The following is a 57671-nucleotide window of genomic DNA, read 5'->3' on the forward strand; positions in this document are numbered from 1 at the left end:
CGGCACCGTCACCGGGTAGGCGACATCGGACAACTCGGCGGTCCGAACCGTCGTCAACCGAACCGAGTGAGGACGACGCCGGCCGGATTGAGCCGTTCCGGACAGCGGTTCTCCCTCTCCGTGTCCCGAGAATGCGATGAAGCCGGACGGCCGGACGCAGGGCGTCGACGCCGGCTGCCTCAGCACAACGACGTTCCCGAGGAGACCCACATGGCACTGACGTTCCTGTCCGACGAGTGGTGCGCCGCGGCGATGGAGGCGATCAACGCCAACGATGCCGTCCATCAGGGGTTCAAGGCCCCCGAGACCTTCGACCACCCGATGTACCTCGGCCTGCTGGAGAAGGACGTCACGACGTACTTCACCTTCAAGGGCGCCAAGCTCACCGAGTGGTCCACCAGCCCGCTGCACGACGCGGTCGACTTCGGCCTCCGGGCGAAGGTCGAGCACTACCGCGAGGCGGCCGAGGGCAAGGCCGAGGCGGGCACGCTACTGATGGGCGGCCAGCTCAAGCTGGTCGAGGGCGACGTCCAGCTGGCGATCCAGAACGCCGCAGCCTTCAACGCGTTCCTCCGCACGTTCGGCGAGATCGACACCGACTGGGACGTCTGACCACGACGAACTCCCGCGCCGGCCCCGACCGGTCGCGTAGCTCCCCGCACGACCACGGTTCGCGGCCTCGTCCTGGTACGGGGCCGCGAACCGTTCTCCGCACCCTCGGCACCCGCCACACCCAGATCGGATCCCGACATGGCCAACGACACGCAGACGTACGGCGTCACGTGCCACGACGGCGACGAGGCCAACGGCGTCGCCACCATCCTCAGCATGCTGCTCTCCCAGAACTTCGCGAAGAAGCCGGAGCTCGTGGACGTCGCCCGCCGGATGTCCCGGCCGGTTGCGGTGATCAGCACGGACACCGGTACCGAAGCGACGCTCGAGTTCGGCACCGACGGGGTCGTGCTCCGCAACGGGGTGCACGGGAAGCCGTCGGTCGCGGTGCACGCCACGGTCGACCAGATCCTGGACGTCTCCCAGCTCACCATGAAGGCGGGCGGCCTGCTGCCGGTCGGTTTCCTCACCGGACGCGGCATGAAGGTCCTCGGACAGATCCTGGCGCACAGGCTCGTCGTCAAGGGACTGCTCACCCACACCGTCTCGTCACTCCGCACCATCGCGCTGCTCTCCGTCGCCGACTGAGACCGCCGTCGGAGCCGGGATGCCACTCAAACACTCCGGGCTACCGGTGAACCTCATGGTGCGGGCTGGGCGGTGTCCTCCTACGGCCCACCCAGCCCGCAGGACAGCTCGACGGCTCCCCAACCGTGGCTGTCCGAACAGTCGCGCCTGCTCATGGCTGCCCCGGGAGGCAGGGCGCGACTGCGTCTACGACGGCCCGCGGTCGCCGACGCCGCCTCCTGCCGCGGGGTGCACCGGACAGTCCGGATCCACGAGTGGCAGGTCGGCGGCACCGACCCGGTACGCCGCATTGCCCAGTACCGAGCACCGACAGCCGAGCTGGACCGCTGCAGCGCTGCCCGGTACCGGTTCCTGCCGCTCGACCGGTCGAGTTCGATCGGTCGACGACGTGTCGTCCGGAACCGGGGCGGGCGATGTCGCCTTCTCGAAGAGCGGCACGCCGACGGCGTCGTCGTGAGTGACGCCGCCGACGCCGTGCTCACGCCCGCCCCGCGCGACGGAATCCGGTTCGGCGCACTCCCCGAGCGCCGAGCCGTCGTCCGCGCGCCGGCCGGACCACCGTGCAGCGGGGGTCTGTGGGCCGAGGGCCGGCATCGACTGCGGATTCTCGTTCATGCAACACCACCACCGGCATCGTTCGGGTGTTCCCCGCCGGGGCGCTCCCGGCGAGAGCATTCCGGGTCTGGACGGCGAACGCCCTCGTGCCGACGTCGGTCGCACAACCGCCGCCACCGAATCACGATCTCCTCGTGCGGATCCGTCGCCCGCGCAAGCCGATCCGCCACCAGGATCTCGTGGAGAATCGTCACGTCGCGTCGATCCATCGAACAGCTCTCCTCCCATGACGACCGCGGCCACACCCGGACCGAACGGGCCGGTCCCCTCCTGTCCACGACGGGTCATGGGCCACGACAACACAATACCGTGCGGTATTGAACTTGGGCTCGGTGGCGCTCGGGGTCGCAACTCGAGCGGTGTGCCGTATCGCTACGGTCTGTGAAGCCTTCGGCTCCGGTACTCATCCGGGTGAGGCGATACCGTCGAGCACCGGTAGCGACGTCGGTGAACCAGAGGGACCAGGTGAGGAGGAGAGCACGGTGCCTCCGCGAAACGGCGGGACATCGGGACGCACTCGTCCGACACGGGCCCAGACCCGGCGACGGGTCCTCGACGCCGCGTTCACCGTGTTCGGGCAGCGCGGCATCGCCGGGTCGTCCCTCGACGACGTCGCGGCCGAGGCCGGGTTGACCAAGGGTGCGGTCTACTCGAGCTTCACCGGTAAGGACGATCTGGTCCTCGCCCTGATCGAGGAGCACGCCTTTGTGCGGCTGAACCGGGTCATCGACCGAATCGGCGACGTACCCGATACACAGAGCGTGCTCGCCGACGTGGCCTCGACCCTGGTCGAGGCCATGCACGTCGACGCCGCAGCGCACCGCATCCTCGCGGAGTACTTCGCGCTGTCCCACCGTGACCCCGAGCGACGCGAAGCGCTCCGTCGCACCCGGGCCACCGCCCGGGAAGCCGTTGCCCGAGGTGTCGAACAGTTCAGCACCCGCACCGGCATCACGCCGGCCCTCCCGCCCGAGCAGATGGCGGTGATGCTGTTCGCGTTGAGCAACGGTCTGGGTGTCGAGTCGGCCATCGATCCGCAGGCGGTGCCCGCCGACCTGCTCGGTCGGGTCCTTGCACTTCTGGTGGCCCGACCCGACACCGATGGGGCGGCGTCAGGTTGAGGCCGGGCACGGCCGGCAGCACGGCGGATTGCGCTCGGCCCGTGCTTCTGACCTCGGGTTCTAGGGATGGAGCGTGCAACGAGGATCGTGCAACGGCGCGCTGACGGCACCGTCCCGGTAGGCAGCGTTGCCGAGTACCGAGCAGAGGCAGCCGAGCTCGACGGCCAAGGCACTACCCGGCAGCAGGACTCCGTCGAGACCGCGCCCGTCGACACCGTCGGCGTAGGCGACGCCGTGGCCGTCCGGTCCAGGCCGGACGTCGGCGTCGAACCATGTGTTCTCGGTCGGCACGCTTCTCTCCACGATCAGGTGTGGTGTCGGTAGTCGAGCCGGGTGTCGACGCAGGCAGCGCATCCGTCGCCGTCGAACACTCCGGCCGCCGCCCGGTCGCCGTCGAGCTGGGAGAGGAACCACGCGGTGATCAGACCGCGGAAACCGCCCCCGTCCGGGACCGGCTCGAGATGGCCCGCGCCGCGTAGCCCGGCGTAAGCCGCTTCGACCTGGCGTGTGCGCTGGTAGAACGGCTTCACGATCAGAGCCGGGCTGACGACCACGTCGTTGTCGCCTGCGAGATACAACACCGGGCCTCGTAGCCGCTCCGGAACGGCGGCAGGGCCCGGTTGTACAGCGACCGTGGTCCGGACGATCCGATCGGCTCCGGCGTTCATCGCTCCGGCGCCGCCTTGCGAATGGCCGGCGGCACCGATGGCGTTGGTGTCGACTCGGTCCGCGTACGGGCTGGCCGGGTCACCGTCGGCGGCGACGAGCTCACGTGCCCCGGCGAGCATCGCGGCACCGTCGTTGGCCTGGGTGGTGTTCGCGGCCGACACGATGAATCCGTAGGACGCGAGATGCCGGAGCAGGCCGTCGTACGCGAGTGGCACGGCGCCCGTGCCGTTTCCCCAGACGATGACCGGGTGACGTGTCCCGGGTGCGCCGAGATCGGCCGGGCGGTAGATGGTGTGCTGCGCTCCCGACTCCGTCAGCACGTCGTTGGGGCCCGGTTCGGCCAAGGTGCTGATCAGGTCCTGCGCTGCGTCGTCGGATGTCGGGGACTCGACGCCGCTGGCAGCCGGTGCCAGTGCAACCACGGTGAGCGCACAGAGCAGGCCAGCGACGAGAATGCGCAGTTTCACAAGCCGTCCGTTCTCGGGATGCCGGCGGACGGGGAAGGGGAGCGCCCGTCCTGACCGGTTCGGGGTTCGACGCGGACCTCGCGGCCTCGCGCCTCGGACGGTATGTCGACATCGAGCGGCCGCGACAGACACACTTTCGGCACGCAGCTACGCGAAATCGGTAGGGCCGGCCGGACAAGGGGCGTCCACACCGGCGGGCGATCAACGTGAGCCTGCGATGGCGCGGGATCACGTCGAGCCTCGCACGCTCGTGCCACCACCCGTCCGCTTCGCGGACCTCGAGCACGAGCGCCTCCGCGGCGAACGGTCAAGCCCGCCGGCGTGGTGTGTGACGCCTGACGCGTGGTGTCGGGACGGCGATGATCCGGGCCGCCTACGACGTCTCGACGCGCCCGTCACCAGGCCGGTCGCACACCACCCTGGTGAATACCGCTCGACGGGCGTTCACCGAGTGGGAACGCGCGATCGTCGCGGAAGGAAGCTCGCCGAAGTGCTCGCGGTAGACCGCGGCGAATCTGTTGGCCTGGGGGTAGCCCCACCGCCTGGCTACATCGGCGATCCGCAGTTGTGCGTCGCCGGCCTCGACACCGACCTCGAGGTCGGCGCGGGCTCGTTCCATCCGCAGACGCGTGAGGAACTGCTTGGGGGACTGATCGAACTCGCGACGAAAACCTGCATGGAGTCCGCGCATCGACAGGCCTACCTCGCGAGCGATGAACTCGACCCCGATGGCTTGCCCGGCGCGTGCCGACATCAGCGAAGCGGCGTCGAGGATCGCCGATCGTTTGCCTTGACGTCGTTCTCGACGCTCCATCTGGCCCCTCAGGGAATGATCGTGGCCGAGTAGCAGCGTGGTCATGATCTGCTCCCGTAACAGGACGGCCTGCATTGCACTGAGACCTCGGTTGCCCAGATCGTGCGGGGCGTTCGCCAGGTTCCGGAGGAACTCTGCCTGGTTGACGAGCGTGTCGACCACGACAGACGAACTCAGTTCCGAGTGGAAGTCGAGACCGTAGGTCTCGTCCTCGGGCGCCACGGTGCGTGCCGCGAAGCGTCGGACGTCACTCATGGCAAGCATGATCATCACGTACGTCACCCCAGGCTCGAGCTCGAGCGTCAGCTGCCCGCCGGGAGACTTGATGAAAGCCGAGCTGTCGACGGCCGAACGGAACGACGCCCCTTTGTAGTCGACACTCATGCCCCCGACGACGGGCAACGAGATCGCGAGGTAGTCGTCGACCGCTGGATCGTGGATCGCATCGAGGCGGATCCGCGCGTCGCCGTACGTTATGCGCATCATCGACAAGCCGTCCGCCTCAAGGCCGTCGACAACGCCGCCGACCTCCTTGACTCGCGACGCTTTCACCGAGGCCTCTGCCATCATGGTTCCGAGCTCGTCGACCATGGACTCGACGTCGTCGGTCTCGATCAGCCTCGAGCCGAGGGGCGCCGAGGCTAGATTCACCATCGCGCCCGAACTGTTCATCAATGACATCACCCTCTGCGAGGATCGGCACAACGGAGCCGCTACGGATGCTTACCGACGGAGCTCCGTCCGCACTTACTCGCGAACCGGGGATCCCGTTGAGTATGACCAGTCGAGCGCCGCGCTTCGTTCTCCACGATAACAAACCACGCATTGTTGTTGACCGTGGACGCACTGTCATCGCTACTCGCCCGGTCGGCGTTGCCGCATCTGGAGAGTCCACTACATCTCTTCCGGCTCATATCGTTCGCGCGAGGTCGTCACGGATCCGACGCTGACGCGGTCACGTCCGCCGCGCTTCGCCCTGTACAGGGCCAGGTCGGCAGCCCGGAAGAGCCGGGTTCTGTCGGAGGTGTCGAGCCCAGGGAAGACCGTGGCGACTCCTACGCTCACGGTGACCCGCACGTCGGCATGGCCTGGATGCCCGATGCTGAGTTGCCGGACAGTCGTCACGAGCTCTTCGGCTATGGCCCGCGCTCGGTCTGTCCCGGTGGCCGGGAGAAGCACCACGAACTCCTCCCCACCGTAACGCGCGAGAATACTCGTCCCACCGGGCAGGGTCTCGCGAATCGCCTGGGCGATGGCGACGAGCACCTGATCTCCGTCGGCATGCCCGAAAAGATCGTTATAGATCTTGAAATGGTCGACGTCGATAACGAACATGGAAAGGACATCGCCCGACGCAGCGGCCGCGGCCCATTCCGTCGACTCTGCTCGAGCCAGCCCCCTGCGATTGAGCAGGCCGGTCAGTAGATCCGTCGTCGCTGCGAGGTCGAGCTCGCGATTGAGCTGTTCGATCCGCTCGATTCCTCGAAGCCGTTCATCCGTGACGTCTTTGCCGACGACGACAACGACCGGCCCGTTGGTCGACCATCTCCGGTCGAGCCACACCTGGACGTCCACCCAACGGAATGAGCCACCGATCGTCATGATCCATCCCGAGTAGGTTCCACCCCGCAGTCCGGCGCGAGCCACGTCGAGTGCCTGCTCGATACGCCATACTTCGTCCGTGAGTGCGAATTCACGCCACGCTCGGTGTACGACCTGCGCCGTGTGCCGGGACGGTGCCACAGCGACGATCTTCCCGAGCGGATCGACCAAGCAGGCGAAATGGTAGCCGTGACGGACTACCAGATCGTCCAGGTCGTGCACAGCAGCTCGAGAACGTTGGAACCTCATCAGGCAGACGAACAGGATGCTCGCCGCCAGAGCCGCCGACCCGGCCCACAGAACGTCGGGGGTGAAATCTGCGCAGACGGAGGCGCTGCATGCGGCCCCGACCAGGGCCGCGCACACACACGCCGCAGCCACCGCAGGTGCGTCGCCGACTCGTGGTCTCACGGCAGGTGGCTCGCACGGTCAGCTGTGGTGCCGGTGGTCGAGTCGGTCGTCGGCGCATGCTCCGCAGTCGTCGCCGACGAACTCCCGAGCTGCAGCCTCGTCGCCGGCGAGCTGGTGACGGAACCGAGCGGTGATGAGGCCGCGGACATCCCCACCATCCGACACCGGTTCCAGGTGACCCGCTCCGCGCTACTCGGCGTACGCCGCTCCCACCTGCGCCGTGCGCTCGCAGAACGGCTTCACGGTCAGGTCGGGGCTGACCACGACGTCGTCGCCGACCGCAGCCGGTGCCACCGCCAACACGGTGAGAGCCCGGAGCACCCCCACGACGACCATGCGCACGTTCACGAGCAGTCCGTCCTCGAATCGTTGGGCCGGGGCGGAGCGCAGATGTCGCACCCGGCCATGCGAGACAGACGGATCCGCACCGAGCTCCGCGCTGACCGTAGATCGAGCTCACGCTGCTACCCAGACCACGTTTCGGCAGCCAGATGGTCAGGATCAGCACAGTGTCGACGACGCCGAACCGCTCCTGGCGGCAGAGCGTTCGTGCAGTAGTGGCGTCCACCCGAGGTGGCGTGCGACCCCCGGTGACGGGCGTGCGCGTCGACGAGCCGGACGGCCATCGCGGCCCTCACCCATGTGAGGCCAGCTAGACGCCGTGCTCCGGATCCGCTCCAGCTTCGGGGGCGGTGAGGTCCGGTCGATCACGTCGTGGTCAGGCCGGCTGGACAGGACCACCCGGCCAGGTAGCGAAGATCAGGTGCGTCTCGAGGCGGCCGACCTCGCGTCGGGCGGTGAAGTCCAGCACGAGTCGTTGCAGGTCGTCGGTGTCAACGCAAGCAATGTGTACGAGAAAGTCGTCACCGCCGGTCACGAAGAACAGATCGATCGTCTCCGGTAACGCGCGGGCCCATTCGACGAACGGGTCGACCAGGGGTCGGGCGTGCGAGAGGAACTGCACCGCGAGGAACGCCTGAACTCCACGCCCGACGGTCTTCGGGGCGACGCGGGCGTGGAAGCCGGTCACGACGCCGAGCCGTAGGAGCCGGTTCGTCCGCTCCAGGCACGTCGACGCGGCGACGCCGACGAGAGTGGCCAGGGCCTTGTTCGAGATCCGTGCATCGTTCTGCAAGTGCTGAACGATCTTCCGATCGACCGAATCCAGAGTGACCGATTTCGCCATGGACCGAATCCTATGCGGTTTCCAGGCTCTCCGGCCGGATCTCCGGCGAGCATGTGCCCCATGACGCGGCACTCCCTCACCACCCGCGCGGTGCACTCCGGACGTCACGACCTGGTCGACCTCGGCGTGCACGCCGTCCCGATCGACCTGTCGACGACATATCCGTGTCGGGATTCGCGGGCCGAAGCAGCACGGCTCGACGTGCTGGGAGCGGGTGCCGACGACGGCGGGTTACCCGTCTACGCTCGCGTCGGTAACCCCACGGTGGCCCGGTTCGAGCACGCCCTGGCGGATCTGGAAGGCGCGGAAGCCGGGGTCGCGTTCGCCAGCGGCATGGCTGCCCTGTCCGCGTGCCTGCTGGCTGCGGTCGCCGCAGGCCGGCCTCACGTCGTCGCGGTCCGGCCGCTCTACGGCACGAGCGACCATCTGCTCGATTCCAGCGTGCTGGGCACGTCCATCACCTGGACGACGGCCGACGACGTCGCCGAAGCGGTCACCGACCGGACCGGGCTCGTGGTTGTCGAGTCGCCCGGGAACCCCACCCTCAACGAGATCGACATCCCGGCGCTCGTGGCGTCGGTCGCCGACGTACCGGTCCTGGTGGACAACACCTTCGCCACCCCGGTGCTGCAGCGGCCCCTCGAGCTGGGCGCGGCCTACGTACTGCACAGCGCCACCAAGTACCTCGGTGGACACGGCGACGTGATGGGTGGTGTCATCGCCTGCGCCGAGGAGCGCGCCCGACCGCTACGGCAGCTCCGATTCGCGACCGGCGCGATACTGCACCCACTGGCCGGTTACCTCCTACTACGCGGGCTGTCCACGCTGCCCATGCGGATCCGCGCGGCCTCGCAGAACGCCGCCGAGCTGGCCGACCGCCTGTCCCGACACCCCGCGGTGACGCGCGTCCACTACCCCGGCCTGTCCGAACCGCGTCCGGCTCACCACATGAACGGGGGCGGTGCGATCGTCTCCATCGAGATCACCGGAGAACCGGCCGACGTCATCGCCGCCGTGCGGGTGTTCACCCCGGCGGTCAGCCTCGGCAGCGTGGACAGCCTGATCCAGCACCCCGGCTCGTTGAGCCACCACATCATGGATCCGGGCGAACGCGAGAAGGCCGGAATCAGCGAGCAGTTGCTACGACTCTCGGTCGGGATCGAGGACCTCGAGGACCTGTGGACCGACTTGGACGAGGCGTTGTCATCCGCGAAATGACCGACGAACCAAGGGCCAGGCCGGCCGATCCGGGCGGTAGCGGCACAGGGACACGACTTCAGCGCTGACCCACTGTCGTTCGGCGGCGCCCGGAGGACGCCGGGTAGCTCGCCACGGCCGCTCGGCGACGACGAACCCAGCCCTCGGGTGCATCCGCACCTCGGTTCGAGCCCGTCGTAACCCACGACGAGCACTCTCGTTGGAATCTGCAAACCTTTAGATTCCAGGAGGCGCACCGATGCTCCCTTCCCTGTTCCGTCGACGGCTCGGCAGACGCGCCCTGGGCTCGGCCGCGGTGGTCGCGGCCACCCTCGCCGCCGCCGTCGTCGGTGCCGGCTCGGCCGCCGCCGCGCCCACCCAGTGTCGGGAGGTGTCGTTCCCGGTTCGTCTGGCGGCCCTGTCCGGCTCGATCCACGGCACTCTCTGCGCTCCGCCGGAGGCGCGGACCCTGCAGATCCTGGTGCACGGCCACAGCTACAACCGGTCGTACTGGGACTCCCCCTACGAGCCCGAGCGGTACTCCTATGTCCGCCGGGCCACCGAGCACGGTTACGCCACCCTGGCCATCGACCGGATCGGCACCGGGACCTCATGGCGTCCGCCGAGCGTGGCGACCACTCTCGACGCCAACGTCGACACCGTCGGCCAGGTCGTGGAGGCCGTCGCCCGCGGCGAGGTGGGCGGCTTCGAGCACCTCGTGCTCGTGGGGCACAGTTACGGCACGTTGACGGCCTACGGCGTGGCCGGTGACCCCCGGGCGGGCCGCCACCTCGACGCGGTCGTGGCGACCGGCGGGTCGCACGGTATCGACTACGCCTACGCCGGACTGGCCTACTTCCCGTTCGTCCGGCCCGCCGTGACGGACCCCGCCTTCGCCGACCGGGCGCCGGATCCCGCCTACGTCGTGGCGGCCCCCGGCAAGCACAACGTGTTCGTCAACGCCGCCAACACCGATCCGGCCCTGCTCGAGCTCAACGAGGGCGCGCTCAAGGACACCGGCACGCTCGAGGAGCTGGCCACACTGGGCACCCACACGGTGCAGAACCTCACCCCTCTGCGCTCCAGCGCCCCCGTGAACATCCCGATACTCGCCATCAACGGCGCCGAGGACCCCTTCTTCTGCGGGCCGCCGCTCGCGGCGGACTGCTCGTCGGGGGAGGCTCTCGCACGCTACGAGCGCCCGTTCTTCGGACCAGATGCCCAGGTCGAGGGCGTGGTCCTCCCCGGGACCGGGCACGGGTTCGCGATCGAGCGGACCGCGCCGATCGCGTACGACGCCATGCTGGACTTCGTCGACCGCCACGTCGGCGTCTGACGCCACGTCCGAACCCGTGCCCCGCGGCGGAGGTCCGCCGCGGGGCACGGTTCAGCCCCGGTAGATCGACTTGAGCTCGAAGTAGGCGTCGAGCGCCTCGGGGCCGAGCTCACGACCCAGCCCGCTGTCCTTCATCCCGCCGAACGGCGCGTCGAGGTCGATCGTGTAGCCGTTGATCCCGACGGTGCCGGTGCGGATCCGCCGGGCGATCGCCGTGGCGCGTTCGGGATCTGCCGACCACACCGAGCCCGCCAGACCGTACGCACTGGCGTCGGTGATCCGGATCGCGTCCTCGTCATCGGTGTAGGGGATGACCACGACGACCGGGCCGAAGACCTCCTCCTGGGCCAGCCGATCGGCGTTGTCGACGTCCGCGAACACGGTCGGCTCCACGAACCACCCTCGGTCCAGACCCGCCGGAACGCCTCCGCCGGTCACCAAGCGGGCACCGGAGGACCGCCCGACCTCGATGTGGTCCACGACCCGGTCGCGGTGGCGGGCCGAGACCATGGGGCCGATGCGGACCGCGGGATCGAGCGGGTCACCGATCGTGCGGGACCGGCAGTAGTCGACGACCGTGTCGACGACGTCGTCGTAGCGCGACCGGGGGGCGAGGATCCGCGCCTGCGTGGTGCACGTCTGACCGCTGTTCATGAACGTCGCCGCCCCGAGGCCCGCCCGCAGGACGTCCAGGTCGGCGTCCTCGCAGACGACTGCCGCGGACTTCCCGCCCAGTTCGAGCGTGCAGCGCCGGATCAGCCTTCCGCACTCGGCGCCGATCAGCCTTCCTGCCGCCGTCGACCCGGTGAACGCGACCTTGTCGACAGCGGGGTGTGAGACCAGGCTCGCCCCGGCGTCGCGGTCCCCGGGCACCACGTTCAGCACGCCCGGCGGCAGCCCGGCCTGCTCTGCGGCCAGGGACAGCATCGCGGCGTCGAGCGCGGTCTCCGGCGAGGGCTTGAGCACGACCGTGCAGCCGGCCGCGAGTGCCGGCGCGATCTTGTACATCGCCAGCGCCTGGGGGTAGTTCCACGGTGCGATGGCACCGACGACACCGACCGGCTCCCGGCGGACGAGCGTGGTTCCCCGCACCTCCTCCAGGTCCAGCGCCTCGACCCGGTCGGCGTAGCGCCGCAGGAGCGCGGACGGCAGCGCACCGTTCAGCGCACGGGACAGTCCGATCGGGGTGCCGTTCTGCCTGCTCACCAGCTCGGCGACGGAATCGGCCATGGAGGCGAACGCCGCCGCGAACCGGCGCATGGCCGAGGCGCGCTCGACCGGACCCGACCGCGCCCAGTCGCCGTCGGTGAAGGCACGCCGGGCCGCACGCGCCGCCCGGTCCACGTCCTGCGCCGACGCCATCGGCGCCGCCCCGAGTGGCTCGCCGTTCGCGGCCTCGACCACCTCACGGACCCCGGCGCCCGGATCCGTCCGCTCCCCATCGATGTACAGCCACCCGGAGTCTTCGGCCACCATCACGACCTCTCAATCTAACGATCATTCGATGATCTCTACGGCTGGCTCCACCCAGGACCAGCACTCATCAGGCACTGAACCTAGCCTTGCGCCGTCCTTCTGTCTGGCATAATCTTTAGATCGTTAGTTTTTAGGGACCGGAGGCCGAGACGATGGCGTTCAGCTTGCGCGCACTGATCGAGGACCGCGGCCGTCACGACCCGGACGGTGTCGCGATCGTCGAGGGTGACAGCGTGCTCACATGGTCGCTTCTGCATGAGAGGGCGAAGCAGACGGCCGCCGCCCTCCACCGGGACGGGGCCCGCCCCGGGGCGCGTGTGGTGTACCTGGGGAAGAACAGCGCCTGGTTCTTCCCCTACCTGTTCGGCTGCGCCATGGCGGGTGCGGTCGCGACACCGGTGAACTGGCGTCTCGCCGTCCGCGAGCTCGTCGAGATCGTCGACGACACCGAGGCGACCGTGCTCCTCGTCGACCACGAGCTCCGATCGGTGGTCGAGCAGGTGGAGGTGGCGGCACGGCGCCCGCTGACCGTCGTCGACCTCGGTGGAGGCCACGGGCACTGGCCCGGGATCGAGGACTGGTGGGGTGCGGCGGACGAGCCCGGCCCGCAGGTCGTGGCGGACGACGCGGGTGACGACATCGCCCTGCAGCTCTACACGAGCGGGACCACCGGGCGCCCCAAGGGCGCGATGTTCGCGGGCCGGACCAACCTGCGGGTGCTGGCGCAGGACATCGCGCCGCGCTGGGGACTGGGCCCCGGCGAGACCAGCATGCTCTCGATGCCCCTGTTCCACATGGGTGGTGTGGCGTGGGCGATCGCCGGCCTGGCGCAGGGCGCTCGCGGCGTGGTGGTCCGCGACTTCGTCCCCGCCGAGGTGCTGGACACGATGGAGCGCGAGCAGGTGACCACCGCGTTCTTCGTTCCCGCGATGCTGAACGCACTGGTGGCCCAGCCGGGGGCGGACGCGCGCAGCCTGGGGTTGCGGCGGGTGACCTACTCGGGAGCGCCGATCAGCACGTCGGCCCTCGTCGCGGCGATGAAGACCTTCCGGTGCGACTTCGTGCAGATCTACGGCCTCACCGAGGCGACCGGCGCGTTCGCCCAGCTCGAACCGGAGGACCACGACCCGTCCGGTCCGCACGCCCACCTCCTGCGCTCGGCCGGCAGGCCATACCCGTGGGTCGAGGTGCAGGTCGTCGACGCTCAGGGCACGACGTGCGGCGTCGACGAGATCGGCGAGATCTGGACCCGTTCGGAACAGAACACGGTCGGGTACTGGCGCCGGCCGGCGGACTCGACCACGTCGATCACCGAGGACGGCTGGCTGCGGACCGGCGACCTCGGCCGTCTCGATGCCGAGGGCCGCATCTTCCTGGTCGACCGGGCGAAAGACCTGATCATCAGCGGCGGGGAGAACGTGTACCCGGCCGAGGTCGAGAACGAGCTCGCAGCCCACCCCGACGTCGCCGAGGTCGCGGTGATCGGTGTACCGCACGAGCGGTGGGGCGAGACGGTCAAGGCCGTCGTGGTCCCCCGGGCCGGGGCCGAGCCCGACGCGGCGGACCTCGTCGCCTTCGCCCGTACCCGCCTGGCGGCGTTCAAGTGTCCGACCACGGTGGATCTGGTCGAGGAGCTGCCGCGTACGGCGACCGGGAAGGTCGTCAAGGGCGAGCTGCGCGAGCCGTACTGGCGGGGTCACGACCGCCGCATCAACTGACCGAACTGCGCACGGAGGGACCACCATGACCGTTCTCGACGAACACCCCGTCGACCCCGTCGAGGAGGAGTTCCTGGCGATCATCGACGCCGGGGAACGGGCCGAACCCACGGACCCGCTGCTGCCCGGCTACCGCCGCCACCTCGTCCGCCAGATCTGCCAGCACGCCCACGGCGAGGTCGTCGGCATGCAGCCCGAGGCGAACTGGCTCACCCGCGCCCCCACGCTGCGGCGCAAGGCCGTGCTGCTGGCGAAGATCCAGGACGAGGCGGGCCACGGGCTCTACCTCTACAGCGTGGCCGAGGCGCTGGGGGCCGTGCGCGAGGAGTTCCTCGCCGAGCTGCGCGACGGGCGGCAGAAGTACTCCTCCATCGTCAACTACCCCACCCTGAACTGGGCGGACGTGATGACCGAGGGCTGGCTGGTCGACGGCGTCGTGCTCGCCATGCAGGTCCCGCTGCAGCGCTGCTCCTACGGCCCGTACGCCAGGGCGATGGTGCGGATCTGCAAGGAGGAGAGCTTCCACCAGCGCCAGGGCTTCCAGGGGATGCTGGAGATGGCCCGCGGTACCGAGGAGCAGCGCAGGATGGCGCAGGACGCCCTCGACCGCTTCTGGTACCCGGTGCTCACCGTGCCCGGCCCGCCGGACTCGGACTCCCCGCACCTCGGCAACGCCACCCGCTGGGGCATCAAGAGCGTGACCAACGACGACGTGCGGCAGCGGTTCGTCGACTCCGTCGTGCCCCAGGCGGAGTTCCTCGGCCTGCGGGTCCCGGACGACGACCTGCGCTGGAACGCCGAGCGCGGGCACTACGACTTCACCCGGCCGGACTGGGCGGAGTGGCAACGCGTCGTCGCCGGGCACGGCCCCTGCAACCGGAGCCGGCTCGACACGATCGTGCAGGCCCACGAGGACGGTGCCTGGGTCCGCGAGGCCGCCCTCGCCCACGCCGCGAAGCGTCGGGAGGCCGCGGCATGAGCGACCCGGCCACCACCGACCGGTTCGGGGACTCCTACGAGGTGTTCGTCCGCAGCCACCGCGGTGTCGAGCACGTGCACTGCGGCACGGTGCGAGCGGCGGATCCCGATCTCGCGCTGCAGCGGGCCAGGGACCTGTTCACCCGGCGCAGCGAGGGCGTGAGCATCTGGCTCGTCCCCTCCTCCGCCGTGATCGCCTCCGCACCGGCGGACCGCCCGGAGCTGTTCGACCCGGCGGGGCACCACCCGTACCGCTCGGCGGCGTACTACCCGGTCCCGGCTGGGGTGACGGGGCTGTGACGGTCCACCCTACCGACGACCCGATCACCACCGTCGCGCTGCGGCAGGCCGACCGGACCGTGGTGCTGGCGCAGCGGCTGGTCTCGTGGATCACCCACACCCACGAGCTCGAGGAGGAGATCGCGCTCGCCAACATCGGCGTCGACCTGCTCGGGCAGGCCCGCGCTCTGTACTCGGCGGTCGCCGAACGCGAGGGGACCGGACTCACCGAGGACGACTACGCCTACCACCGCGACGACTGGCAGTTCCGCAACCCGCTGCTCGTGGAGCAGGCGAACGGCGACTTCGCGCACACGATGGTCCGCCAGTTCCTGCACGACGCGTACGCCACGGAGCTGTGGAACGGCCTGCTCACGAGCACGGACGAGAGGCTCGCCGCGATCGCGGGGAAGGCGGTCAAGGAGACCGCCTACCACCTGCGGCACTCCGGTACGTGGGTGGTGCGCCTCGGCGACGGCACCCCGGAGAGCCACGACCGCGCCCAGGACGCGCTGGACCGGCTGTGGCGGTTCACCGGCGAGCTGTTCGAGTCCGACGACGTGGTCGCCGGTCTCGTCGCCACCGGTGTGGTCCCGGATCCGGAGGACCTGCGGCGGCGCTGGGACGCGACCGTGGACCGGGTGCTCGGGCAGGCGACCCTCGTCCCGCCCGCGGACGTCGTGATGGCGACCGGCGGCTGGTCCGGCCACCACGGCGAGGCGCTGAGCAGGCTGCTCGGCGAGATGCAGGTCCTGCAGCGCACCCACCCCGGAGCGAGTTGGTGAGCGCGCCCGTCGACGCGGTCCGGCGTGCGGTGCACGAGGTGCCGGACCCCGAGCTCCCGTTCCTGACGATCGGCGACCTGGGCATCGTCCGTGACGTCCGACTACCGGAAACCTCGGACGGCACGGTCGAGATCGACATCACCCCGACCTACACCGGCTGCCCCGCCACCGAGGCGATCGCCGACGCGGTCGCCGACGCGGTCCGGGCCGTCGGCCACGCGCACGTCCGTGTCCGGTCCGTGCTCGCACCGGCCTGGAGCACCGACTGGATCTCCGACACCGGCCGGGACAAGCTGCGCGAGGCCGGCATCTCACCGCCGGGACCGGCAGGCACCGTCGGGCTCGGCCTTCCGCCCGCCTGCCCGCGCTGCGGCTCCGCGCTCACCCGCGAGCTCAGCTTCTTCGGCAGCACCGCCTGCCAGGCCCGCTACGTCTGCGGCGCGTGCCTCGAACCGTTCGACCACGTCAAACCCCTCTGAGCCGGGAGGCGAACCCGATGTCCACGACCCTCTCGCCGTCGCCCACCCGCCGCGCGCTGGTGTTCCACCCGCTGACCGTCGCCCGCGTCGTCCGGGAGACCCCGGACAGCGTCGCCCTGACCTTCGACGTCCCGCCCGAGCTCGCCGAGGAGTTCACCTTCCGGCCCGGCCAGCACCTCACACTGCGACACGGCACGGAGGACGACGAGGTCCGCCGCAGCTACTCGCTGTGCAGCACGCCCGGCGGCCCGCTGCGGATCGGCGTCCGCAAGGTCGACGACGGCCGGGTCTCCACCTGGCTGGCCGACGAGATCACCGCCGGGGACGAGATCGAGCTGCTGCCGCCGCTGGGCTCGTTCGTGGTCCCGCCCTCGACCGGGACGTCCCGCAGACTGTCGTTCGTCGCCGCGGGCAGCGGGATCACGCCGGTGCTGGCGATGGTCTCCGCGGTACTCGCCGAGGATCCCGACGCCACGGTGACGCTGCTGGTGCTGAACCGCACCATGGCTGACGCGATGTTCGTCGAGGAGCTGCAGGAGCTCAAGAGCACCCACCTCGACCGGCTGCAGCTGACGTTCTGCTGCACCCGCGAGCAGCGCGCTTCCGACCCGCTCGGCCGTCGGCCGACCGGCGAGGACCTCCGGCGGCTGCGTGACCTCGGCGTCCTCGCCGACGCGGACCACTGGTTCCTGTGCGGCCCGCACGGCCTGCTCGACGAGCTGACGGCCGTGCTGACCACGACCGGCGTGCCGGACGACCGCATCCACCACGAGCTGTTCACCACCGGCCGCGAGGCCGTGCGCAGGGCGGCCGCCACCGCCGGGCCCGCCGCCGCGTCCACCCGGGCGACGGTGACCTTTCTCGGCCGCTCGACGGCGGTGCCGGTCCCCCACGGCGCCACCCTGCTCGACGCCGCCCGCGCGGTCCGCCGCGACCTCCCGTACTCCTGCGAGGCGGGGGTCTGCTCCACCTGCCGGGCGCTCGTCCGCGAGGGCGAGGTCGAGAGCCCGGACTGCCCTGGGCTGACGAGCGAGGAGCGGGACAAGGGCTTCGTCCTGGCCTGCCAGGCCACGGCGGCCGCGGACTCCGTGGAACTCGACTTCGACATCTGAGCCGGGAGGAGTGGGCGAGAATGCGGACCATGTCTGCAGCGCAGCCCGGTCCGACCAAGGGAGACCGCACCCGGCGACGGCTCCTCGACGCCGCCGCAGCCCACCTCGCACGGCACGGTCAGGCCGGGGTCAGCCTGAGTGGCATCGCGGCCGAGGCCGGGCTCAAGACCGGCAGCGTCTACTTCCACTTCGGCTCGAAGGACGAGTTGATCGCGACCGTGCTCGAGGAGGGGCTGCGCGAGTCGTTGCGTCACCTCGACACCGCGCTGACCCCGCTGTCCGGCGCGGATCCCGGGACCCGCCTGTGGGCGGCGGTGCGGGCTCATCTCGACGCCCTCGTCGAGCTCAGCGAGTACGCGGCGGTCGTGCTCACCATGGCCGAGCCGGAGTCCGGGGTGGCGCTGGCCGCCTACCGCTCGCTCAAGCAGCACTACGGCGGCCAGTGGACCGAGCTGGTGGACGACGCCCAGCAGGCCGGGGTGATCGCCACCGGCGTCGAGCCACGCCTGGTCCGCGACCTGCTCTTCGGCGCCATGAACGCCGTGGCCGACGGGAGCGGACGCCCGGGACGGTCCGCCGAGGACTGCACCGCCGCCATCAGGGCGCTGCTCGCCGGCCCGACCCCCCACCCCGACCGAGGAGACCCATGACGACCCGCCCCGTTCGCGTGGCGAACTGTTCCGGCTGGCTGCACGATCGCGTGTCCGGTCTGCGCGACGCGCTCGCGGGCCCGGTCGACGTCGTCACCGGCGACTACCTGGCAGAGCCGACGCTGCGCCAGCTCGCCCGCGAGCGCGGCCGCGATCCCGGGCTGGGCTACGCGCGCAGCTTCCTCGCCCAGTTCCGGGATGCCGTGGACCTGGTCGTGGCGGCCGGGACCAAGGTCGTCGTGGACGCGGGCGGGCTCAACCCCGCCGGCCTGGCCGACGAGGTGCGCAAGGCCGGGCTCGACGCCGGTCACCGCCTCTCGGTCGCGCACGTCGAGGGCGACGACCTGCTCGCCCGGCTCGACGCCCTGCAGGCCGACGGCGAGCCGCTGAGCCACCTGGACACCGGCGCGCCGCTGCGCAGCTGGGGACTCACCCCGCGCACCGCGAACGCCTACCTGGGCGCCTTCGGGATCACCGCCGCGCTGAACGCGGGAGCGGACGTGGTGATCTGCCCCCGGGTGACCGACGCGTCGCTCACCGTCGGTGCCGCCGCGTGGTGGCACGGCTGGCGACCGGACGATCTCGACGCGCTGGCCGGAGCCGTCGTCGCCGGTCACGTCATCGAATGCGGACCGCAGGCGACCGGCGGCAACTTCTCCGGGTTCACCACTCTGGCGGACCCCCGCAGACCCGGCTACCCGATCGCCGAGATCGCCGCCGACGGCAGCGCGGTCATCACCAAGCACGACGGCACCGGCGGCACGGTCAGCACCGACACCGTCACCGCCCAGCTGGTCTACGAGATCCAGGGACCGGTCTACCTCAACCCGGACGTCGCGGTGCACCTCGACACCGTGCGCCTGGCCCAGGTCGGCCCGGACCGGGTCGAGGTCCGCGGAGCGACCGGGACCCCGCCACCCCCCACGACCAAGCTCGCCCTCACCGCAGAGGGCGGGTTCGAGACCTCGGTGTCCGCCTATCTCACCGGGCTGGACGTCGACGCCAAGTACGCACTGCTGCGCGACCACATCGAGGACCTCGCCGGGTCCCTCCCGCTGACCCGGGTCCGGCTGGACCGGATCGGCGTCCCTGCCGAGGACCCGCCCGACCAGTGGGCGGCGGCCCAGCAGGTAGTGATCACGGCCCAGGCACCCGACCGCGACGCGGTCGGGCTCTCGGCGTTCGTGCAGCCCGTCGTCTCCCAGATCCTCGAGACCTACCCCGGCTTCTACGTGAGCCCGGTCCGCGCGGCCCAGCAGATCGAGGCCTACTGGCCCGCGGTCGTACCGGTCAGCGCGATCGAGCACGCCGTGGTCCTCGAGGACGGCAGCCGCCTCGTGATCCCCCCGGCCCCGCTCACCGAACCGTTCACCGGCCAGCCACCCGCTCCGGAACCCTGCGGCACCGACCCCGTGGGCGACACGGTGCGGATCCCGCTCGGGCGGGTCACCCACGCGCGCAGCGGCGACAAGGGACCCAACTCCAACGTCGGGTTCTGGTGCGACGAGCGGACGTGGCCATGGCTGCGGTCGGCCCTGACCACCGACCTCCTGCGCCGCCTCCACCCCGACGCCGGCGGTCTGCGGATCGAGCGGCACGAGCTGCCCGCGCTGCGCGTGGTGCACTTCGTGCTGCGTGGCGCGCTGGACGAGGGCGCGGGCACCAACGGCAGGCCGGACGGCGCCGGCAAGGCGGTCGCCGAGTTCCTGCGCGCCCGCCACGTCGACGTCCCCGTCGAGCTCGTCCCCGCCGAGTACCGGGCCGCCACCCGATGAGCGCGCTGACGGACCGGCTGCACGAGGTCACGGGCAGGCGGGAGACGACGGCGGACGTCGACGCGCACTCCGTGCTGGCCGACGTGCTGGGCGGGGTCGGGACGCCCGCCGACGCGGCCGGCGGCACGGTCACGTTCACCGGCGCCGATCCCGTCGTACCGAGCACCCTGCGCCTGGGCACCGCGGCCGGGGTCGGCCTCGCGGCGAAGTCGGTGGCGATGGCGGCGCTGTGGCGGCACCGGACCGGCCAGACGCAGGACGTGGCGATGGACCTGCGCGTCGCCCCGCACCGGCTGTGCCCCTTCTACGACAGGAAGTGGGAACTGCTGGGCGGATACCCCCCGACGTCGACGGCCGAGCCGCACCCCGCCATGGCGTTCAGCTTCTACCGCACCGCCGACGACCGGTGGGTGCTACCGCAGAACATGTACCCCGGGCTCCGCCGGCACGCCCTGAGCCTGCTCGGCAGCCCGGACACCAAGGAGGCGGTCGGCGCGGCCATCGGCCGGTGGCGGGCCGCCGAGCTGGAGCAGGCCGCCGCGGAGGCAGGCGTCGTGTTCCCGATGCTGCGCACCCTGCCCGAGTTCCTCGCCGAGCAGCAGTACCGGGAGCACCTGGCGGACCTGCCGCTGATCGAGGTCGAGCGGATCGGCGACAGCGCGCCCGAGCCCTTCACCCCCGCTCCCACCGACCCCCTCGACGGGATCCGCGCGCTCGGCATGGGCAAGGTCATCGCGGGGGCGGGGATCGGGCGCACCCTCGCTCTGCACGGCGCCGACGTGCTGAACATCTGGCGCCCCACCGAGCAGGAGCACGAGAACGTCTACTACTCGGCCAACGTCGGGGTCCGCTCCACGCTGCTCGATCCCGACACCCCGGACGGGCGCGCACGGCTCGAGAACCTGCTCCACGGCGCGGACGTCTTCTACCACAACCGGCGCCCACGCCTGATCGACCGGCTCGGGCTCGGCCCCGAGCAGGTCGCAGCCCTGCGTCCGGGCATCGTGCACGTCACCGCCTCCCTGCACGGCCTCACCGGCCCCTGGTCGGACCGGCCCGGGTTCGACCAGACCGCGGGCACGGTCACCGGGATGATGCTGCTCGAGGGCGACCGGGACCGGCCGCGACTCCCACCGATCCTGGTCGTGAACGACTACCTGGTGCCGTGGCTCGCGAGCGTCGGGGTCGCCAGGGCCCTGCAGCGCAGGGCCGAGCACGGGGGCAGCTACCGGGTGCACGTCTCCCTCACCCGGACCGCCCTGTGGATCCTCGGCCTGGGCATCCTCGACAAGCAGTGGGCGCGGGCGACGGCGGGTGCCACCGAGCGACACCGCTACCCCGACCCGGAGACCTTCCGGGCCGAGACACCCTGCGGCGACTACCAGGGCGTCACCGACCAGGTGTGGATGAGCCGCACCCCCGGCCGCTACCGCACGCTCCTCGTCCCCCGCGGTTCCTGCCGGCCGGAGTGGCGTGCCGACCGTGCGGGCTGAGTGACGGGTCGCCCGCCCCCCGCCGTCGGACACCCCGCGTCCCGGTCCGGATCAGGCCTCGGGCCGGTAGGGCACCGCACGGATCACCGTGACCTCCATCGGCTGGCCGTCTGGCAGGACGTAACGCACCCGCTCCCCCTGTCGTCGCCCGGGCAGGGCCATCCCGAGGGGTGAGTCCGGCGAGCAGATCACCAGGCCCGCCGGGTAGGCACCCTCCTCGTGGTGGGCGAGGAGGACGGTCTCGGTCTCCTGGTCGTCCTCGTAGCGGATCGTGAGGACCATGCCCGGCTCGGCCACCCCGTCGTCGGGAGGATCCTGCCCCACCACCGGGTTCTGCAGCAGTTCCTGCAGTTTGCGGATTCGGCTCTCCCGTTCCCGGCGAAAGGTCAGCAGCTGCTGTTCGGTGTTCTGGTCGGCGCGGTCGCCGACGAACTGCTCTGCCATGTCCGGCTCCTCGGAGCGCTGGCGCAGCAATTGCGCGAGCTCGATTGTCAGCCGCTCGTAGGCGCTCCGAGCCAGCCAGACCGGCGTTTCGGTCATCGTCTCACTCCTCGGTTTCGGGGAATCGGTTCTCCGCGCGTCCGGCAGGACACCGCCGCCGTACGGCGCGTACGCGAACGAGCACGGCCCGGGCCGACGGGGCCGCGCTCGGCTGCAGGATCAGCTGTACCACAGCACGACCGACGGGCGGCAGGATTGCCGACCTCCGGCAAACAGGGCCGTGCCGACGTTGCAGGGGCGCGCCCTGCACAGGACGCGCCGTCCCGGGGCATCCTGTGCGTCAGGTCCGCCGCACCGCCGCGACCACCTCGTGTCGATCGTCCGCAAGAATGCGGGCCACTTCCCGGTTTCCGTCACTTGTCGGTCCCTCCCCACATTCGTTTACGGACACCGCTTCCGGTCGGCGCGCCACCACTAGCGAGAAGAACGAGAGCCCGTGAACGTGACAGGCCAGGACGACGCGAAGAGACACTTTCCGGAAAACAGCGCTCCCGGGCGCGACGACAGGTTCCGGCCGTCCGCCGGAGACGTCGCCCGACAACGCCGGGGCCCGCAACGCGTCGCGGTCGTCGGCGCCGGGATGGTCGGGCTGTCCACCGCGTGGTTCCTGCGGGAGCGCGGGGTCGACGTCGAGGTGGTCGAGCGCGAGCACGTGGCGGCCGGATCGTCGTGGGGCAACGCCGGATGGCTCGCCCCGGCACTGACCACGCCCCTGCCCGAGCCGGCCGTACTGCGCTACGGGCTGCGCGCCGTGCTGGACCCCGGTTCACCGGTCTACGTGCCGATCAGCCTGCGCGCGAACCTGTGGCGCTTCCTCGTCGGTTTCGCCCGGCACTGCACGACCCGCCGGTGGCGGAGCGCAATGGGCACGTTCCAGGGGGTCAACCGGCAGGCCCTTGACGCCTTCGACGAGCTCACCGCGGGCGGTGTCACGGCACCCACCCACGTGGCGGACCCGTTCCTGGTGTGCTTCACCGACAGCAGCGAACGGGAGCACCTTCTCGAGGAGCTCGCCGAGCTCGAACGGCTCGGGCAGAAGACCGGGTTCGACCTGCTCACCGGGGAACGGGCCCGGGAGCACGCCCCGATCCTCACCGAGCACGTCGGGGCCGCGGTGGCCCTGCACGGGCAACGGTTCATCCATCCCCCGCAGTACCTGACCGCGCTCGCCGAGTCGGTCCGCGAGCGGGGAGGGGGGCTCACCGAGGGCCGGAAGGTCCACGACGTCCGTGACGACGGCCGCGGGGTCCTCGTGCGCTCGGACGGGGGCGAGCACCGCTACGACGCCGTCGTGCTCGCCACCGGAGCGTGGCTGCCCGAGCTCGCCCGCCCGTTCGGGGTGCGCGTCCCGGTCCAGGCCGGCCGCGGTTACAGCTTCACCGTGCCCGCGCGCCACCTCCCGGACGGGCCGATCTATCTGCCCGTGCAGCGCGTCGCGTGCACGCCCCTCGGCGACCGGCTGCGGATCGCCGGGATGATGGAGTTCCGGGACGCCGACGAGCCCCTCGACCACCGGCGGGTCCGGGCGATCGTGAACGCCGTGCGCCCGTTCCTGCGGGACGTCGACCTGGACGACCGGCACGACGAGTGGGTGGGCTCCCGCCCGTGCACCCCGGACGGGTTGCCGCTGGTCGGCCCCACGAGCTCGCCTCGCGTGTTCGCCGCTGGCGGGCACGGCATGTGGGGCATCGTCCTCGGTCCCCTCACCGGCCGGCTCCTCGCCGACGCCGTCGTGGGCGGCGAGGCGCCGTCGGGGCTGCACCCCTTCCGCCCGGTGCGGTGAGCGTGCCCGCGCCGGACGATCTGACGGCGCTGCGGGCGGCATTCGCCACCGGCGAGCTGACCCCGGCCCAGCACGTCGGCACGGTCCTGGAGCGGCTCCGGCGCGATCGGCACAACGTGGTGATCGCCCTCGACGAGGCGCGGGCCTCGGCCGACGCCGAGACCCTCGGTACCGAGCTCCGCAGACACGGCCCGCGCGGTCCGCTGCACGGCGTGGCGGTCGGGGTGAAGGACCTCGTCGACGTCGCGGGGCTGCCGACGCGCGCCGGCTCTGCCGTCCGGGCCGACGCCTCCCCCGCCGGCACCGACGCCGCGGTCGTGGCCCGGCTGCGCCGGGCGGGTGCGGTCGTGGTCGGCAAGCTGCACACGCACGAGTTCGGGCTCGGGCCGACCGGCGACGTCGCGGTCACCGGAGCCGCCCGCAACCCGCACGACCCCGGTCGCATCACCGGCGGATCGTCGTCCGGACCGGCCTGCGCCGTCGCCGCGGGCCATCTCCCGCTCGCCGTCGGCACCGACACCGGCGGCAGCGTCCGGATCCCTGCCGCACTCTGTGGCGTCCTGGGCCTCAAACCGGCTCGGGGAACGCTGCCGACCCGCGGTGTGCTCGCCGTCGCGCCGTCGCTCGACCACGTCGGTCTGTTGGCCGCGGACCCGTCGGCCGCCCTCGCCGGCTGGGAGGCGCTCGTCGGGGCCTCCACGCGGCCTCCTGCCGGGCCGCCGCGGCCGTTGCGCGTCGGGCTGCCGCGTGACGAGTACTGGACGCAGACCGAGCCGGTCGTCTCCGACGCCGTGGCCCGTGCCGCGTCGGCGCTCGAGGCGGCGGGATGCCGGGTCACGACCGTCGCCACGCCGCTGGTCCGGCAGCTCGCGGAGACCTACATGCCGATCCTCGCGGTCGAGGCCCACGCCGTCCACGCGGACACGGTGGCCGAGCGGGGCAGGGACTACCAGACCCCCACCGCGGTCGACCTGGGTTCCTTCGCCGAGTACGGCGTACACGACCACGAGCGGGCCCGGCGAACGGCGCGACGGCTGACCGCACGGCTGACCGCGCAGCTCGCCGACGTCGACGTGCTGCTGACGCCGACGACACGCGTCCGGGCCACACCGCTGAACCGGGCGCTCGCGACCGTGGGGGACGCCCGCACCACGGTCGCCGCGGCCCTGCTGGACCTCACGCTGCCGTTCAACCTGCTCGGATGGCCGGCGCTCTCGGTCCCCGCCCCCGGCGACGGGCTCCCGGTCGGGCTGCAGCTGGTGTCCACCGGCGGTGACGAGCACGTCCTGCTGGACCTCGCCCGCATCCTGTGGCCTCAGATGAGACCCAGCGCGAGCATTGCCTCGGCCACCCGGGCGTAGCCGGCGATGTTCGCGCCCGCGACGTAGTTGCCGGGCGACCCGTACTCCTCCGCCGTGCGATGGCACCGGGCGTGGATGTCGATCATGATGTCGCGCAGCCGGGCCTCGGAGTGCTCGAAGGTCCAGGAGTCGCGGGACGCGTTCTGCTGCATCTCCAGTGCGGAGGCCGCCACTCCGCCCGCGTTGGCCGCCTTGCCGGGGCCGAACGCCACCCCGGCCTCGTGCAGCACGCGGACCGCCTCGGGGGTCGTGGGCATGTTCGCGCCCTCCCCCACGGCCAGACAGCCGTTGCGGACCAGCGCGCGGGCACCGTCGGCGTCGAGCTCGTTCTGGGTGGCCGAGGGCAGTGCGACCTGGCAGGGGACGTCCCAGATCGACCCGCCCTCGACGAGGGTGGCACCCGAGGCCTTCTCGGCGTAGGCGGCGATCCGCTCCCGACGGACCTCCTTGACCTCCTTGAGCAGGTCCAGGTCGACGCCGTCCGGGTGGTGCACGTACCCGTCGGAGTCCGAGCAGGCGACGACCCGTCCACCCATCTCGTGGACCTTCTCGATGGTGTAGATCGCGACGTTGCCCGAGCCGGACACGACGACGTCCTTGCCCTCGAACGACTCGCCGCGCACCCGGAGCATCTCCTGCACGAAGAACGCGCTGCCGTACCCGGTGGCCTCGCGGCGCACCTGCGCGCCGCCGTAGATCAGGCCCTTGCCGGTGAGCACACCGGACTCGTAGCGGTTGGTGATGCGCTTGTACTGGCCGAACAGGTAGCCGAGCTCGCGCCCGCCCACACCCATGTCACCGGCCGGTACGTCGGTGTGCTCGCCGATGTGGCGGTAGAGCTCGAGCATGAAGCTCTGACAGAACCGCATGATCTCTCGATCCGAGCGGCCGCGCGGATCGAAGTCCGAGCCACCCTTGCCGCCGCCGATCGGCAGGCCGGTCAGCGCGTTCTTGAACACCTGCTCGAAGCCGAGGAACTTCACCGTCCCCAGCAACACGGACGGGTGGAACCGCAGGCCGCCCTTGAACGGGCCGAGGACGCTGTTGAACTCCACCCTGAACCCGCGGTTGATGTGGATGCCGCCGTCGTCGTCCTCCCACGGCACCCGGAAGATGACCTGGCGCTCCGGCTCGCAGATCCGTTCGACGATCTTCGCCTGGGCATACTCCGGATGCTTGTCCACCGCCGGTCCGATGCTCTCCAGCACCTCGCGGACCGCCTGGTGGAACTCCGTCTCACCGGGGTTGCGGGACAGCACCCGTTCGTAGATCGGCCGCAGCGTCTCGTGCATGAAATCCATACCCTCCAGGGTTCGTCCACCGCGAGTACGCGGCTCCGGCATCCTGACCTGTTGCGTGATCGACAGCGTGCACCGGGGGTGGTCACGCGCCGGGCCTGCGACGTCGTCGCGGCCGGCCGGGGCCTCCCCGCAGCCGGTGGTCAGCGCGGAAGGGTCAGGTCGTGCGCCGGCCAGCCGAGCAGCCGGGCCCCGAGCACGGCGGCCTGGATGGTGAACCGCTGCGTCGGGTCGGTGGGGTCGTATCCGGTGAGTGATCTGACCCGGTCGAGGCGGTAGGTGACAGCCCGTACGGACAGGTGCAGCCGGCGCGCGGTCTCGGTGGTCACAGCGCCGACGGCGAAGTACGTGTCCAGCGTGGTCAGCAGCGGTTCCGCGCCGCCGCGAGCCTGGACGAGGTGTCCGAGCACCGAGTGGACGAGGTCGGTGATGGCGGGCTGGTCGCGCAGCAGGACACGGTAGATGAGCAGCTGCTCGGCGTGGATCACCGGCGTTTCCAGATCCAGCCGGACGGCCATGGTCAGGCCCTCGCGGGCTTCCTCGTAGGAGCGTGGGATCCCGTAGGAACCGGTGTAGGGCCTGCCGACGGTGACCCGCCAGGACCGTCCCCGCAGGGAACGGCTGAGCTCGGTGTGGATGAAGTCACCGAGCCTGGTGGCCGCGGCGGACGGGCCGGGTGGTGGTGCGACCGGGTCGGCGGGGGCGACGACGACGATCCAGCCGTCCTTCGTCGCCACCAGCACGTCGCGGTCCCCGACCCGGTGCACGATCGCCTGTTCCAGGTCGCTGACGGCCGTCTCGGTGCCGTCGAGTGCGCCGGTGGGGGCCGCCAGTGCGACCTGGTGGGGGCGGGCCATGTCCAGGCCGAAGGGCTCGGCGCGTTCGACGAGGCGACCGACGTCGGCGTCGCCGCGCAGCAGGTCGTCGATGAACTCGCGGCGCTGGGTCTCCTCCCAGCGCGCCATCTGCCTGCGGGCGTCGGTGTAGCCCTCGGCCAGGCTCGCGACGGCGGCGTCGACCACGTAGAGGACGGCTTCGGTGGCGCCGCGCACGGCCGCGCTGTCGCGGGACCGGATCCTCGTCGGGAGCTCTCCCCACAGCAGTCGGGCCGCGCAGAGGTAGAGCTGGACGGCGCTGCCTGCGGTCACCCCCAGCTCGGCGGCCCGTCGCCCGAGCAGCGCCACCGCGTCCAGTTCGGAGGTGTGTGGCTTGCGTCCGGTGATGGCCGCGTCGGCGAGCAGGGTCAGGTAGTCGCCGAGGAGCTCGACCGAGACCCCGGCCTCTCGGCCGGCGGCGTGGGCGACCTCGGTCAGCCACGTGTCGTCCGCCAGGCCGTCGCCGGATGGTGCGGACGGGGATGGTTCGTGTCGGGGGGTCACGGCCGCCACCTCTCCGCCGGTCAGGATCATGGTCGTCACGGTCCGTCCGCGACGTGATGACCACGATGCAGGGACCCGGCCCGCCGGGCGTACGGGGGGGGGTCGACCACCGTGGGCCTCGACCCGGAGGTGGCTCATGGTGTCGCCTCCGGTGGGGTGATCGGTGTCGCGGTCCGCAGGCGGTCCAGGTCGGCGGTGGGGCCGAGGTGTCCGAGCTTGGCGGGGTTGACCACCGAGCGGATCGCCTGGACGCGACCGTCGACGATGTCCAGGCTCAGAACCGCGACCAGCAGGCCTTCGGTGGTCTGCAGTCGGAGGCCGGGTTGTCCGTTGACGGCGACCGGGTCGAAACGGAGGCCGGCTCCGCGACGGTGGAACGACAGCAGCAGCCGGGCCACGGCCGGGCGGCCGTGCACCGGCCTGGTGATCGCGATGCCGGGCGGGACGTTGCCGCCCCCGTCGCCGGTGAAGACGGCGTCGGCGGTGAGCAGGTCGGTGAGCTCGTCGAGGTCACCGGTCCGGCAGGCGGTGAGGAAGCGCGTGGTGACTTGTTCTCGCTGCTTGTCGTCGACCTCGAAGCGCGGCCGGCCGGCCTCGACGTGGCGGCGCGCCCGGGTCACCAGTTGTCGGCAGGCGGTCGGGGTGCGCTCCAGCATCTCGGCCACACTCGGGTAGTCGTAGCCGAACACCTCGCGCAACAGGAAGGCGGCCCGTTCCGCCGGACTCAGGGTCTCCAGCAGCACGAGGAACGCCATCGATATGGAGTCGGCCGTCTCGGCGGCGCCATCCGGGGTCGCCGGCGCCGGTACGTCGAGCAGCGGCTCGGGTAGCCAGGTGCCGACGTAGTGCTCGCGGCGCACCCGCGCCGAGCGCAGCTGGTTGAGGCTCAGGCGGGTGGCGATGGTGGTGGCGTAGGCCTCCCAGCACCGGATCTCCTCGGCGTGGGACCGGTGCAGGCGCACCAGGGTCTCTTGGACGATGTCCTCGGCTTCGCTGACACTGCCCACCATCCGGTAGGCCACCGCGAACGCGACAGGCCGCAGCGCCTCGAGGTCGGGCGCCGTCGTCACCGCGCGGCCGCCGCGAGATGACGGCGGGGGGCCACATACGGCCCGGGCCAGGCGAACAGGAGCAGAGCACCCCGCAGGGTGGCGTTCTTGTAGAGCATCGCGACCCGCCCGGTGAGGATCCGGTCGCGCGGCGTCTCGTCGGCGTGCAGGAACTGCACCAGCCCGCGCCGGCGTCCGAGACTGATGCACTCGTGGACATAGCGGTAGCGCATCGACCCGGCAGGTGGGCGGCCGGTCAGCACCGCGGCGACCACGTCAGCGACCTTCGGCCCGGTGGCGCCGCCCGTACGACACCCCATGGCCAGCTCGGAGCCCCAGGAGCCGGAGATCGCGGCAGCATCACCGATGGCATACACCTCAGGATGCGAGCGTGACCTCATCGAGCCGTCCACGACGGCACGCCCGCCGGAGGTGACCTCGAGGCCGGCCCGGGTGGCCAGATCGGGCACGCTGAACCCACCGGCCCAGACACAGATGTCGGCCGCCGCCCTCTCGCCGTCCTCCAGGATCATGTGATCGTTCTCCACCGAGGCCACTCGGGTACCGGCCCGCACCGTGATCCCCAGCTGGCCCATGACCCGATCCAGATAGCGTTGTGCCGGTAGCGAGAGCCAGCCGCCGGGCCGGTCGGCGCTCACCAGAGCGACCCGGAGATCGGGATGGGACTCGGCGATCTCGGCGGCCACCTCGATTCCGGTGAGCCCGCCACCGCACACGACCACCCGCGACCCGCCGGCGGCCTTCAGCCGCTTCGCGAGCCGGTCGGCAGCGGCCACGTCGTTGAGGACGTGGGCGTGCTCGAGGACGCCGGGGACCTGGTCAGGGTCGATCTGGCTGCCGAGCGCATAGATCAGTGTGTCGTATCCGAGTCGCCGGGTGGTGCCGTCGGCTCGTGCCAGCACCGTGCGAGCGCCGAGGTCGAGGTCGGTCACGGTCCCGACGACCAGCCGGACCCCGGTCCCCGCCAGGAGAGCGCCCAGTTCGACGGCGGGGATCGGTTGGCCGGTCGCGACCTGGTGCAGTCGTGGTCGCTCCACGAACGCAGCGGAGGCGTTCACCAGCGTCACCTCGACCTCGTCGGTGAAGACGCGGGCGGCCAGGCGTTTCGCCGCCAGGAGCCCCGCGTATCCGGCGCCGAGCACGACGACCCGGTGCCGGGGTCGGACCCGATCCGGCCTGGCGGCGCCTTGATGCTGTGTGGTCATACCCCATCGACACACGACGCCGACCCGCTGTGACATGACCCCCGTCGCTCGTGCACGGGCCGCGGACGAACGCACCCAACGACGATCACGTCGACGACGCACGATGTGCAGCACGGTTCAACAGCGAAACGCCGACTTCGACATCGAGGTGTGGGGTGGACTTGAGGCAGGCCCTGTCACACCCTCCCCGAAGGTGCGGCAGCTGCCTGGGCTGGCCGAAGACCGGGCGACGCAGCAGCGCCCGACAGCAGCGTCACCGCCCCTTCCGGATCGCAGCGACCTCCGACGGCGGTGCCTCGGTCCCGATGGTCTCCGGCCGGTACGCGCGCTCGCCTGCCACCCGGTCGGCAAGTCCGTCCAGCCTGCCGAGCTGCTCGGGACTCAGCACGACCGCGACGCCGCCCACGTTCTCCCGCACGAACTCCGGGTGCCGGGTCCCCGGGATCGGGACGACGTCCTCGCCGCGGGCCAGCACCCAGGCCAGCGCGACCTGCGACGGCCGCACCCCGAGCTCTCCCGCGACGGTCGCCACCTCGTCGGCGAGGGCGCGGTTCGTCGCGAAGTTCGCCTCGGCGAAGCGGGGGTGTGCCTCCCGGTGGGTGTCCAGGTCGGCGCGCGAGCGCACCGTGCCGGTCAGCCACGCCCTCCCGAGCGGCGAGTACGGGACCAGCGCGATGCCGAGCTCGCGGGTGACGGGCACGATCGTGGCCTCGATGTCCCGGCTGAACAGCGACCACTCGCTCTGGACGGCAGCGAGGGGATGCACGGCGTGCGCCCGCCGGATGGTCTGCGGGCCCGCTTCGGAGAGTCCGATGTGGCCGACCGTGCCCGCCTGGACGAGTTCCTTCAGCGCTCCGACGGTGTCCTCGATCGGCACCGTGGGGTCCACGCGGTGCAGGTAGTAGAGGTCCACGTGGTCGACGCCGAGCCTGCGCAGCGAGGCCTCGATCGCGCGCCGCACGTACTCCGGCCTGCCGTCGATCCGGTGGTCCGGGTTCATGGCCCGGTCGAGGGGGTTGCCGAACTTGGTGGCGATCACGACCCGGTCCCGGCGCCCCCGCACGACCCGGCCGAGCAGGATCTCGCTGTGCTCGGGCCCGTAGACGTCGGCGGTGTCGACGAACGTGACGCCCGCGTCGAGCGCGGCGTCCACCACGGCCCTCGCCTGCCGTTCCTCCTCGGGCCCCGACCCGGTCCGGAAGCTCATGAAACCGAGGCCGACGGCCGAGACCCACGGCCCGTCCGTTCCCAGCCGCCGCCGCCCGATGTCGGTCATCTCGCGTCTCCTGTCCGGCCACGGGGCGGCCACGGGGTGTACGGGTGCCCGAGCGTCCACTGGTCGGCCAGCAGCCCGTTGAGCTCGTAGTTGCCGACGGCGTGGTACTTCCACCGCACCCCGTCGTGCAGCGTGTGGGTCCGCGCGTTGCGCCAGTGCCGGTCGAGGCCGTGCACCTGAAGGGTCGACTGGGTGCCCGCGAGCTCGAACAGCCGGTTCGACGTGTCCAGGGCGACGGTCGTCGTGAGGATCTTGGCCTCGGCCACTGCGACGTGTGCACCGGCGGCGTCGTCGGGGTCGTCGGTGGCGCGGGCGCGGTCCACCGCACGCGCCGCCCGCTCCAGCAGCGCCTCGGCCGCGTGGAAGGCCACGGTCAGCTCACCGACGTCCCGCACGGCGATCGGGTCCTCGGTCGCGTGGGCCACGCCGCTCCCCCGTGCCGCGTGGGCGGTGGTGCGGAGGAACACGAGGGTGTCGTCCAGTGCCGCCCTGGCGATCCCGAGGTCGACGGCCGCGTGGTAGATCTGCGACACCGGGCTCACCGACGTGGGCGTCGGGTCGCCGCGCCGGGTCGCCGCGACGTGCAGCGCGTCCACCAGCACGCCGTCCAGCAGCACGGTGCCGCTGGCCGTGGTCCGCTGGCCGAACCCGGACCAGTCGTCGACCACGGTGAGCCCCGGTGCGTCCCGCGGGACGAACGCCGAGTGGTGCACGCCGTCCGCGTCGGTGGCCGAGACCGGGACCCAGTGGGCGAACAGCGCGCCCGTCGAGTAGACCTTGCGCCCGTCGAGCCGGTACCGGTCGCCGTCGCGCCGGATCCGCGTCCGGTGCTCCGTCGGCGCGAGGTCGCCCGGCTCGGCCGAGGCGTTGCCGAGCCGGTCGCCCCGCAGGATGCGGTCGTAGAAGAACGCCTTGCGGGCCTCGCCCCGCTCGACCCGCAGCCCCTCGATGCCGGCGAAGTGGTTCTGCGGAATCTGCCCGATCGACGGGTCGGCCGCGGACAGCAGGGCGACGATCCGGACGAGGCCGAGCGTGCTGATGCCGGCCCCGCCGTGCGCGCGCGGCACCGTCACCGCGAGCAGACCGGCGTCGGACAGCTCGTCCAGCTCGGCGGCGGGCAGGACCCGGTCCCGGTCCCGCTGCACGGCCTCGCGGGCGAACCGCTCCGCCAGCACGCTGGCGACCGCGACGGCCTCGTCCTCGGAGGCGATCCGGTGGGCCGTGCGGACCGGCTGTTCCGTTCCCGTCATGCCGGCGCCACCGCCCGGTCGCGCGGCGCGGTACCGAGCGGGACCGGGTCCGACGGCTCGGCGGGCAGCCCCAGGTTGCCGCGCAGGGTCCGGTGGGCGTACTCGCTGCGGAAGATCCCCCGCCTGCGCAGCTCGGGGACCACGTGCTCGACGACCCGCTCGAGCCCGTCCGGCAGCACGTCGATGTTGAGGTTGAAGCCGTCCGCGGCCCGCTCGGTGAACCACAGTTCGATGTCGTCGGCGATCTGCTCGGGGGTGCCCACCACCATCCGGTGCGCTCCCCCGTTGCGGTCGATCAGCTGCCGGATCGTCCAGCCCGACGCGACCGCGAACCGCACCGTCGCGTCGAGGAACCCCTGGGAGGAGCCGGACACCGCGCTGCCGGACGTGACCCGCGGGTCCAGCGGCCGGTCCAGCGGGATCTCCTCGACACCGACCCCGAGCTGGGCGGCCAGGCGGGCGTGCTCGCGGTCGTAGTCGTAGTGCTCGTTGAGGTCGGCCAGCCGGGCCAGCGCCTCGGCCTCGGTCGACCCGACGACCGGGAACAGCCCGGGCAGGACCACCACCGACCCGTCCGGCCGCCCGTGCGCGCGGGCGCGTGCGTTGATGTCCGCGTAGAACTCCGCGGCCTCGGGCAGGGTCGTCTGCGCGGTGAACACGACGTCCGCCCAGCGCCCGGCGAGCGTCCGTCCGCCCTCCGAGGAGCCCGCCTGCACCAGCACCGGGCGGCCCTGCGGCCCTCGCGGGACATTGAGCGCGCCGACCAGCGGGTAGCGGCCCTGCAACGCCACCGGATGCACGGCGCCGCCCCGGGCGAACGTCCCGGCCTCCTGGTCGGCGACCAGGGCGTCGGCGTCCCAGCTCGCCCACAGCGCGGCCGTGGCGGCCACGAACTCCTCGGCCTGGGCGTAACGCTGGTCGCGGTCGGGCAGCGCGCCGTGGCCGTAGGCGGCGGAGGCCGCAGGGTGCATGGTCGTGACGATGTTCCAGGCAATCCGGCCTCGGCTCACGTGGTCGAGGCTCGCGAACCGCCTGGCCAGCGCGTACGGGTGGTTGAACGTCGTGGAGGCCGTGCCGATCAGTCCGATGTGCTCGGTCACCGCCGCGACCGCGGACAGCACGATCGTCGGGTCAAGGGACTGCCACGGCTTGGTCGGGGTGGTCTCGGTCAGCGCCGGGTAGTCGGACAGGAAGATCGCGTCCAGGCGGGCCGCCTCCGCGACGCGGCCGATGTGCTGGAAGTAGCCGATGTCCAGGAACGACCGGGGGTCCGGCTGCTTGCGCCACGCCGCCGCGTGCTTGCCCGCGTCGGTGATGTTGACGTTGAGGTGGAGTTCGCGGGTCATGACGCCGGCACCGTCTGCGGGTCGATGATCGGGTTGAACACGACGGAGACGTCCCTCTTGTGCTTGACCCCACCCGCGGCGAACGCGGCGTCCGCGACGGCCTGCTGGCGCGCGACGAACGCGGGGTCGCCGATCTTGTAGAAGCGGGTCACCGCACCGTTGTCGAAGTTGATCTTCGCCAGCTCCGGGCTCTGCTTCAGCACGCTCTGGTAGACCCCGGTGACGGCGGCCTCGTTGTTCGGGTACCAGTCCCGGTAGAGCGAGCTGAAGCGGGAGAAGAAGTCCCTGATCGCCTCGACCTTCGCGGGGTCCTTGAGGACGTCGGCGCGGGTGATGAACCCGGCCCCGCCCTCGACGCCGAGGTCGACGTTGGTCGCCAGGCGAACCGCGTCCCCGGCGTCGACGGCCTGCTTGACCTGCGCGTACCCGCTGACGACGGCGTCCACCTTTCCGGCGACGAACGCGGCGGCCGCGGCCTGGTTGTCCGGCAGCTGGACCGGCTCGATGTCGTTCACGGTCAGGCCCGCGTCGGCGAGCACCTTCACGTACCCGGCGTAGATGTTGCCGCCGAAGTTGTAGGCGACCTTCTTGCCGCGCAGGCCGGCCAGCGAGGTGATCCCCGCCGACTTGCGGACGAACAACGACGGCGACGGGTTCGGCGCCTGCGGGGCGCTCACTCCCGCGATCGTGTAGACCCGGGGCTCGGTGGCCGACCAGTCCTCGTCGGCGTTGTCGGCCTCGAACGCCGCGGTGTTCTCACCGACCAGGCCCACGTCGGTGGCCCGCGAGTTGAGCGCCGCGATCTGCTGGGCCGGGCCGGAGATCACCGGGGTCTCCAGCGTGTACGGGAGGTCCTCGAACTTGCCGGAGGCCTTGAGCAGCTCCGGGTAGTCGGCGGTCTGGAAGCCGAACGTGAGGGTGACGTCGGAGAGGTCACCGGACGTCGCGGCGGGTGCGGCGCCCTGCAGCCCTGCGCTGCAGGCCGCGAGGAGCGCGCCGGTCAGGACGGTCGCGGCGGCGACGGTCGCCCGGCGGAGAAGGGTGGACACAGTGTTTCCTCGGTTCAGGGTTTCGGTGGGTCTCATCGGGTGGCCGTGGCGGCCTCGCGGCCGACGCCGAGCTTCTCCAGCAGCAGCGCGCGCAACTCCAGGAACCGGGGGTCACCGCGGCGGCGGGGCTCGTCCAGGTCGACGCGCACGTCGACGTCGATCTCCCCGTCGGCCAGCACCAGTACCCGGTCGGCGAGCAGGATCGCCTCGTCCACGTCGTGGGTCACGAGCAGGACCGCGGGCCGGTGCCGGGCGACGAGCTCGCCGACCAGCTCGTGCATCCGGATCCGGGTCAGCGCGTCCAGTGCGGCGAACGGCTCGTCGAGCAGCAGCAGCCCCGGCTCGGTTGCGAGCGCCCTGGCGAGGGCCACGCGCTGCGCCTCGCCACCGGACAGGGTCACCGGCCAGGCCTCGGCGTGCGAGGCGAGCCCGACCTCGGTCAGCGCCTGCTCGGCCGTGGCCCGCAGCCCCCGGGGGTTCCGCCCGCCGAGCACGACGTTGCGCCAGACGCGACGGGACGGCACCAGCCGGGGCTCCTGGAACACCACCGAGCGGGCGCGCGGGACGTGCACCTGCCCGCCGTCGGCGGTGTCCAGCCCGGCCAGGATCCGGAGCAGCGTCGTCTTGCCGGTGCCCGACGGGCCGAGCAGCGCGACGAAGTCCCCGGAGCGCAACTGCAGGTCGATCCCGTCGAGCACGGCACGGTCGCCGAACACCCGGCGGACGTCCCTCGCGTCCACGGCGAGCTCGGCGGCCCGCCCGGTGGCCGGCGGACGGTCGGGGTCAGCCGAGGGTGACACGGGGCCTCCACGGGAGCGCGAGGTGCTCCACCCACCGCATGACGACGTCCGCGACGATGCCGAGCAGTGCGTAGATCAGGATCCCGGCGATGACGATGTCCGGGCGCTGGTTCTGGTTGGCGTTGATCAGCACGTAGCCGATGCCCTCCCTGGCGTTGATCTGTTCGGCCAGCACCAGGGCGAGCAGCGAGATGCCCGTCGCGTAGCGAAGCCCGGTCAGTACGGACGGCAGTGCCGTGGGCAGCACGACCCGCGTGGAGAGCCGCCAGCCCCGCAGGCCGAACGTCAGCCCGGCCTCGACCAGCTTCTTGTCGACGCCGCGGACGCCGTGGTACGTGTTCAGGTAGACCGGGAACACGGTGGCCGCGGCGATCAGGATGATCTTGGGCTCCTCTCCGATCCCGAACCAGGTGACGAACAGCGGCACCACCGCGATGAACGGGATCGTCCGCAGCATCTGCATCGGCGCGTCGAAGATCTCCTCGCCGATGGCCCACAGGCCCGCGAACAGGCCGAGCACCAGCCCGATCGATACCCCGATCGCCAGCCCGACACCCGCGCGGTGCAGCGAGACCGGCAGCGCGGCCTGGATGTCTCCACCGGACCACAGCTCACCGAACGCGCCCAGGACGGTCTGCGGTGACGGCAGCACGTACTCGCTGATCAGCCCGGTGGCTCCGCTCAGCTGCCACACGGCGATCAGGGCTGCGGGGACCGCCACCCGGAGGATGCGTCCGCGCCAGGCGGACCATGTCCGGCTCCGCCGATGCAGGCCGCTCGGGCTGAGGTCGTCGAGCGGCGGCACCGCGCCCTCGTCGGTGGCGGCGGCGTCCGGATGCGACGAGAGCGCCGTGGGGGCAACCATGATCTGTTGTCCTCGGGGTCGGGGTCAGTGGAACGTCGCGAACGGGACGGTGTCGTCCTGGTTCAGCTCCGCGACGAGACCGAGCTCCCAGGACAGGTAGGCGCGGAACCCGGCCTTGCGGCGCTCGGGGTCGGTCTCGCGCCACCCGGAGGCGACGACGTCGTCCGCTGGGTGCAGCGGCGCGTCGAAGCCGGTCTCCAGGGGGAGGCCATGCGCACGCCATGCGGCGGTGCCGCCGTCGAGGACCCGGACCGGACGCCCGGTCGCCGGGGCCAGCTCCGCCGCGGCGAGCTCGGCGAGGACGCCGTCCGGCGAGGTCAGCACGACCGGACCGTCTCCGGGGATCTCCTCGACCGACCCGACCAGCCGCGAGCGCAGGGCGAAGACCGCCCCTGGCAGGTGGCCCGCCCGGAAGTCCTGGCTCGGCTGCAGGTCCACGACCTGCGCGTCCGACCGGTCGCGCAGCTCGGCGGCGCTGACCCGTTCGACACCCGCCACCGGAGCGCCGAGCACCTCGCGCTGGACCGGCCCGGTCTCCAGCACCTCGCCCGCCAGCGCATCCCGCAGCACGAACACCTCGCCCCAGCCGAACTGGACGATCCAGGAGGCGGCGACCGTCGCGCGCACGAGGTCGTTGTCCACCAGCACGATCCGGGCGTGGTGGGTGCCGATGTAGCGGAACACCCACGGTGCGACGTCCCAGCTCGGGGCGGAGACCGACCCGGCGAGGTGACCCTGCTCGAACTCCTCCGGCGTCCGGACGTCGAGCAGGTACAGCGAGCGCTCCCGCTGCTCCTGCCGGAAGCGTCGCAGGGTGTCGCCGTCCACGGTTCTGACCCCGAAGCGGTCCGCGATCCGCCCGGCCGCGGCCTTGGCGTTCTCCAGGGCCTGCTCGGCGGGCGGCGGCGCGGCCGAGCTCTCGCCGTGGTCGAGCTCGTGGCCTTCGAGGACCCAGGACTGGGTCCCGCCCTCGAGCGAGACGACCCGGTTCGGCAGCCCGGCGTTGATCAGCACCTGCGCACCGAGGATGCTGCGGGTCCGGCCCGCGCAGTTGACCACGACCAGCGAGTCCGGGGAGGTCACGACCTCGCCGGCGCGGTAGACCAGCTCGGCGCCGGGAACCGAGGTCCCGCCGGGGAGACTGTGGTTCTCGAACTCCGGCAGCGGACGGCTGTCGAGCAGGACGACGTCCTCGCCCGCGGCGAGCTTCGCCCGGTACTCCTCGACGCTGATGTGCGGGGTCGAGTAGACCTCCTCGATCCACTCGCCGAAGGCCTGGCCGATGACGTGGTCGCCGCCGCTCTGGACCTTGAAACCGGCCTCCGCCCAGGCAGCCAGGCCGCCCTCGAGCACCACGACGTCGGTGTAGCCCAGTTCGGCGAGCCGCGCGGCCCCCCGCTCGGCGAGGCCGTCACCGCCGTCGTAGACGACGACGCGGGTCGAGCGGCGCGGGACGAGCCCGGCCACCCGCAGCTCGAGCGTGCTCAGCGGGACCGACACCGCGAGCAGGATCGAGCCCTGCTCCGCGGTCACCCTCGCCTCCCGCACGTCGAGCAGGGCGTACTCCTCGCCGTCGGTCAGCAGGTCGTGCAGGCTCGTGGCCGAGATGGTCGCCAGTGAGGTGGTCACCGTGGGAATCCCTCTCCTCGTGGTTCGGTCGGTGGGGGTCGGTCAGTAGTAGATGAAGCCGGGCACGCCGCCGCCGGCGACGATCCCGTCGCCGGTGATCGCGACGCTGCGCGGCGAGGCCAGGAACGCGACCACCCACGCCACCTCCTCGGGCTCGACGACGCGGCCGATCACGTTGTCCGACAGGCGTGCCCGCACGGACTCGCTGAACGCGGAGGTCCTCTGCAGCTCCTCGTAGCGCTCGGTTCGGGTGGCGCCGGGGTGCACGACGGTCACGTTGATCCCGTGCGGGCCGAGCTCGTCGGCCACGTTCTTGGTCAGCGCCGTGACCGACGCGTTGCGGACCGAGCCGATCACGGAGACCGTCTGCCGCGACCCGGTGCCGCTGATGTTGATGATGCGGCCCCAGCCGCTCGCGATCATGGTCGGCGCGACCGCGCGGATGGTCCGCAGGTAGCCGATGACCTTGACGTTGATCTGCCGCTGGAACCACTCGTCGGTCGCGTCGGTGTAGCTGGACCCGTGCTGGGCCGGCTGCTCGGCCGCGTTGTTGACCAGGATGTCGATGCCGCCCAGCTCCCGGTTCACGGTCGCCACCAGGTTCGCCACGGACTCGTCGTCGCCGGTGTCCGCGACCACGGTGAGGACCTCGGCGCCGACCTCGGCCCGGATCGTCGCGGCCGCCTTCTCCAGCACCTCCGCCCGCCGGGAGGTGATGGCGACCGACACGTTCGCCCTGGCCAGCTCCAGGGCGACGGCGTAGCCGATGCCGGTGCCGCCGCCGGTGACGATGGCCCGCTTGCCGTCGAGGCCGTTGGACATGGGTCTCCCGTCGTGGGGGTACGGCCGTGTCCCCGCGCAGCGACGCTGTCGGGTCCACGGCACGCGTGGGGGCGGGACGACGCCGGAACGGGGCGCCCCGTGGGAGGAGCAGGTGCTCAGGTCACGCGAGGTGCGTGCGACAGCTGCTCGAGACGATCCGCATGAGATCGAGCTCGTGGCAGGAGATCAGCCGGACCGCGGGCAGCTGCCCGAGGATCCGCGACGACGAACGCCCGGCCATGGCAGCACCTCCCGCACGTCGACGACGGCTCACCCGGCGAGCGACAGGAGACGCCGCCCGACGACTGTCACGGTACGGCGGGACGCGAGTGCCGTAAAGGCCCTCTGTCCCGCAATGCGGTAAATCACTGCACACAGGTCGGTTTTGCCCTCACGGCGTCGGCTCCAGCAGCGACGCAGGCAGGCCCAGTGCCCCCGCCGCGGCCGCCAGCAACCTCCCCCGCCGTGCGATGTCGGCGACGTCGAAGCGCTCCGGCGTGCCGACCGCCTCCAGCGCGGCCACCACGTCGCCGTCCGCGGAACGCACCGGAACGGCGACGGCCCGCAGGTCCGGCCGCTCCTCACGGTCGGCCACCGCGTAGGCGCGGGTGCGGACCCGCTCCAGCTCGTCGGCGAGCGCGTCCGGATCGGTCACGGTCTCCGGGGTGAGCGCCCGCAGCGTCCCGAGCGCCTCGACGGTCTCCCGTACGGACTCCGACGCGTAGGCCAACAGCGCCTTGCCCGCGGCCGTGGAGTGCACCGGCGACCGCTCGCCCGGTCCCGCGTCGGGCGAGGTCCCGTCGACGTCGACCACCAGTACCGTCTCGACCTCGTCGCCGCGCCGCACCACCACCCGTACGGACAGCCTGACCTGCAGCGCGACCGCTGCCAGCAGCTCGCGGACGCTCGCCAGGTCGTCCCGGTCGAGCAGCGCGCGGGAGAGCCTGAGCAGGCCGGGCCCCGGGAGGTAGCGCTCCGTGCTCCCGTCGTGCCAGAGCAGGCCCGCCTGGGCGAGCGTGCGCAGCAGGCGGTGGGCGGTACTCACCGACAGGCCGGTCGCGCGGGCGAGTTCGGAGAGCCCCTTCTCGTCGGGGCCGTCGGCGAAACAGTCCAGCAGAGCGGCGGCACGCAGCACCGACTGCACGGTGTTCGGGTCGGTCCGGGCTGCCTGGCCGGCGGGGACCACCGGCTCGACGCTCACGGCGCACCGCCGTCCGGGCCGACCGGACGGGTCCCCGCGACGCTCACCCGGTGCACGATCCGCAGGGCCCCGTCGACGTGGTCGGCGTGGTGCAGCGTGGCGCGGGTGTCGGTGAGCAGCAGGGAGCCCGGCTCCGGCGACACGACGCACTGGTAGGCGGGTGCCGTGAGCACGGAGAACAGCCTCTCCAGCAGCCGCGTGCCCGCCCGGGCGTCCAGGCCGACCACCGAGCGGGTGCTCCAGGGGTTGACGTAGAGCCCCAACCGTCCGGTCTCGGGGTGACGACGAACCACGGGATGGTCGACCGGGCGGACCTCGGTGACCGGCGGGCCGTCCCACTCACCGGGCCCGAACGCGCGGACGAACCGGTCCAGGTCGGGCGTGTGATGGACCGCGCGCAGGTCGCGGATCCGCCGCCTGGTGCGCTCGTCGAGCCGGTCGTAGGCCGCCTCGGTGGACGCCCAGCGCAGCGGCCCGCTGCCCGGGGAGCCGATCCGCACGTAGAGGACGGAGAGCGACGTCGGCGTCGGCATGTACGGCATGTCGGTGTGCCACATGTCCTGCCGCCCGAGCCACCGCCTGCTGTCGAAGACCCGGATCTCCGGGTGGGCGGGATCCATCCCAGGGAACACGGCGCTACCGGGGGTGACGTCACCGAACCGGCGCGCCACGGCGACGTGCCCGTCGGCGTCGAGCACCTGGTCAGGGAGCAGGACCACCTTGTGCCGCAGCACGAGATCACGCAGGGCCGCGACCGTCTCGCCGTGCGGGTCCGGCCCCGCCAGCGCGGCCATGTCCACGCCCGTCACCCGAACTCCGAGGGTGGCGGTCAGTGGCGTGAGGACGAACGAGGTCATGCGTTCCGCTCCATGGTGCAGCGACGGTTCGCGCCGAGACTAACGCCAGGGCGGCATATTCCCGCGATACAGAATAACCTACTATCTTGGTAGGAATTGTTCGGTTAGGCTCCGGCCGACGGTCCGTCCGCTGCCGGGGTGCTCTCTGCCGCCGGAGCCCGATGGTCGACGGCGACTCGTCCCACTCCCACGATCCACCGGAGAAGTCCTCGTGCCCTCAACTCCCACCGCCACCCACGCCCCGCCGTCGTCGGTCGACGCCGCGACCCTGCACGCCCGGCTCCGCGACGGCGCCGAGATCGCGGTGCTGGACGTCCGCGAGCAGCCGGTCTTCGTCACCGGCCACCTCGTCGTCGCCGTGCCCGCCCCGCTCAGCAGGCTCGAGATCCTCGCCCCGGTCCTGGTCCCCCGGCGCGGCACCCGGGTGGTGGTCGTCGACGGCGACGGCGGCGGGCTCGCCGCCCGCGCGGTCCGGCTGCTCACCGACGGCGGCTACCCGGCGGTGAGCAGCCTGGAGGGTGGTGTCGACGGCTGGCGCGCCGCCGGGTTCGAGCTGATCACCGGCGCGAGCTCGCTGTTCAAGGCGTTCGGCGAGTTCGTCCAGGACACCTACGAGCCCCCGCAGATCGAGGCGACCGAGCTCGCAGAGCTGCTCGAGGCCGACCCGGACGTCCTCGTCGTGGACAGCCGGACGCTCGACGAGTTCACCCGGGTCTCCATCCCCGGCGCCGTGTCCTGCCCCTCCGGCGAGCTCGTGCTGCGCGTGTTCGGGGCGGTGACCTCGCCGGACCAGCAGGTGGTCGTGAACTGCGCGGGCCGCACCCGGGGGATCCTCGGCGCCCAGGTCCTGATCAACGCGGGGCTCCCGAACCCGGTCCGGGTCCTGCGGGACGGGACGGCCGCATGGGAGTTCGCGGGCCTGGAGCCCGCACGCGGCGCACGCACCCAGCTCGGAACGCCGACACCGGCGGGGCTGGACGCCGCCGTCGCGGCGGCCGCCCGACTCCGGGACACGTTCGGGGTGCGGACCGTCGACCACGGCACGGTCGCGGGCTACCGCACCGACCCGGACCGCACTCTCTACCTGCTCGACGTCCGCGACCCGGTCGAGTACGCCGCGGGCCACCTGCCGGGCAGCCGGTCCGTGCCGGGCGGTCAGCTTCTGCAGACGCTCGACGAGTAAATCGGCACGTTCCGTGCCCGGATCGTGCTGGTCGACGGCCGCGACGGGGTTCGCGCGACCTCGGCGGCCGCCTGGCTGACCCAGCTCGGCCTGGACGACGTCGAGATCCTCGTCGACGCGTTCGCCGGCCGGGAGCTGGAGTACGGGCCGGAGCCGCGGCCCGCACCGCTCGGCGACCCGCACCGCGGCGCGGGCCTCGTGCCCGCGGCGCAGGCGCAGCGGCTGGTGGCCGACGGCGCGGTGCTGGTCGACGTCGGGCCGTCCGACACCTACCGCGCCGAGCACGCCGACGGCGCCCGGTTCGCCCGGCGCTCCGAGCTCGCCGACGCCCTGCGCGCGCTGCGCTCCGCCCCGGTCGTGCTCACCTCGGGCGACGGGGTGCTCGCGGGTCTCGCCGCCGCCGATCTCGACGACCGGACCCCCGGCGTCGACCTCTTCGTGCTCGACGGCGGCAACGCGGCATGGCGCGATGCGGGCCTGTCGCTCACCGGTGCCCCCGGCGAGCACCTGACCGGCCCGGACGGGCTCTACCCCGACCATCCCGATCTCGAGTCGCGGCGGGCGTTCTACGCCGACTACGTGCGGTGGGGGCGGCAGGCGGTCGACCAGGTCGCGCGGGACGGCGTCGTCACGTTCCGGACCGCGTCGTGACCGTCCTCGCACCGACGGCCCCGCCACCGGGCAGCGTCGTCCTCCCGGCCAGGGCCCGGACCGGGCGCCGCAGCGGCCGGTGGCGGCGCTGGCTGCGGGTCCTCGTCCCGCTCGCCCTCCTCGGCCTGTGGCAGGCCGGCTCGTCGACCGGGCTGATCCCGCAGCTCGTGCTGGACTCGCCGGTCACGGTCGGCCGTGCGCTGGTGGAGCTGTGGCAGGACGGCCTGCTGCGGGACAGCATCGCGGCGTCCCTGCAGCGTGCCGCCGTCGGATTCCTGATCGGCCTGGTCACCGGGCTGGTGCTCGGCCTGCTGACCGGGCTCTCCCGGCTCGGCGAGGAGATGCTCGACTCGACGGTGCAGATGTTGCGGACCGTGCCGTTCCTGGCGCTCATCCCGCTGTTCATGATCTGGTTCGGGATCGGGGAGGCGCCCAAGGTCGCGCTGATCGCCGCCGCCTGCACGTTCGCCGTCTACTTCAACACCTACGCCGGGGTGCGCGGGGTGGACCCGCGGCTGGTCGAGGCCGGCCGCACGTTCGGCCTGTCCCGCTCCGAGGTCGTCCGGCAGATCACGCTGCCGCTGGCCCTGCCTACCCTGCTGGTCGGCGTGCGCTACTCGCTCGGGGTGTCGCTGCTCGCGCTGGTCGCCGCCGAGCAGGTCAACGCGCGGTCGGGACTGGGCTACATCGTGATGGACGCCCGCAACAGCCTGCGTGTCGACCTCGTCCTGGCCGGCATCGTCGTCTACGCCGCGCTCGGCATCGTGGTCGACCTGCTCAGCCGCGCGCTCGCCAAGGTGCTCATGCCATGGCACGTCGAGAACGTCGGCGCATGACCGCCCGGGAGGAGGGGACGAACCCCCGGTCCGGACCGGCCGTCGACCTGCGTGGGGTGCGGCGGGTGTTCGGAGACCGCGCGGTGCTCGACGGCGTCGACCTGACGATCCGGCGCGGCGAGTTCGTGGCGCTGATCGGTGCGTCCGGCAGCGGCAAGAGCACCCTGCTGCGCATCCTCGCCGACCTCGACCGCGCCGACGAGGGCTACGTCCAGGTGCCGGAGTCGCGCTCCGTGGTGTTCCAGGACCCGCGGCTGATCCCCTCGAAACGTGTCTGGCGCAACGTGATCCTCGGACGACCCGGCCCGCTCGCCGACGAGCGACACGCCGTGGAGGCACTGCGCGAGGTCGGGCTCGAGCGCCACGCACGGGGCTGGCCCCGCACCCTGTCCGGCGGGGAGGCCCAACGGGTCGCGCTGGCCAGGGCGCTGGTCCGGGAACCCGCGCTGCTCCTGCTCGACGAGCCGTTCGCAGCCCTGGACGCACTGACCCGGCAGCGCATGCACGGACTGGTGCGCGAGCTCTGCGCCCGTCACCTGCCTGCGACGCTGCTCGTCACCCACGACGTCGCGGAGGCCGTGCTGCTGGCCGACCGGGTCGCCGTCCTGCGCGACGGCGGGATCGCGGTCGACCTCCCGATCGACCGGGCCCGCGTCGACGCGGGCGACGCCGGATACCGCGACGAGCTGCGCCGTCGCTTCCTCACCGAGCTCGGCGTGTCCGCCGACCCGGTCCCCACCGACGCACCGGCCCCCACCGGTCCCTCCCGAGAGGCGGTCTCCCCGTGACCCGACCCCGATCCCGGGTGTACGCGGCCCTGTTCACCCTGCTGGCGGTCGCGCTCTCGGCGTGTGCCGCCGGGGGCGGGTCCGGCGCACCGGCCCGCAACGCGGACGGCAGCCTCGACCTCAGCGACGTCACGCTGCGCGTCGGCCCCTTCCAGGAGCAGACCATCGAAGCCGCCGAGAGGTCCGGGCTGTTCGCCGACACGCCCTACACGATCGACTGGTCGGTGTCGGTCGCCGCGGGCCCCGCGATGGAGTCCCTCAACGCCGACGCCATCGACCTGGTCTGGGGGCTCAGCTCCACGGCGCCGGAGAAGGCGCAGGCCGACGCCGCCACCGCGTGGACCGACGAGGACGTGCGGTTCAAGACCGTCGCGTTGCTCGAGCCCGCGTTCGCCGACGAGTACCCGCCAGCGGTCGTCGCGGTCAAGAAGGACCTGCCGGGTGTCAACTCGATCGCGGACCTGCGCGGCACGCGTGTCGGCTTCAATTCGGGCGGCAACAACCACGCCGCGTTCCTGCTGGCCCTCGACTCGGCCGGGCTGTCCCCGGACGACGTCCAGGGCGTCGACGTGCCGTACAAGGACCGCCCGCAGCTGCTGCGCACCGGCTCGCTCGACGCGGACGTGAACAGCGCCGACGGGCTGGCCGCGGCGATCTCCGATGGCGCACGGGTCATCTCCACCAGCAAGCAGTTCGGCTATCCCGGCACCACGGCGCTCACCGCACGGAAGGCGGTTCTCGACGACCCGGCCACGGCGGCCGCGCTGGAGGACCTCGTCGGACGGATCACCCGGTTCCACGCCTGGTGGAACGCCGACCTGGATCGGTCGGCGAAGCTCGTCGCGGACTTCTCCAAGATCGACGAGAAGACGGCGCTGACCCGCGCCAAGCTGGCCGGCGTCCGCGTGGTCCCGGTGACGCCGCAAGCCGTCGCGGCCGAGCAGAAGGTGATCGACCGGCTGCACGGCGTCGGGTTCACCAAGAACCAGGTCGACATCGGCCTGGTGTTCGACGACCGCTACAACGCCGCGATCGAGCGCGCCGCGAGGTCGGCCAAGTGACCCGCACCCTGCACCTCAACCTGAACCTGCTGGGCTCGGGGCGCCACGACGGCGCGTGGCGCACCCAGCCAGACCCGCACGCGTTCCTCGACCCCGCCGAGTACGCGCGGCACGCGCGGACCGCCGAACGCGGCCTGTTCGACGCCGTGTTCCTCGCCGACACCCCCGCGCTCGGCGAGGAGGCGGCCTGGCGACCGTGGCACGCGCTCGACCCGACCGTCGTCGTGCCCGCGATGGCCGCGGCCACCAGCCGGATCGGGTTCGTCGCGACCACCTCGGTGATCGTCGGCGACCCGTTCTCGGTCGCCCGCCGGTTCGCCTCGCTGGCCCACGTGACCGGCGGCCGGACGGCCTGGAACGTGGTCACCAGCCAGACGCCCGCCATGCTCGCCAACCACGGCGACCAGCCGGTGCTCGACCCCCCGGAGCGCTACGCGCGGGCGGCGGAGTTCGTCGAGACCGTGGTCGCCCTGTGGGACAGCTTCCCCGCGGACGCCGTCCTGGCCGACCGCGAGCGCGGGGTGTTCGCCGACCTCGACCGCGTCCGGCCGATCGGGCACCGCGGCCGGTCCTTCCGGGTCAGGGGACCGCTGAACGTCCCCCTCGGCCCGTGGGGCCGGCCGGTGATCGTCCAGGCCGGAGACTCCCCCGAGTACCGCGACGTCGCCGCTCGGCTGTCCGACGCGGTGTTCACCGTGCAGCGCGATCTCGACGGCGCGGTCCGCTTCCGCACCGACCTCACCGACCGGGCACGGCGGCACGGGCGCGACGTCGCCCCCGTCGTGCTGCCCGGGCTGCTCCCCGTGCTCGGGTCCACCGAGGCGGAGGCGCGCAGGCGCAAGGACGAGCTCGACGACCGGCTCGACGCGACCGCCGAGCTCGGGCGCCTGGAGCTGCGCCTCGGGATCCCGCCCGGCGTGCTCGACCTCGACCGGCCGCTGCCCGACGACCTCGCGGCAGGTGGGCCGGGAGTCGTCGCGGCCGCCTTCGTCCGCGGACTGGTGGCCGAGGCCCGCCGGGACGGCCTGACGGTGCGGGAGCTGTTGCGCCGCAACCCGCTCGGCGGCCACCGGGTGCTCGTCGGCACGCCGGAGCAGGTCGCCGACGAGATGGCCGAGTGGTTCCGGCGCGGCGCCGCCGACGGCTTCAACCTGAACATGGACTCCCTCCCGGACGGCCTCGATGCCTTCGTCGACCACGTCGTGCCCGAGCTGCAGCGGCGTCGCCTGTTCCGCACCTCCTACGCCGGGCGGACGCTGCGCGACCACCTCGGGGAAACCTCCTCCTACCGTGCGACACGAGAGCTGGTGGACCGATGACGACAACGACGAGGGCCGCGACCACGGCGGTGTTCGACCCCCTCTCCGCGGAGTACCGCGAGCTGCTCGCCGAGCTCGCCGAGGGTGCGGGCGAGCGCGACGCCACCCGCGGGCCGCTGCAGCCGTTCGTCCGCAGGCTCCGCGACCTGGGGCTCGGGGCGGCACGGGTGCCCCGGGCGGCCGGTGGCGCCGGGCTGGGCGTCGCGGAGCTCTTCGGCGTGGTCCACGAGCTCGCCCAGGCCGACCCCAACCTGGCGCACAGCCTGCGCAACCACTTCCTGTTCGTGGAGGGCCTGCTCCGCCCCGGCGCGTCCGACCGCAGGCGGCGGTGGCTGCCCGGCGTCCTGCGCGGCGAGCTGCACGGCGGCTCGTTCAACGAGAACGGGTCCGCCCCCGCCGGGAGCACCCGCTTCACGACGGCCCTGCGGTCCACACCGGACGGCCTGGTCCTGGACGGGGAGAAGATCTACAGCACCGGGAACCTGTACTTCCAGTGGATCTCGGTGACCGCGGCGGGGCCGGACGGCGCCACGGTGTCGGTGATCGTGCCGAGCGACCGGCCGGGGGTCGAGGTACTCGACGACTGGGACGGGATCGGCCAGCGGCTGACCGGGTCGGGCACCACCCGGTTCCGGGACGTGGCGGTGGCCCCGGACGAGGTGTCGAGCGCCCGTGAGGGCAGTGGCGGTCCCGCGGACCGGCGCCCCTACGAGGCCACCTATGCGCAGCTCTGGCTGACCACGACGATCGCGGGAATCGTCCGGGCGGCGGAGCGGGACGCCGTGGCACTGGTCATCGGCAGGCGACGGAACTACTACCACGGTGTCGCACCCGAACCGCGGCACGAGCCCGCCCTGCAGGAGGTCGTCGGCCGCATCGGCGCGGCCGCGCACGTCGCGGACACCGCCGTCCGCGACGCCGCCCGCAGGCTCGAGGCGGCCTGGGCAGATGACGACCCGGACCCGGACCTGCATCTCGCGGCGTCGCTGGCGGCCGCCCGCACCAAGATCGTCGTCGACGGGCTCGCCCTGGACACCGCCACCGCGCTGTTCGACGCGGGCGGGGCCAGTGCCACGAAGGCCTCGGCGCACCTGGACCGGCACTGGCGCAACGTCCGCACGCTCGCCTCGCACAATCCCGCGTCCTACAAGGCGCGCGTGCTGGGCGACCATGCGCTCAACGGGACCCTGCCGCCGGACGCGTCGTTCTTCTGACCGGGGCGTGACACGGTCCACACGTCACCGGTCGTCCCGCCGTGTCACGATGGGCGACGTGCCCGACATCCGTGTCTCACTCCTCCGGAGTCTGACGCGCCGTCGGAGCGTCGACCTCGGACGCGTCTGCAGCGCTCTCTGTCACTGATCAGGACAGTCACCGTCCCCCGTCAGTGATGGGTGGGCGACCGGTCCCCGTGCTCGCCCGCCCCGGCCCCGGTCGAGGTCTCCGTCATGCCGTCGTCGCACGTCTCTGCCGTCCGCCCCACGCCGCACGCCCCGCACGACCGCGCCATCCGCGAGTCGCTGTCCTTCGAGGACTATCTCCGCCTCACCCCCGGACGCCGCAGGCGCCGGGGCGGGGACCTCACCGACGCCGAGCGGTCGGCCCTCGACCGCCTGCCCGGCCCGCTCGACGTGCTCGCCCACGTGCAGCCGGAGGCGGTGCCCCCCGCGCTCTCCCAGCTCGGCCGCCTGGCCAGTAACAGCAGCCGGGTCCGGCTGCACGTCGTCGTGGGGACCAGGGCGGGCGGCGACGACCCGCTGTTCATCGTGCTCGACGCCGACGGCGCCGAGCTCGGCGTCCTGGACGGCGGGCGAGCGCGGGTGATCGACGACCTGGCGAGCCTCGTCCAGCGGACTGCGTCCTGAGCCTCGTCGCAGACCCGACCTGGCAGGATCGACCGGGTGCGGATCTCGACGAAGGCGGACTACGCGATCAGGGCCGCCCTCGTCCTCGTGACCACCGAGGGTGACCCGGTGAGCTGTGCCGAGATCGCGCGCCGCCAGGGCATGCCGGAGAAGTACCTGGAGGGGATCCTCGGCCAGCTCCGCCGGGCCGGACTGGTGCGCAGCCAGCGCGGCGTGGACGGCGGGTACTGGCTGAGCAGGCCGGGCCGCACGATCTCACTCGCCGACGTCATCCGCTCGGTCGACGGGCCCCTCGCCACCGTGCACGGTCTGCCCGCACAGGACGTCGGCTATGCGGGCGAGGCCGCCCACCTCCCGCAGGTGTGGGTCGCGCTGCGATCCAGCATCCGCCACGTACTGGAGGGTGTGACCCTCACCGACGTGGTCTCCGGGCGCTTCCCGGGGACCGTCGACGAGTTGTCAGCGCTGCCGGGCGCGTGGGAGAGCAGATGAGAGAGCGAGTGACGGCATCGACCGCGTACCACGCATAGCTCGGTCCACCAGCGGAACAGCCGCGCCCGTCGCCGGGTCCTGCTCGCCGTCGGATCGAGCTCCACCGTGGTCCGGGCAGTGGGGATCAGCTGGATCAGCGTGAGCGGATGTGATCGAGATACACCTGTGGCCAGCACCAGTCCGCGAACCCGCCGCCGGATTCTCTCTCGATCGACACCTCGAGGACGGAGTCGAGGAGCGTGGTGTGGGTGTCCACCGGGAACGGGAACTTCGCGAACGCGGTGCCGTCGACGACCGTCTCCCGGTCGAGCGCGTCGACCGCCGTCAGGCGGACCTTCTCGTGGACGAAGTCGGCTCCGTAGTCGACGTCCCACGACACCCGGCGCACTTCCGCGATCTCGGAATCCTTCAGGACGTATCCGGCGACGTGGTGCTCTCCGAAGCCTGCGATGTCCAGCACGTGGACGGCCGCCGTCGGCGTCGTCGCCTCGAACCACTTGTAGTGCTGGATCCCGGCCCAGTCACGGGTGCCCCATGAGTGGTCGTGATGACCCTGCGTGTCGAAGTCGATGACCCGGTCGCCGCAGGTCAGGCGGCCACGAACCCGCCCGCTCTGCTCGACCCTGTCGGTGGCGAAGAACTGCGGGCAGCCGCCAGGAGAGCTCGAGTAGAAGTAGGGGGCGTGCCTGCCCTCGAACGTGAACTCGACGGCGCACTCCGAACCGGTCACCGAGATCGTCGCTGTGTCGGAGGCCGGGGACAGCGACAGGTCGAGCTTGCCCAGCTTCCAGCGGTCGAAGCCGACGTCGTCACCGACGGCGATCCCGTCGGTGTGCTCGAGCAGCGTCGACCCGTCCGGGCGGCCACCATAGAAGAAGATGGCGTAGCCGGCGTTCCCGCTGCCCTTCACCCAGGTGTAGACGGAGACCCCGAGGCCGTGTTCGGGGAGTTGGAACATGAAAAGCAACGACTCACGGGCCAGTTCCCCCGAGCCGATGTCGTGGCGGACGTGGCTGCGGCGGAGGCCGTCGTGGCCGTCGGAGGGGTCAGACATCGATGTCCTTCCACTGTCGTCGGGTGACCGGACGCTCGTCCGGCCGGATCTGTGAGGTGGGCCGGCCTGTCCCGGCGGACCGGAGTCGGGCCGCCCGCCCGGGGCCGGGGTCGGTCAGCGCCGACCGAGAAGGTCGAAGGTCTCCAGGTCGCGGGTCTGGACCGCAGCGCGCTCGATCCACGCCTTCCACATCTGGTCACCTCGCTCGGTCCGCTTGACCCGGGTCGCGGCGAAGACCCCGCACTGGAGGCCGTGCGCGCTCTGCACGCGGTAGTCGTCCCAGCACCGGTCACGGCTGTAGTCGGTGACCCCGTGTGCCACGAGCTCCCGGTGGTAGTGATCGAGGAGATCCCGCTCGTGCTCGCGCCGCATCTCGGTGGTGAGGCTCAGGCCGAGGAAGTACGACACGTCGGTGACCCCGACCCCGGCCGCTACGGTCTGCCAGTCCAGGACCGTCACGGGCTCGGTACCCCCCTTCGCGTCGAAGAGGATGTTGTCGACCCGCAGGTCCGAGTGCCACAGGCACTGCTGGGTCTGCAGGATCCGGATCCATGGGTCGACACAGTCGGCGAACCGGGCCGCCTCCACGAGGCAGCTCTCGTCGACCAGGTCGGAGAACGTCTCCCGGAAGTGGTCCGATACGGCGGCGAACTCCTTGGTGACATGGGTGAACGTGTTCGCCATGGCCTGCAGCCACGGTGCCCGCAGGAGCTCAGCCTGGCCCCATGAACCGGCGTGCAGGCGGGCGGCCTGCGCCAGCACGGTGGCCGCCTCCTCGATCGTGCAGCCACCGATCTGGTCGACGCTGCGAGCCGGAGCCATGTCCTCCAGGAAGAGGTTGAAGGCCCCGCTCTCGTCGCGCTGGGCGTGGATCGACCGCGGCGTCGCGACATCGACGGTGTGCGCCACGTCCCGGTAGAAGCGGATCTCGCATTCGTAGAATCCGGCGTCGATACCGAGTTGCAGGCTCGCCGGATCCTCGGAGGGGAACTTGCCGATGATCGTGGCCGGTCCGGCGTTCGGCGGGTCATAGGTCAGGGTGAACCGGTAGGAATCCGCGAGCTGGCCGGTGCCGCACGGTTCGTGGAACATTTCCACGACGTTACCCTCAGCGAGGTCACCCGATCCCCGAAGAACTGCGGTCAACCATTCCGGCTGGATGTCCTGAAGACGGGTGACAGGTGCAAGTTCAGTGGTCATGCACATGGACTATAGCCGCCATCACAGGATTTGGCCATACCATTCTAGAGGTCGGATAGGTGCGTATATCGTACCGTTATAAGCTATTTCAGGGCATGCCGACGAGTGGTACAGGTACACCTGCACCACTCGTCGGCGGACGGATTACGGTTCCGATGAGAACGCGGATTGACAGCCAGATTCGCCCGTTCCACGTTCTCCGAACCGACTACCCGCGAAGGACGTGCTTCAGGATTTTTCCGGTCGTGTTCCGGGGCAGCTCCGCCACGACGCGCACCTCCCGGGGCAGCTTGTACCGCGCCAGCCTGCCGTCGAGGAACGCGCGCAACCCGTCGAGGTCGACCGTCGCACCCGCGACGGGCACGACCACTGCGACTACCCGTTCCCCCCACTCCTCGTCGGGAGCACCGATCACCGCGACGTCGGCGACATCACCGTGTTGGTGGACGGCGTTCTCGACCTCGGCGGGGTATACGTTCTCACCCCCGGTGATGATCATGTCCTTCAGGCGGTCGCAGATGAAGTAGAAGCCCTCCTCGTCCCGGTAGGCGACGTCCCCGGTACGGAACCAGCCGCCGGGAATCGCGGCGTCTGCGGTGGCCTCCGGCAGGTTCCAGTACCCCGGGGTGACCGTGTCCCCGCGCACGCACAGCTCTCCCGCGACGTGCGGGCCGGTCACATCCTCGCCGTCGGCGACCCCGATCAGCTTCACCTCGTTCAGGACCCCGGAGGTTCCGCACGATCCCACCTTCGCCAGTGCCCGTTCCGAGGACAGGAACGTGGCACCGGTGGCCGTCTCGGTGAGCCCCCAGCACTGGCTGACCGCGACGCCGTGCTCGCCGAAGACACGCAGCAGCGACTCCGGCACGGGCGCCGCACCGGCGACGACGAACTCGAGCGAGGACAGGTCGGCCTCGGCGAACCGGGGTGACCGGGTCAGGTACAGCATCATCGTCGGCACCAGGAACATCGTGCTGACCTGGCGCTTGGTGACGGTCTCGATCGTGGCGTCGGGATCGAAACTCTGGTGGAGGATGACGTGCCCACCGGCCATCAGCAGCGGCAGCACCATCACGCAGAGCCCGCCGGAGTGGAACAGCGGAGCGGACGTGAGGCCCGTGTGGCCGCGGTGGTAGTTGCATGACAGCATCCAGTTGACGTTGTTCGTGAACAGGTTCCGGTGGGTCAGGACCGCACCCTTCGGGTGACCGGTGGTCCCGGACGTGTAGAGGATGACCCCGGGCGAGTCGACGTCGACGTCCACCTCGGAGGCCCGAGGGGCACGGTCGGCCGAGTCGAGGTCGTACCGGGTCCAGCCCGCCCGTTCCTCGCCGAGGGTGATGTGAACCGTGACCGCGAGTTCGTCCCGGATGCCGTCGATCTCGGAGACGTGCTCGCCGTCGGCGATCAGCAGGGTCGCTCCCGAGTCGTCGACGACGTAGCGGAGCTCCCTGCCGGTGAGCCGGAAGTTCAGCGGAACGAAGATCGCCCCGAGGCGCGCCACGGCAAACAGCGCGACGACCTGGGAGGTGTGGTTGAACCCGAGGTAGGCGACACGGTCACCGGCACGTACCCCCTGCGCGGCGAGGAAGTCGGCGAACGCCTCCACCATCGACTGGAGGTCGCCGTACGTGTGGGTCTCCTCGGCGAACGTCAGTGCCGCGCGTCCGACGTCCCGTTCCGCCCGTCGTCGCAGCCAGGTGGCCAGTCCATGCATGGTTCCCCACTCCGTCAGTGACCTGATGCGGTCCTCGGCACCGGGCGGTGGCGGCCACCACGCCGTCGACGGGTGACCGGCCGCGCCGCGCCCCGTCGCATCACGGAAACCCCGGACGTCGCCGCGGGCACGACCGCGATAGCTCGTGAAGGAGTGTGTGCCGCCCGGCAGGAGACGCACCTCACCCCGGGGGAGAATTCGTGTCCTCCCGCGGGAGGGGCTCGTCGCCGGACGGCCGCGCCCGGCGACGGCGGCGCGGTTACCGGTAGTAGCGGCTGACGGCTTCCGCGCGGTTCGCCGCGGACAACTTGCGGAAGATGTGCTTGACGTGGGCCTTGACGGTCGCCTCGGTGACGAAGAGCCGTGCGGCGATCCGGCTGTTGGTGTCACCGGCCGCGATCAGGTCCATCACCTCCAGCTCCCGCGGAGTCAGCAGCCGGGCGACCTCCGGGTTGCGCGCGGGTCGTTCCGACCGCGGCTGCGAAACACCCACTGGTGCCGTCACGGGCGGTTCGTCGAACGTCGGCGCGCCATCCGTCATCTCCTCCACCATGTCGAGCACCGACCCGGTGTACGAGGCGAGGACCTGTTTCAGCGAGAACAGCCGCTCACGGTGGACGATCCGTTCGACGGCGAGACCGATGCCCTCCGCCAGTACCCCGATGAGCTCCCGGTCGAACTCGTCCACCACGTTGCCCACGCCGGTGTCGCCGTGCACGAACCCGATGACGCTGCTCCCCGCGACGAGTGGAGCGGCGACGTAGGCCAGCGACCCGCTGGTGCTCACGAGCTCGCGGTGCACCCGCGGGTGGTCCTGGGCGTCGGCCACCAGGATCGGTTTCCGGGTACGGACCAGCTCCGCCTCGACCAGCTGCCGGTCGATCTGCCTCGGGTGACGGCTCCCGGCCTCCCGGATGGCCTCGGCCAGCCGGGGGTCGTCCCGGACATGGGCGGCCCGGGCGATCCACCGGCCCCGGTCGACCTTGGACAGGAGGCAACGCTCGAAGCCCACCCGCCCGAGCTCCGCAGGCGCGCGCTCCATCAGCGAGGTCACCGTCGACAGCGGACGGAGGCGCTCAAACACTCCGCGGGCCGACGCGAGCGCGACCGCCCGCCTGCTGAGCGCAGCCTCGCGCACCGCGCTCCGCACCTCGCAGATCTGCACCAGGAGCACCGACAGCCGCCCTCGGTCCGCCTCGGAGCCGTCCGCGGCGGCGATCGCGGCGACGACCGCATCCCGGGCTCCGTCGAGTGCACCCTCGGCAAGCCGGCGGGTGACCAGGTCCGCGCGGCCGGGCGCGCCGGTCCACCCCGTCAGCGAGGTGACGAGTTCGAACACGTCGCGCAGACGCCGGACGACATCGCCGTCGTCGAGTTCAGCGGACAGGCCGCGAGGCACTCGGGGAATCGTTCGCGGGGACGGCGACGACATCAGGTCTCCTCGTTGAGAGCTGCTTTCGCGGGCTGCGCACCGACGTCGTGACGTCGCCCGAGCGCAGATATCAGTCGACCAAACTTAACGTCCAACGATCATACCGAACCATTACCCGGGATGACGAACGTTCTCCCAGCGGACGATGTGGCCCGCTCCGACCGGACCCGATGATGTCCCTCCCCGACCGACGTCCGGCACGCCGCCGACGTCGGCCCTCCGACCTGCTGGAGTCCTCATGCCCGGGCCTGCTTCCCGGTCGTCCGACCGGGTCGTCGTCGTCGGTGCGGGACACGGCGCGTCCTCGCTCGTCGGCATGCTCCGACAGGCCGGCCATGCCGGGGAGCTCATCGTCGTCGGTGAGGAACCGGAGTACCCCTACCAGCGGCCTCCGTTGTCGAAGCGGTTCACCGACGGCGAGCTTGCGCAGTGGATCCGCCCGGCGGCGTTCTACCGGGACCAGGCCGTCGCGCTCCGGCTCGGGGAGCGGGTCGTCGGCATCGACCGCGCCGGCCACACGGTCACGCTGCGATCAGGGGAACGGCTGGGTTACGACGTGCTCGTGCTGGCGACCGGGTCGGTGCCGCGCAGGCTCACGGTCCCGGGCTCCGATCTCGGTGGCATCGCAACCCTCGGGTCCCTCGCCGACGCCCGCGAGCTGCGGAAGTGGGTGGCCGAGCACCGCCGGCTCCTCGTCGTGGGCGGTGGGTTCATCGGTCTCGAGGCCGCCTCCGTGGCGACTGCCGCGGGCGCCGGGACCGTCGTACTCGAACAGCAGCAGCGCGTGCTGGCCAGGGTGGCGGGCCCCGAGCTCGCCGCCGTCGTCGCCGACCGGCACGCCAGGCACGGCACGACCATCCGGACCGGAGCTCACGTGGCCGGATTCGAGGGGATCCACGGACAGGTACGGCGGGCGGTCCTCGACGACGGGACGCAGGTCGACTGCGACGCGGTCCTCGTCGGGATCGGTGCCCGGCCGCGGGACGAGCTGGGGTTGGCGGCCGGTCTGCGCGCCGGGCCGGCCGGCCGCGGCGTGCTGGTCGACGGGGCCGCCCGGACCAGCGACCCGGACGTGTTCGCGATCGGCGACGTCACCTACCGGCCGGTGTGCGGGCTCGACGGGCCGCACCGACTGGAGAGCATCCCGGGAGCGACCGAGCAGGCCAAGCAGGCCGCCGCCGCGATCCTCGGCGACCCCGCACCCGCACCCGAGACGCCGTGGTTCTGGTCCGACCAGTTCGATCTCAAGCTGAAGATCGCCGGGGTGCGGCGGGACGGCACCACCGTCGCCGTCCGCGGCGATCCCGCGGCCGGCCGGTTTGCCGTCTTCCACCTCGACGGCGACGTCGTCACGACGGTCGAGACCGTCAACTCGGGTGCCGAGTTCATGGCGGGCCGCACCTGGATCGCCGGGAGGACGCGCGTCGATCGCGAACAGCTCACGGACACGTCCGTGCCGCTTCGCGAGGCCCGCCGCTGAGACCCCGGCTCGTCCGCGGATCCACCGACCGCGGGTGGCTCACGAGCACCCGCCCCGATTCGAGGAGCCTGCTATTCCCCAGGTCATCTACACCGTCCCCGACGGCTCGGTCCACGTCGTCGACGTCCCGGTCGGCCAGAGCGTGATGGACGGGTCGGTGCGCAACAACCTTCCCGGGATCGTGGCCGAGTGTGGCGGCAGCTGTTCGTGCGCCACCTGCCACGTCCACGTCGACGACGAGTTCGCCGACCTGCTCGGGGAACCGGGCGACGAGGAGACCGACCTGCTCGAGTTCCTCGACGGCGCCGACCGGCGCTCCCGCCTGTCCTGCCAGCTCGTCGTCACCGAGCAGTGCGAGGGCCTCCGGGTCTGCGTGCCAGAGGGCAACGGCTGAGCCCGCGCCCCATTCACCGATGAGATGTGGAGAACCATGACCGTACTGAACGGGACGACCGACTACTCGTCCTTCTTCGTCGACGGGCGCTGGGCCGCCCCGGCCGGCTCCGGGACGCTCGAGGTGCGCGCCGCTGCCACCGGAGATCGGCTCGGCAGCGTTCCCGAGGCGACCGAGTCCGATGTCGACAGCGCAGTCGGCGCGGCACGCGGCGCGTTCGACGATCCCCATGGCTGGGCGCACTGGTCACCGCAGGAGCGCCGGGAGGCGCTGGAGCGGTTCGCGGCGGCGCTCGAGCAGCGTGCCGAGCAGACCGCCACCCGGGTGAGCGCCCAGAACGGCATGCCCCTCCCGGTCGCCATGCAGTTCGAGGGTGGCTTCCCGGCGATGCTGCTGCGCTACTACGCCGGCCTCGCGGCGGATGCTCCTGCCGACGAGACCCGGGACGGCATGCTCGGCGGCCGGGCACGGGTGATCGGCGAGCCGCTCGGCGTGGTCGGGGCGATCGTCCCGTGGAACGTGCCGCAGGGCATCACGTTCCTCAAGATCGCCCCCGCGCTCGCGGCCGGCTGCACGGTGGTGCTCAAGCCCGCTCCGGAGACGGTGCTCGACGCCATGCTCATGGCCGAGGCCGCCGAGGAGGCCCGGCTCCCCGCCGGGGTACTGAACATCGTGCCGGGAGGCCGGGAGGTCGGCGCGCATCTCGTCTCCCACCCCGAGGTCGACAAGGTGTCGTTCACGGGCTCGACGGCCGCCGGCCGGGCGATCGCCGAGACCTGCGGTCGCCTGCTCCGCCCGGTGACGCTCGAGCTCGGCGGCAAGTCGGCCGCGATCGTGCTCGACGACGCCGACCTGGCGTCGACGATCGAGAGCTTCTTCGCCTCCACCCTGCTCAACAGCGGGCAGATCTGCTGGCTCGGCACCCGGGTGCTCGCCCCGCGTTCCCGCTACGACGAGGTCGTCGACACCGTCTCCGGCCTGGCCGGGGCGCTGGTGATCGGCGATCCGCTCGCCGAGGGCACCCAGATCGGCCCACTGGTGTCCGAGCGCCAGCGCGACCGGGTCGAGGCCTACATCGCCAAGGGGCGGGCGGAAGGTGCCCGGTTGACGGTCGGCGGTGGGCGGCCGGAGGGGCACGAGCAGG

54 protein-coding genes (1 of these 54 running past the window's edge) are annotated in these 57671 nt (G+C 71.8%); 28 read left to right on the plus strand and 26 right to left on the minus strand.

Going from position 1 to position 57671, the window contains the following annotated elements; translation table 11 throughout:
* Positions 1-210 precede the first annotated feature (210 nt).
* The 3 genes from EV378_RS10555 to EV378_RS10565 all read left to right on the plus strand — a co-directional run bounded on the left by EV378_RS10555 (position 211) and on the right by EV378_RS10565 (position 2936).
* The gene (locus EV378_RS10555) at positions 211-612 is read left to right on the plus strand and encodes an SCP2 sterol-binding domain-containing protein (protein WP_132423308.1); all 402 of its coding nucleotides are present in this window, start codon (positions 211-213) and stop codon (positions 610-612) included.
* Between the two features lie 138 nt (positions 613-750).
* Positions 751-1200, plus strand: a complete 450-nt coding sequence (locus EV378_RS10560; RefSeq protein WP_132423311.1) for a hypothetical protein — start codon at positions 751-753, stop codon at positions 1198-1200.
* 1097 nt (positions 1201-2297) lie between these two features.
* Positions 2298-2936, plus strand: a complete 639-nt coding sequence (locus EV378_RS10565; protein WP_279389645.1) for a TetR/AcrR family transcriptional regulator — start codon at positions 2298-2300, stop codon at positions 2934-2936.
* Between the two features lie 60 nt (positions 2937-2996).
* Here the strand turns inward: EV378_RS10565 and EV378_RS10570 are convergent, their stop codons facing one another.
* The 6 genes from EV378_RS10570 to EV378_RS10595 all read right to left on the minus strand — a co-directional run bounded on the left by EV378_RS10570 (position 2997) and on the right by EV378_RS10595 (position 8085).
* Positions 2997-3227, minus strand: a complete 231-nt coding sequence (locus EV378_RS10570; RefSeq protein WP_132423317.1) for a hypothetical protein — start codon at positions 3225-3227, stop codon at positions 2997-2999.
* A gap of 14 nt (positions 3228-3241) precedes the next feature.
* The gene (locus tag EV378_RS10575) at positions 3242-4072 is read right to left on the minus strand and encodes a poly(ethylene terephthalate) hydrolase family protein (RefSeq protein WP_165922232.1); all 831 of its coding nucleotides are present in this window, start codon (positions 4070-4072) and stop codon (positions 3242-3244) included.
* A 373-nt stretch (positions 4073-4445) separates the two neighbouring features.
* Complete coding sequence (locus EV378_RS10580; protein ID WP_165922233.1) at positions 4446-5558, minus strand: AraC family transcriptional regulator; 1113 nt, start codon at positions 5556-5558, stop codon at positions 4446-4448.
* Between the two features lie 222 nt (positions 5559-5780).
* Positions 5781-6710 carry a GGDEF domain-containing protein gene (locus tag EV378_RS10585; RefSeq protein WP_165922234.1) on the minus strand — a complete coding sequence of 310 codons (930 nt, stop codon included), beginning with the start codon at positions 6708-6710 and terminating at the stop codon, positions 5781-5783.
* Between the two features lie 378 nt (positions 6711-7088).
* The gene (locus EV378_RS10590; protein WP_132423329.1) at positions 7089-7298 is read right to left on the minus strand and encodes a hypothetical protein; all 210 of its coding nucleotides are present in this window, start codon (positions 7296-7298) and stop codon (positions 7089-7091) included.
* Between the two features lie 319 nt (positions 7299-7617).
* Entirely contained in the window at positions 7618-8085 is a 468-nt protein-coding gene (locus tag EV378_RS10595; protein ID WP_132423332.1) for an Lrp/AsnC family transcriptional regulator, read from the minus strand.
* A 60-nt stretch (positions 8086-8145) separates the two neighbouring features.
* On the opposite strand from EV378_RS10595, the gene EV378_RS10600 reads away from it, so the two are divergent.
* Complete coding sequence (locus tag EV378_RS10600) at positions 8146-9303, plus strand: trans-sulfuration enzyme family protein (RefSeq protein WP_132427705.1); 1158 nt, start codon at positions 8146-8148, stop codon at positions 9301-9303.
* Between the two features lie 238 nt (positions 9304-9541).
* Entirely contained in the window at positions 9542-10618 is a 1077-nt protein-coding gene (locus EV378_RS10605; protein ID WP_132423335.1) for an alpha/beta hydrolase, read from the plus strand.
* Positions 10619-10669: 51 nt separating this feature from the next.
* Here EV378_RS10605 and EV378_RS10610 read toward each other — a convergent pair whose 3' ends face one another.
* Positions 10670-12094, minus strand: a complete 1425-nt coding sequence (locus EV378_RS10610; protein ID WP_132427707.1) for an aldehyde dehydrogenase — start codon at positions 12092-12094, stop codon at positions 10670-10672.
* A 152-nt stretch (positions 12095-12246) separates the two neighbouring features.
* Between EV378_RS10610 and EV378_RS10615 the strand changes: the two genes are divergently transcribed.
* From EV378_RS10615 to EV378_RS10655, 9 genes are read left to right on the plus strand one after another with little or no spacing between them, the layout of a single operon-like run.
* Positions 12247-13812 carry a long-chain-fatty-acid--CoA ligase gene (locus EV378_RS10615; RefSeq protein ID WP_132423338.1) on the plus strand — a complete coding sequence of 522 codons (1566 nt, stop codon included), beginning with the start codon at positions 12247-12249 and terminating at the stop codon, positions 13810-13812.
* A 25-nt stretch (positions 13813-13837) separates the two neighbouring features.
* Positions 13838-14791 carry a 1,2-phenylacetyl-CoA epoxidase subunit PaaA gene (paaA, locus tag EV378_RS10620; protein ID WP_132423341.1) on the plus strand — a complete coding sequence of 318 codons (954 nt, stop codon included), beginning with the start codon at positions 13838-13840 and terminating at the stop codon, positions 14789-14791.
* Positions 14788-15090, plus strand: a complete 303-nt coding sequence (paaB, locus tag EV378_RS10625) for a 1,2-phenylacetyl-CoA epoxidase subunit PaaB (RefSeq protein ID WP_132423344.1) — start codon at positions 14788-14790, stop codon at positions 15088-15090. The genes paaA and paaB overlap by 4 nt, the downstream gene beginning before the upstream one ends.
* The gene (gene paaC, locus EV378_RS10630) at positions 15087-15854 is read left to right on the plus strand and encodes a 1,2-phenylacetyl-CoA epoxidase subunit PaaC (protein WP_132423347.1); all 768 of its coding nucleotides are present in this window, start codon (positions 15087-15089) and stop codon (positions 15852-15854) included. Before paaB ends, paaC begins: the two co-directional genes overlap by 4 nt.
* Positions 15848-16333 carry a 1,2-phenylacetyl-CoA epoxidase subunit PaaD gene (gene paaD, locus EV378_RS10635; RefSeq protein ID WP_132423350.1) on the plus strand — a complete coding sequence of 162 codons (486 nt, stop codon included), beginning with the start codon at positions 15848-15850 and terminating at the stop codon, positions 16331-16333. Before paaC ends, paaD begins: the two co-directional genes overlap by 7 nt.
* A 17-nt stretch (positions 16334-16350) precedes the next feature.
* Positions 16351-17445, plus strand: coding sequence for a ferredoxin--NADP reductase (locus EV378_RS10640; RefSeq protein ID WP_132423353.1), 1095 nt, complete (start codon positions 16351-16353; stop codon positions 17443-17445).
* A 29-nt stretch (positions 17446-17474) separates the two neighbouring features.
* Positions 17475-18095: a TetR/AcrR family transcriptional regulator gene (locus EV378_RS10645; protein ID WP_165922235.1), complete on the plus strand. Its 621-nt coding sequence runs from the start codon at positions 17475-17477 to the stop codon at positions 18093-18095.
* Entirely contained in the window at positions 18092-19870 is a 1779-nt protein-coding gene (locus EV378_RS10650; RefSeq protein WP_132423359.1) for an acyclic terpene utilization AtuA family protein, read from the plus strand. Before EV378_RS10645 ends, EV378_RS10650 begins: the two co-directional genes overlap by 4 nt.
* Positions 19867-21363 (plus strand): CoA transferase, encoded by a 1497-nt coding sequence (locus EV378_RS10655; protein WP_132423362.1) that lies wholly within the window; start codon positions 19867-19869, stop codon positions 21361-21363. Before EV378_RS10650 ends, EV378_RS10655 begins: the two co-directional genes overlap by 4 nt.
* Positions 21364-21414: 51 nt before the next feature.
* Here the strand turns inward: EV378_RS10655 and EV378_RS10660 are convergent, their stop codons facing one another.
* Complete coding sequence (locus tag EV378_RS10660; RefSeq protein WP_132423364.1) at positions 21415-21903, minus strand: GreA/GreB family elongation factor; 489 nt, start codon at positions 21901-21903, stop codon at positions 21415-21417.
* Positions 21904-22306: 403 nt separating this feature from the next.
* Here EV378_RS10660 and EV378_RS10665 point away from each other — a divergent pair, with 403 nt between their 5' ends.
* Both EV378_RS10665 and EV378_RS10670 read left to right on the plus strand, forming a co-directional pair.
* Positions 22307-23647 (plus strand): NAD(P)/FAD-dependent oxidoreductase, encoded by a 1341-nt coding sequence (locus EV378_RS10665; protein WP_341540440.1) that lies wholly within the window; start codon positions 22307-22309, stop codon positions 23645-23647.
* Positions 23644-25008, plus strand: coding sequence for an amidase (locus tag EV378_RS10670; protein WP_165922236.1), 1365 nt, complete (start codon positions 23644-23646; stop codon positions 25006-25008). Before EV378_RS10665 ends, EV378_RS10670 begins: the two co-directional genes overlap by 4 nt.
* On the opposite strand, the gene gdhA is transcribed toward EV378_RS10670, so the two are convergent.
* The 14 genes from gdhA to EV378_RS10740 all read right to left on the minus strand — a co-directional run bounded on the left by gdhA (position 24963) and on the right by EV378_RS10740 (position 41055).
* Positions 24963-26300: an NADP-specific glutamate dehydrogenase gene (gene gdhA / locus EV378_RS10675; RefSeq protein WP_132427709.1), complete on the minus strand. Its 1338-nt coding sequence runs from the start codon at positions 26298-26300 to the stop codon at positions 24963-24965. The genes EV378_RS10670 and gdhA overlap by 46 nt on opposite strands.
* 149 nt (positions 26301-26449) lie before the next feature.
* Entirely contained in the window at positions 26450-27685 is a 1236-nt protein-coding gene (locus EV378_RS10680; RefSeq protein WP_243653378.1) for a PucR family transcriptional regulator, read from the minus strand.
* A gap of 134 nt (positions 27686-27819) precedes the next feature.
* Positions 27820-28755, minus strand: a complete 936-nt coding sequence (locus EV378_RS10685) for an RNA polymerase sigma-70 factor (protein ID WP_132423373.1) — start codon at positions 28753-28755, stop codon at positions 27820-27822.
* Positions 28752-29960, minus strand: a complete 1209-nt coding sequence (locus tag EV378_RS10690; RefSeq protein WP_132423376.1) for an NAD(P)/FAD-dependent oxidoreductase — start codon at positions 29958-29960, stop codon at positions 28752-28754. Before EV378_RS10690 ends, EV378_RS10685 begins: the two co-directional genes overlap by 4 nt.
* A 253-nt stretch (positions 29961-30213) precedes the next feature.
* Positions 30214-31236 (minus strand): aldo/keto reductase, encoded by a 1023-nt coding sequence (locus EV378_RS10695; RefSeq protein WP_132423379.1) that lies wholly within the window; start codon positions 31234-31236, stop codon positions 30214-30216.
* Positions 31233-32486, minus strand: a complete 1254-nt coding sequence (locus EV378_RS10700; RefSeq protein WP_132423382.1) for an SfnB family sulfur acquisition oxidoreductase — start codon at positions 32484-32486, stop codon at positions 31233-31235. Before EV378_RS10700 ends, EV378_RS10695 begins: the two co-directional genes overlap by 4 nt.
* On the minus strand, positions 32483-33832 hold the full coding sequence (locus tag EV378_RS10705) for an NtaA/DmoA family FMN-dependent monooxygenase (protein WP_132423385.1): 1350 nt from the start codon (positions 33830-33832) through the stop codon (positions 32483-32485). Before EV378_RS10705 ends, EV378_RS10700 begins: the two co-directional genes overlap by 4 nt.
* Entirely contained in the window at positions 33829-34881 is a 1053-nt protein-coding gene (locus EV378_RS10710; protein ID WP_132423388.1) for an ABC transporter substrate-binding protein, read from the minus strand. The genes EV378_RS10705 and EV378_RS10710 overlap by 4 nt, the downstream gene beginning before the upstream one ends.
* Positions 34882-34913: 32 nt before the next feature.
* On the minus strand, positions 34914-35681 hold the full coding sequence (locus EV378_RS10715) for an ABC transporter ATP-binding protein (protein WP_132423391.1): 768 nt from the start codon (positions 35679-35681) through the stop codon (positions 34914-34916).
* Positions 35665-36546 (minus strand): ABC transporter permease, encoded by an 882-nt coding sequence (locus EV378_RS10720; protein WP_132423394.1) that lies wholly within the window; start codon positions 36544-36546, stop codon positions 35665-35667. Before EV378_RS10720 ends, EV378_RS10715 begins: the two co-directional genes overlap by 17 nt.
* A 24-nt stretch (positions 36547-36570) precedes the next feature.
* Positions 36571-38175: a rhodanese-like domain-containing protein gene (locus EV378_RS10725; RefSeq protein WP_132423397.1), complete on the minus strand. Its 1605-nt coding sequence runs from the start codon at positions 38173-38175 to the stop codon at positions 36571-36573.
* 42 nt (positions 38176-38217) lie between these two features.
* Positions 38218-38997 (minus strand): SDR family NAD(P)-dependent oxidoreductase, encoded by a 780-nt coding sequence (locus EV378_RS10730; protein WP_132423400.1) that lies wholly within the window; start codon positions 38995-38997, stop codon positions 38218-38220.
* 391 nt (positions 38998-39388) lie between these two features.
* A complete protein-coding gene (locus EV378_RS10735) occupies positions 39389-40198 on the minus strand; it encodes an IclR family transcriptional regulator (protein WP_165922237.1) in 810 nt (269 codons plus the stop codon).
* Positions 40195-41055 (minus strand): TauD/TfdA dioxygenase family protein, encoded by an 861-nt coding sequence (locus EV378_RS10740; RefSeq protein ID WP_132423406.1) that lies wholly within the window; start codon positions 41053-41055, stop codon positions 40195-40197. Before EV378_RS10740 ends, EV378_RS10735 begins: the two co-directional genes overlap by 4 nt.
* 211 nt (positions 41056-41266) lie before the next feature.
* Between EV378_RS10740 and EV378_RS10745 the strand changes: the two genes are divergently transcribed.
* The 9 genes from EV378_RS10745 (at position 41267) to EV378_RS10780 (ending at position 49250) form a co-directional block, all read left to right on the plus strand.
* Positions 41267-42238 carry a rhodanese-like domain-containing protein gene (locus EV378_RS10745; protein ID WP_132423408.1) on the plus strand — a complete coding sequence of 324 codons (972 nt, stop codon included), beginning with the start codon at positions 41267-41269 and terminating at the stop codon, positions 42236-42238.
* Positions 42239-42262: 24 nt separating this feature from the next.
* Positions 42263-42889, plus strand: coding sequence for a rhodanese-like domain-containing protein (locus EV378_RS36245; RefSeq protein ID WP_243653379.1), 627 nt, complete (start codon positions 42263-42265; stop codon positions 42887-42889).
* Positions 42886-43725, plus strand: coding sequence for an ABC transporter permease (locus tag EV378_RS10750; RefSeq protein ID WP_243653380.1), 840 nt, complete (start codon positions 42886-42888; stop codon positions 43723-43725). Before EV378_RS36245 ends, EV378_RS10750 begins: the two co-directional genes overlap by 4 nt.
* A complete protein-coding gene (locus EV378_RS10755; RefSeq protein WP_207908631.1) occupies positions 43722-44513 on the plus strand; it encodes an ABC transporter ATP-binding protein in 792 nt (263 codons plus the stop codon). The genes EV378_RS10750 and EV378_RS10755 overlap by 4 nt, the downstream gene beginning before the upstream one ends.
* On the plus strand, positions 44510-45574 hold the full coding sequence (locus EV378_RS10760) for an ABC transporter substrate-binding protein (protein WP_132423417.1): 1065 nt from the start codon (positions 44510-44512) through the stop codon (positions 45572-45574). The genes EV378_RS10755 and EV378_RS10760 overlap by 4 nt, the downstream gene beginning before the upstream one ends.
* Positions 45571-46893, plus strand: a complete 1323-nt coding sequence (locus tag EV378_RS10765; RefSeq protein ID WP_132423420.1) for an NtaA/DmoA family FMN-dependent monooxygenase — start codon at positions 45571-45573, stop codon at positions 46891-46893. The genes EV378_RS10760 and EV378_RS10765 overlap by 4 nt, the downstream gene beginning before the upstream one ends.
* Entirely contained in the window at positions 46890-48107 is a 1218-nt protein-coding gene (locus tag EV378_RS10770) for an acyl-CoA dehydrogenase family protein (RefSeq protein WP_132423423.1), read from the plus strand. The genes EV378_RS10765 and EV378_RS10770 overlap by 4 nt, the downstream gene beginning before the upstream one ends.
* Positions 48108-48341: 234 nt before the next feature.
* The gene (locus tag EV378_RS10775) at positions 48342-48758 is read left to right on the plus strand and encodes a hypothetical protein (RefSeq protein WP_132423426.1); all 417 of its coding nucleotides are present in this window, start codon (positions 48342-48344) and stop codon (positions 48756-48758) included.
* 36 nt (positions 48759-48794) lie between these two features.
* Positions 48795-49250 (plus strand): RrF2 family transcriptional regulator, encoded by a 456-nt coding sequence (locus EV378_RS10780; protein ID WP_132423428.1) that lies wholly within the window; start codon positions 48795-48797, stop codon positions 49248-49250.
* Positions 49251-49383: 133 nt separating this feature from the next.
* On the opposite strand, the gene EV378_RS10785 is transcribed toward EV378_RS10780, so the two are convergent.
* The 4 genes from EV378_RS10785 to EV378_RS10800 all read right to left on the minus strand — a co-directional run bounded on the left by EV378_RS10785 (position 49384) and on the right by EV378_RS10800 (position 54620).
* Positions 49384-50304, minus strand: coding sequence for a DUF7064 domain-containing protein (locus EV378_RS10785; RefSeq protein ID WP_132423431.1), 921 nt, complete (start codon positions 50302-50304; stop codon positions 49384-49386).
* Between the two features lie 114 nt (positions 50305-50418).
* Positions 50419-51396, minus strand: a complete 978-nt coding sequence (locus EV378_RS10790; protein WP_165922238.1) for an oxidoreductase family protein — start codon at positions 51394-51396, stop codon at positions 50419-50421.
* Positions 51397-51712: 316 nt separating this feature from the next.
* Entirely contained in the window at positions 51713-53221 is a 1509-nt protein-coding gene (locus EV378_RS10795; protein WP_132423437.1) for a long-chain-fatty-acid--CoA ligase, read from the minus strand.
* A gap of 259 nt (positions 53222-53480) precedes the next feature.
* Positions 53481-54620, minus strand: coding sequence for a LuxR C-terminal-related transcriptional regulator (locus EV378_RS10800; protein WP_165922239.1), 1140 nt, complete (start codon positions 54618-54620; stop codon positions 53481-53483).
* Positions 54621-54891: 271 nt separating this feature from the next.
* On the opposite strand from EV378_RS10800, the gene EV378_RS10805 reads away from it, so the two are divergent.
* The 3 genes in view from EV378_RS10805 to EV378_RS10815 are tightly spaced (at most 36 nt apart) and all read left to right on the plus strand, a layout consistent with a single transcriptional unit that may run on beyond the window.
* Positions 54892-56133, plus strand: a complete 1242-nt coding sequence (locus EV378_RS10805) for an NAD(P)/FAD-dependent oxidoreductase (protein WP_132423443.1) — start codon at positions 54892-54894, stop codon at positions 56131-56133.
* A gap of 34 nt (positions 56134-56167) precedes the next feature.
* Entirely contained in the window at positions 56168-56527 is a 360-nt protein-coding gene (locus EV378_RS10810) for a 2Fe-2S iron-sulfur cluster-binding protein (protein WP_243653381.1), read from the plus strand.
* Positions 56528-56563: 36 nt separating this feature from the next.
* Positions 56564-57671 carry the 5' portion of an aldehyde dehydrogenase gene (locus EV378_RS10815; protein ID WP_132423446.1) on the plus strand. It continues 365 nt past the right edge of the window, so 1108 of the gene's 1473 nt are visible here — the first part of the coding sequence; it begins with the start codon at positions 56564-56566; its stop codon lies off the right edge, out of view.

It is taken from the genome of Pseudonocardia endophytica (assembly GCF_004339565.1).
Lineage (GTDB): Bacteria > Actinomycetota > Actinomycetes > Mycobacteriales > Pseudonocardiaceae > Pseudonocardia > Pseudonocardia endophytica.

Bases quoted from the DNA above. Each gene is read 5' to 3' on its own strand.
- EV378_RS10555 (WP_132423308.1), top strand. From the start codon at position 211: ATGGCACTGACGTTCCTGTCCGACGAGTGGTGCGCCGCGGCGATGGAG.
- EV378_RS10560 (WP_132423311.1), top strand. From the start codon at position 751: ATGGCCAACGACACGCAGACGTACGGCGTCACGTGCCACGACGGCGAC.
- EV378_RS10580 (WP_165922233.1), bottom strand. From the start codon at position 5,558: ATGAACAGTTCGGGCGCGATGGTGAATCTAGCCTCGGCGCCCCTCGGC.
- EV378_RS10595 (WP_132423332.1), bottom strand. From the start codon at position 8,085: ATGGCGAAATCGGTCACTCTGGATTCGGTCGATCGGAAGATCGTTCAG.
- EV378_RS10600 (WP_132427705.1), top strand. From the start codon at position 8,146: ATGACGCGGCACTCCCTCACCACCCGCGCGGTGCACTCCGGACGTCAC.
- EV378_RS10605 (WP_132423335.1), top strand. From the start codon at position 9,542: ATGCTCCCTTCCCTGTTCCGTCGACGGCTCGGCAGACGCGCCCTGGGC.
- EV378_RS10610 (WP_132427707.1), bottom strand. From the start codon at position 12,094: ATGGTGGCCGAAGACTCCGGGTGGCTGTACATCGATGGGGAGCGGACG.
- EV378_RS10615 (WP_132423338.1), top strand. From the start codon at position 12,247: ATGGCGTTCAGCTTGCGCGCACTGATCGAGGACCGCGGCCGTCACGAC.
- paaA (WP_132423341.1), top strand. From the start codon at position 13,838: ATGACCGTTCTCGACGAACACCCCGTCGACCCCGTCGAGGAGGAGTTC.
- paaB (WP_132423344.1), top strand. From the start codon at position 14,788: ATGAGCGACCCGGCCACCACCGACCGGTTCGGGGACTCCTACGAGGTG.
- EV378_RS10640 (WP_132423353.1), top strand. From the start codon at position 16,351: ATGTCCACGACCCTCTCGCCGTCGCCCACCCGCCGCGCGCTGGTGTTC.
- EV378_RS10645 (WP_165922235.1), top strand. From the start codon at position 17,475: ATGTCTGCAGCGCAGCCCGGTCCGACCAAGGGAGACCGCACCCGGCGA.
- EV378_RS10650 (WP_132423359.1), top strand. From the start codon at position 18,092: ATGACGACCCGCCCCGTTCGCGTGGCGAACTGTTCCGGCTGGCTGCAC.
- EV378_RS10655 (WP_132423362.1), top strand. From the start codon at position 19,867: ATGAGCGCGCTGACGGACCGGCTGCACGAGGTCACGGGCAGGCGGGAG.
- EV378_RS10660 (WP_132423364.1), bottom strand. From the start codon at position 21,903: ATGACCGAAACGCCGGTCTGGCTGGCTCGGAGCGCCTACGAGCGGCTG.
- gdhA (WP_132427709.1), bottom strand. From the start codon at position 26,300: ATGCACGAGACGCTGCGGCCGATCTACGAACGGGTGCTGTCCCGCAAC.
- EV378_RS10690 (WP_132423376.1), bottom strand. From the start codon at position 29,960: ATGACCACACAGCATCAAGGCGCCGCCAGGCCGGATCGGGTCCGACCC.
- EV378_RS10695 (WP_132423379.1), bottom strand. From the start codon at position 31,236: ATGACCGACATCGGGCGGCGGCGGCTGGGAACGGACGGGCCGTGGGTC.
- EV378_RS10700 (WP_132423382.1), bottom strand. From the start codon at position 32,486: ATGACGGGAACGGAACAGCCGGTCCGCACGGCCCACCGGATCGCCTCC.
- EV378_RS10705 (WP_132423385.1), bottom strand. From the start codon at position 33,832: ATGACCCGCGAACTCCACCTCAACGTCAACATCACCGACGCGGGCAAG.
- EV378_RS10720 (WP_132423394.1), bottom strand. From the start codon at position 36,546: ATGGTTGCCCCCACGGCGCTCTCGTCGCATCCGGACGCCGCCGCCACC.
- EV378_RS10730 (WP_132423400.1), bottom strand. From the start codon at position 38,997: ATGTCCAACGGCCTCGACGGCAAGCGGGCCATCGTCACCGGCGGCGGC.
- EV378_RS10740 (WP_132423406.1), bottom strand. From the start codon at position 41,055: ATGACCTCGTTCGTCCTCACGCCACTGACCGCCACCCTCGGAGTTCGG.
- EV378_RS10755 (WP_207908631.1), top strand. From the start codon at position 43,722: ATGACCGCCCGGGAGGAGGGGACGAACCCCCGGTCCGGACCGGCCGTC.
- EV378_RS10770 (WP_132423423.1), top strand. From the start codon at position 46,890: ATGACGACAACGACGAGGGCCGCGACCACGGCGGTGTTCGACCCCCTC.
- EV378_RS10775 (WP_132423426.1), top strand. From the start codon at position 48,342: ATGCCGTCGTCGCACGTCTCTGCCGTCCGCCCCACGCCGCACGCCCCG.
- EV378_RS10785 (WP_132423431.1), bottom strand. From the start codon at position 50,304: ATGTCTGACCCCTCCGACGGCCACGACGGCCTCCGCCGCAGCCACGTC.
- EV378_RS10790 (WP_165922238.1), bottom strand. From the start codon at position 51,396: ATGTTCCACGAACCGTGCGGCACCGGCCAGCTCGCGGATTCCTACCGG.
- EV378_RS10795 (WP_132423437.1), bottom strand. From the start codon at position 53,221: ATGCATGGACTGGCCACCTGGCTGCGACGACGGGCGGAACGGGACGTC.
- EV378_RS10805 (WP_132423443.1), top strand. From the start codon at position 54,892: ATGCCCGGGCCTGCTTCCCGGTCGTCCGACCGGGTCGTCGTCGTCGGT.